This window comes from Tautonia sp. JC769 (assembly GCF_040717455.1).
Taxonomy (GTDB): Bacteria; Planctomycetota; Planctomycetia; order Isosphaerales; family Isosphaeraceae; genus Tautonia.
Window position 1 is genome coordinate 57,672 of record NZ_JBFEFH010000016.1, and the last position, 57,671, is coordinate 115,342.

Below are 57,671 nucleotides of genomic sequence, written 5' to 3' on the forward strand. Positions count from 1 at the left end.
CGAGAGATCTCGATCGTTTGACCGCCACCGAATTCGGCGTCGAAGACGACTCGGACGATGACGCCCCCGAGCCTGGCCCGGCTTGATCCGTTTCCTTTACGGGCGTTCGATCGATTCTCGACCCCGTACTTCCTCATCATCCCCATCAATGTCCCCTTCACCCACGAATCGCGTGGCGACGACCTGGGCGTCTTTGCCGTGCTCGCGGAGCCAGCGGACGAGGACGGCGGAATAGCCGTGGGTGGCCCAGACGGTTTCGGCCCCGGTGGCGTCGATGGCGCCGACCAGGCCGGGCCAGTCGGCGTGGTCGGAGAGGACGAAGCCGCGGTCGACGGCGCGGCGGCGTCGGGTGCCGCGAATGGCCATCCAGCCGGAAGCGAACGCCGACGACGAGGGGCTGAACTTGCGCGACCAGGGGGTCCCGTGGGCCGAGGGCGGGGCGACGACGATGCCGCGGGCCCAGGCGGAACGGTTGGTGGCGGTCCCGGCGTACTGGGTCGGCGGCAATGGGACGCCCGCCTCGCGGTAGGCGGCGTTCAGTTTCTCGACCGCCCCGTGGCAGAAGATCGGGCCGATGGAGGGGTCGAGGCCGGAGAGCAGGCGCTGGGCCTTGCCCAGAGCATAGGCGTAGAGGAGGGAGACTTTCCCCTCATCGGCATTGGCACGCCACCAGGTGTTGATGGAATGAAAAATCTCGGCCTGTTCGGGCCAGCGGTAGATGGGCAGGGCGAAGGTCGACTCGGTGATGAAGGCATGGCAGCGCACGGGCTCGAAGGTCGAGCAGGTGGCATCGGGGCCGACCTTGTAGTCTCCGGAGACGACCCAGACGTGCCCCTTGTGCTCGACCCGGACCTGGCTCGACCCGAGGATGTGCCCCGCCGGGTGGAGGGAGACGCGGACGCCGTTGACCTCGGTCACGTCACCGTAGGCCGTCGCGTCGATGACCGGCTCCTCGCCGACCCGGACGCGGAGCACCCCGGCCCCTTCGCGGGCTGTGAGGTAGCGCCGCGATCCCCAGCGGGCATGATCGGCATGCGCATGGGTGATCACGGCCCGATCGACCGGGACCCAGGGGTCGATGTAGAAGTCGCCGGCCGGGCAATACAGGCCGGCCGGGCTCAGTTGCAGGACGGCATCGGCGGTCTTCATTCCGTTGAGTGTAGCCGGTTCGGTGCGACCGGGGAGGGTCGGGAGGGGGGCGATTCCCGAGGTGACCGGGGGCGAGGCGGCGGGCCCGGTCTCTTGAGCGCGGTTTCCGATCGGTCGAGGGGTCCGGATCGGGGGCGGAGCCCCCTCCGGCAAGGATGCCTGAGGGAGGGGGCTCCGTCGATCGACGCCTCTCGCGATCGGTAACCGTAATCGGGAACCATCGTCATGCCGATTCGGCGGGTCAATCGCCGGTACGCGTGAAGGTGGCGTTGGAGTCGGTGACGGAGGTGATCTCCTGGCCCTGGACGCTGATGACCGCTCGGAGGCCCTGCTTGACCTCGGACGAGGCGAGGCGGCCCGCGGACGTGTCGAAGGTGTAGGTGCCGGTGCCGGACTGCTCCTCAACCTTCATCTCGAAGGGAGAATCGGGGGCGACCTTGAAGTCGTCGATGTTCATGGAGAGGGCGATCCGGGCGGCCGAATCCGATTCGGCCTCCTCCAGGGTGTAGGTGTTGGTCAGGGCGAGGACGCCCTGGGGGGTGGGCAGCTCCACATTTCGGGTCCAGGACGCGCCGGCCTCGACCTCCTCCTCGGGCAAGATCAAGGTCGACTGGCCGATCAATCCCTTCATCCCCTCGGCCGAGGCGAGGTTCTGCAGGGCCTGGGCGCCGGGGCCGGCATTGCGGAGGCGCTCGATCATCTCGTCGGGCACCTCCACGTCGCTGACCTCGCCCCGGGTATTCATGACCAGCACGACCCGAGAGCCGACCAGGGCGTCGATGACCGGCTTGAGCATCGCCGCCGGGCCTTCGCCGGCCGCGTCGTCCTGCGAATCGTAGGCGAAGCTGGCGAACTGGGAATCGAGCGACACCCGGACCCGCTCGATCGTCTGCGCCACCCGGGCGGAGCCGTCGTCGTTGACCGAATCGACCTCCCAGGCCATGTCCACCGTCTGATTGATCGTCGTCTTCACTTCCTGATTCTGGACCATGGCCGTGGTGACGGTCGTCTGGTTCAGCTCGTACTGGTGCGTGTCCCCCTGGGCGAACTTCCAGCGGAGGGTCTCCGCGGCCCCCGACGGGGCGGACAGCAGCAGGCAAGCCGTCGGCACCCACACGAGGAGGAATCGCGATCGCAGCGGCATCGGGTCGTCTCCCTTGTCCCGCCCCACGGGGGTCGATCCCCAAACGCGAGGCGGCCTGTACTCCCCGGCCGCCGGACTGCTCGCAGACCGGACGCTCCGACCGGGCCAAGGCACCAGTTTGACCAGCTTCCCCCTCCCTCGACAAGCTCCAGACGCGATTCCACGGAAATTGGATATTGAAGTCCCATTTCTGATCGATTATGCTCGACCGGGAGTACTGCATGGAAACCGCGTGGGATAGGGCAGCGATGGGGGGCAATCGGATGGGCATGGACAGTGTGATGTCGTGGAGATTGCCTGCAATGGTGGGGGGCGTGATGGTCGTCCTGGCGATGGGGGCGGCCGAGGCGCAGGACATGGGGTTCGAGCGGCCGCCGATCGACTATCTGACGGCCGAGGTGGACGACCCGATCGCCCGATTGCAAGCGAGACTGGCGGAGGGGGAGACGCAACTCGATCACGACCCGAGGCGAGGGTACTTGCCGGCGGTGCTGGAGGCCCTGGGGGTCTCGCCGACCTCGCAGACCCTGGTGTTCAGCAAGACGAGCTTCCAGCAGAGCCGGATCTCGCCGAGGACTCCGCGGGCGATTTACTTCTCCGATGACGTGTACATCGGCTGGATTCCGGGGAGCGACATCCTGGAGATCACGGCGGTCGACCCCGAGCAGGGGGCGGTCTTTTATCAGCTCGACCAGGTGCGGACCCGCCGGCCGGAGTTCGAGCGGCGGACGCACGACTGCCTCAGTTGCCACGCGACGCCGAGGACTCAGGGGGTGCCGGGGCATCTGGTGCGGTCGGTCTATCCCAGCCCCGATGGCCAGCCGGTTTACAATGCCGGGACGTTCCTGACCGACCACACCAGCCCCATTGCCGAGCGCTGGGGCGGGTGGTTCGTGACCGGCATGCTCGGCGATCAGGAGCACATGGGCAATGCCTTCGTCCGCGATCGGGACCGCCCGGAGGAGCTGGATCGCCGAGACGCATCGAATGTGACGGATCTCTCCGATCGATTCAACACCTCGCCGTATCTGCTCGAAACGAGTGATGTGGTTGCGTTGATGGTTCTGGAGCATCAGACACAGGCCCAGAATTTCATCACCGCGCTGAGCTATCAGGCGCGCATGGCCGCGCATTATGACCAGACGATGAACGAGGCGCTCGGCCGATCGAGCGACCACCGATCGCCCAGCTCGGTCCGCCGCGTCGAGTCGGCGGCCGAGGACCTGGTGCGCTCTCTCCTGTTCGTGGATGAGGCCCCGCTGTCGGAACCGATCGCCGGCACCTCCGGCTTCGCCGAGCACTTCGCCGGCCTTGGCCCGAAGGACGATCAGGGCCGATCGCTGCGTGACTTCGACCTGCAGACCCGCCTGTTTCGCTATCCGCTGAGCTACCTGATTTATTCCGAGGCGTTCGACGCCCTGCCGCCGATCGCCAAACGGTCCGTCTACGACCGGCTCGACGCGATCCTCTCGGGCCGGGGGCGCGATGCTGATTTCGAGCACCTGACCCCCGATCTGCGCCGAGACATCCTGGCGATCCTCCGCGCGACCAAGCCGGACTTTCCCGGCGGCGATCCGCCGGGTTGACGATCGGCCGCCCCCCTGGCCCGTTCGGGGGCGAGAGCGAGCGATTGATCGATCAAGCGATCAGGGGAAACACCGTCCGAAGGCGATCAGGAGCCTCGGATCGCCGCGAAGACGGACCCGGAAGGTGAGCAGGAGCCAGACGATGCTGGCCTCCTTGCGGAGGAAGCGGAGCCAGCTCGCGGAATCGGCCGTGACCCGCAGGTCGGGCCGACCGACGCAACCGTCGAGGACCTCGATCGATTGATCGCGGATGATCACCGTGCACTCGGCCGCTTCGGTCCCGGTGAAGCGGAAATGGTAGGTGGCCGCAAGGCCCCTCGACTGGCCGCGCTGGAAGACGTTGCGCATGAAACGGATGAACAACCCGACCGAATTCGGCCGCAGGACCGCCCCGACCCGGGAGGTGCGTTTGTGGGGGAATCGGCGGGAGACATACGCCTCGGCATCCGAGTTGGGCTGCACGTAGATCGTCTCTTCCTTGGCCTGGAGCGGCTTGACGATGTCGTTGAGGAAGCCGCTCCGGTCGTCCAGGAAGGGGCCGATCACGTCCTCGCCGGCCGGGCACACCGCGACGCAATAGGCCGCCTTGTAGTTCGGCCCGTAGGCGAGCGATTGCCACATCGAGGCGCTTTCACCATCGCTGACTTTCGCGCGATAGGCCTTGCCGCTGCCGCTCTCGGCCACGGTCTCGACCCACTCGGTGAAGCCCCCCATGAACTCGCGGTAGTTGTGCGCATAGCAGGCGGAGAAGTCGAACGCGCCGTCCGGGGTGATCGCCCCGACCGGGCAGGCCGCGACGCAAAGCTTGCAGCTGACGCACGGGTTGTAGTCGATCGCCCGGCCCTGCTCGGCAACGTCGGCATCGATGAGCACGGCCCCGAGCAGGATGAAGCTGCCGAAACGCGGGTGGATGACGTTCCGGTGCAAGCCCATCTGACCGAGCCCGGCCGCGACGGCCAGGGGCTTGAGCGACAGCGACCACGTCTTCTCGGGGAAGCGGTCCATCTCCATCGGGAAGGCCATGGGCGGGTTGAGCGCCCGGACGCCCAGCCCGGCCAGCTCGCGGACGATCCGGCGCGAGGCGTCGTTCACCCCGTCTCCGGTGGCGTGGAACTCGTGATTGGCCATGTTGCGGGCGGGGCTCCGGACGGGCTCCGGGGTCATCCGGCAGACGAGCGCGATCACCGTCCTCGTCGCCGGATAGACCCGCAGCACGTCCGATCGCTCGGCGTCAAGCTCGGGCCGATCGATCGAGACGAACCCCACATCGTCCGCCCCGGCCGCCAGGCAGAGCCGCCGCAGTTCCGCCGCATCCAGCCGCTCCGGGCCGCTCGATCTCCGGGGCATGCGACCGATCGCCACCACCGTCGGATGCTGTTCCAGTCGGGTCATCAGCTCACCACCTCCCCTTTTACTTGCAAAACGCAAGCTTACTGCTTGCAATTTACAAGTTCCTCCCGGATACTGTCAAGGGCGCAAGGGAAAGGGGCAGGACGATTGCCAAGTCGTGGAGGCGGCCTCGTTTGACTGGTGCACCGAACCCTCGAAGACGGACCGCCGAGCGTTGAAGGCGGATCGGTTCCTCTTCGAGGGCTGAACGCACCTGACAGGAGAGGCGTTGCGATCGTCCCGCTGAGGAGCCTTCGGAACGACGAGGAGAGGACGATGACACGCCCGTCGAAGCGGCGATCGCCGTGTCCGGTGTCGTGCACGCTGGACCTGATCGGCGACAAGTGGACGATGCTGGTGATCCGGGACTTGATGTGCGGCAAGTCGCAGTTCGTGGAGTTTTGCAGGTCGCCCGAAGGGATCGCGACCAATATCCTCGCCGATCGCCTGCAACGGTTGGTCGAGCACGGGCTCGTCGAGAAGGCGGCCTCCGACGAGGAATCGCGTCGGGACCGCTACCGGCTCACCGCGAAGGGGAAGTCGCTGCGCGCGGTGCTCGACGCAATCGCCCACTGGGGCCTGGCCAACATCGAGGGGACCGAGGCTCGCCTGAAGCCCAAGGAGGGATGAGGCCATCGACAAGAAAAATCACGTAAGATCATTTTTTCATACGTCTTGATTTTCCGGGCGTGGCGCTTCGGGGGGCGGGATCAAGGGGTGATCGGTGGAGGTCTGCGGGCGAGGACGGCACGCGAAGGGGCATCGCGGCCGCCGCCGACGAGGAGGAGGGTAGCGGATTCGGCCCCCTTGGGGCGGAGCTGGGAGCGGAGGGTTTCGGGGCGGATCTCCAGGCCGCGGACCTTGATTTCGAGGGTGCCGACGTTGCGTTCGAGCAGGGCGCGGCGGAGGACCTTCACGTCGATCGGGAACTCGTCGAGGACCTCGAAGGCGGCGAGGAAGGGGGAGTCGACGCGATCGGGGCCGGTGAGGAAGTCGGTCGCGTCATTGATCCGGCCGAGGTCGTGGGCCTCGGCGAACGACTCGACGAGGCCGGAGCGCAGGAGGGCGGGATCGGGGTCGAAGGCCCAGGCGTCGAGCGAGCGGGCCGGGGCGAAGCCGCCGGGGGGGCCGTCGCGGTCGGTCCAGGTGCTCCCTTCGGGGAGCCGGGTGGCGCGGCGTCGGCAGGTGACGAGGTCGCCGAACCAGGCGGTCGCCTCGCGGGCCTCGCCGCCGAGGCTGATGAGCTCGACCTCGTAGCGATCGCCATAGAAGTGGGCGTCGAAGTCGCTGGCCGGGCCGAGCTTGATCGCGCCGCCCCGGGCGCGTTCGGTCAGGTCGAGCAGGGCGTGGGGGCCGGGGTGGTAGTCGCTGAGCATCTGGGCGGCGCGTCGGGAGCCCTCGACGCGGCGGTCGGGGTCGACGTGGATCCGGGCACCGTCGGGGATCGGGAACCGCAGGGCGTCGGCGACGACGGTGGAGAGGCGGTCGCCGACCTCGTATACCCCCGCGTTCCAGAGCGCGCGGCGGGCCATCCCCTCGTCGCGATCGACGCCGACCACGCGATCGGCCGCGTTGGCCTGGGCGATGGCGTCGCCGCCGATCCCGCAGCAGAGATCGACGACGAGCGGAGTCCCTCGGAATCGCTCGGCCTTGTGGCGGGCGACGGGTTCGGCGGTGGATTGTTCGACCCCGACCGGGTCGAGCCACATGCGGTCGGCCCGATCGAACTTGGCTCGGCCCTTGCGGCGGGCCTCGGCCAGGCGGAGGGCGGCCGAGACGACCTCGGCCGGGGCCGCCTTGCGCCAGCGGGCGAGGGCCGAGGGGCCGGGGCGCGGGGTGGCCTCGACCTCGGCGAGCAGGGTGCGGCCGTCGTCGGTGGTGATGAGGAAGGCTTCGGCGTCGAGGGAGGTCATGCAACGATCCAAAGGGGGGAGGTTTTTGAGTCTTCAATCCGCGAACCGGCTCTGACAGATGGGGCTCGATTGGATTAGAATAACGAATCTTGCGCCGATCTGACCTAGAGAGCGGTTTCCGATTGTGGGTTGCGGCTCACCTGCCGCCTGGCCCCCTCACCCGGCCTTCGGCCACCCTCTCCCCCGCGAGCGGGGGAGAGGGATGAGAGCCAGACCCACGAGCCCCGCGCTCGCCGCTCGATCTCGATGGAGGAGGCCCGCCATCGTGTCCGCGATTGCCCCGACGACTCCCCCCCACCGCCGACCCGACTCGATGCCCCCACTGCCGGCTCCCCCTGCGCGGGCGAAGGAACCGCTGGCGATCGGGTCGGTGACGGTCCCGACCCGGTTCTTCCTCTCGCCGCTGGCCGGGTACACGGCGTTGGCGTATCGCCTGACGGTGCGCGAGCTGGGGGGGCTGGGCCTGGCGACGACCGATCTGGTGAATGCGCGGTCCTTGATCGAGAAGCGGGCCAAGGCGTTCGACCTGGCCTCGACCTGCGGGGAGGACCAGCCGGCGTCGATCCAGATCTACGGCGCGACGGCGTGGGAGATGATCGAGGCGACGAGGATCGTGAGCGACCTCGGGCCGTCGATCATCGACATCAACATGGGTTGTCCCGTGCGCAAGGTGGTGAAGTGCGGCGGCGGCTCGGCCTTGATGTGCGACAGCGAGGGGGCGAAGCGGCTCGTCGGCGCGGTGGTCGAGCACTCGCCGGTGCCGGTGACGGTGAAGATGCGGCTGGGGTGGGACCAGCAGAACCCGACCGCGCCGGAACTGGCGCGGTTGTTCGAGTCGATCGGCGTGGCGGCGGTGATCGTCCACGGCCGGACGAGGGCGCAGGGGTTCAGCGGCACGGTCGATCGCGAGGGGATTGCCCGGGTGGTCGAGGCGGTCGATCGCATGCCGATCGTCGGGAATGGTGATATCCGCACGCTGGTGGATGCCGAGGCGATGTTCCGCGAGACCGGGTGCGCGGCCATCTCGATCGGCCGGGGGTCGCTCTCGAATCCGTTCCTGTTCCGCCAGTTGCTGCACTGGGCCGAGCACGGCACCGCGGGGCCGGAGCCGGGATTCGAGGACCGCCTTGAGGTGATGGTCCGCCACTTCCACCGCCTCGTCGAGACGCGGGGCGGGCACCTGGCCTGCCTCCAATTCCGCAAGGTCTTGAAGTGGTACAGCTACGCGATCCGGCCGCCGAAGGAGCTGTACCTGCAACTGGTCAACCTGCCGAGCGTCGCCGTGTTCGACGCGGTCGTTGCCCAGATCCGGGCGGCTGGGCCGAGCACCCCCCTGCCCTCCCAGTTCGAGCCGCGCGTGCCGACGCCGAAGGGGCCGATCGACAAGTGGTGAGGGACCGGCTCCGCTCCTAACGCGCTCTCGGCGAAATTCCCGCGAAAAAACCGGATTGATCGTGGCCCGATCCGGCATTACCTCGTGGACACTTCGAGCCCAGGGAGGATCGCGAGCCGTGCCCAGAGCGATGAACGAGGCGAGTCTCCGGCACCTCGGCACCCTGTTCGGGGGTGGTTCGGGGCTGGGGATGTCGGACGGGCAATTGCTGGAACGGTTCGTCACCCGGGAGGGGACGCGGGCGGAGCGGGCCTTCGAAATCCTGGTCGAGCGGCACGGGCCGATGGTGCAGCGGGTGGCGCGGTCGATCGCGAGGGATCGCGACCTGGCCGACGACGCGTTCCAGGCCGTGTTCGTCACCCTGGCGAGGCGGGCAAGGTCGCTCTGGGTCCGGGATTCGATCGGCCCGTGGCTGCACGCGGTGACGGTGCGGGTGGCGACCCGGATGCGGGACGATCAGGCCCGGCGCCGTCGGATCGACGCGAAGGCCGCCGCCTTGATGCCCTCCTCCTTCGAGCCGGGCGTGCCCGATGACCTCGGGGCCGCCTTGCACGAGGAGATCGCCCGCTTGCCCGAGGCGCAGCGCCTGCCGATCGTGCTCTGCCTGGTCGAGGGCCTGACCCATGACCAGGCGGCTGACCGGCTCGGCTGGCCGGTGGGAACGATCCGGAGCCGATTGGCGAGGGGTCGGGAACGGCTCCGATCGCGGCTCGACCGGCGCGGGCTGGCCCCGTCGTCGGGGGTGCTGATCGGTCCTGGGTTGCTCATGCGATCCGGCTCGGAAGCGATTCGAGGGTCGTTGCTCCATGCGACGGTCCAGAACGCGGTGTCCGCAACGCAAGGCGGTATGATTGGCCTGGTCGGGACGGTCCCGGCCGGGGCGATCGCCGCGGCGGTGACACTGGTGAAGGAGTCGAGCATGATTCATCGCGTTCTGGTGGTCGGCTTGATGTCGGCGGGGGTCTTCGCGGCGGGGGCGTCGCTCCCGGCGCAGTCGAAGCCGGAACCGTCGCCTGCCACGGCGACGGGAAGGATCTCGGATGAGGGGAGGATGGTCACGAAAACCTATGCGGTGCCCGACCTCATTGCACTCAATAAGACAGTGCTTTCTTACTCCCAGGGCGGAGAAGGCCCACGTCGCCTGCAAGTTGCAGGTTCCGCCGACTTTCAACCGTTGATCGATCTCCTGACCGCAACGATTGCGCCCGGCACATGGACCAGGATGACCCTACCGGTTCAGAGCGTCACCCCCGAGGACACCCTCCCCGATGGCTTGATCATGCCGCTGTCCTCGAAGAACAGCATCGTCATCCGCCAGACGGAGGAGGTGCATGATGAGGTCCGCACGCGGCTCGAACAGATTCGCCGCCTCGTCACAGCCCTCAGGAGTCCACCTGAGGTGGTGGAGGAACGGATTGTCGGTCCCGAACTGACCGACGCCGAGATCGTGGAGGAACGGATCGTTGGCCCCGAGCCGGCTGCCGAGAACCAAACCTCCGTCCGCGACAGGTACGAGGAATTCCGTTTGGGTGAATTCCGCTCTCTATCTCCTCCATCGGACGAATCCCCGAAGGGACAGGGCGTGCATAGGAGATCGCACACGATCGAGGAAATCCAACCGTACTCGCAAGACACGGACGACGCATCATCCCGCAAGACCACGGTCGAGCCATCCAAGGCTTCGGAGACGATCTTGCTTGACCCGGATCGTCATCGTCAGGCAGCCACGGACACCAGGCCGACTCCGGATCAACGCATCGATTCCCTCGAACGGAAGCTCGACGCGATCCTCGACGAACTCCGGGCAATCCGGGGCGGAGAGGAACCCGAGGGAGTGCAAAGCGGGGACAACTCTGATTGAATGTCATGATCGTCGTGAGTCACGAATGCCCCGGAGTCGGACGGAGCAGACGGCATGAACCGGCAAGCGGTCCTCGATCGGTTGACATCCGAGATGGAGAACATCCGTCGCCGGTTCGGTGTCAAGGACCTCGCGCTCTTCGGCTCGATGGCGAGGAATGAGGCGACCGAGCAGAGCGACCTCGACCTGCTCGTCACCTTTGACGGTCGTCCCGACTTCGATCGGTTCATGGACCTGAAGTTCCACCTGGAAGACCTGTTCGGGAGGCCGATCGACCTGGTGACGCCGAACGCCCTGCGAAACGAGCTGCGCGGCCGGATCGAACATGAGGCGATCCATGTCCCGTGATTGGAGAACTTTCCTGCTCACGATCGGTTCCTGGAGCAGGACGCGGGTGGCCCCGGTTGCTCGCCAACCGGGGTCGCGGAGCGACGAGAGGTTCCCGGAGTAGGACGCCTCATCCTCTTGCGGCTGCGCCGCCCCAGTTGGCGAGCAACCGGGGCCACCCACCGATCGAAGGTGCGTCACGACGCACCCTACAAATCACTTCATCAAGGTGTCGCCCATCCTTGAAGTGATCGCGGATCGGATTCACCTTCGACGAGGCGGTAAGCAGTGTCGATCGAAAGATTGGCGAAGCGACGGACCTGGCCGGAGGGCCAGCGGACCTCGACGGTGACGGGGGAGGAGGAAGGGCCGAGGCCGAAGTGGAGGCGGGGGTCGCTGGACGAGAGGTAGCTGCCGCCGCCGAAGCGCTGGGCGGTCTGGGTGCGGCCGGAGGAGGTGACGGAGACGACCGCGCCGAGCGCGTCGCGGTTCGAGGCGGTGCCTTCGAGGTGGAGGGTGAGGAAGTGATGGGGTGAGGATGCCTGGCCTTCGGGGCCGAGGTAGCGGAGGAAGGCGAGCGGGTGGTCCTGGGAAAGGATCAAGGCGTCGAGGAGTCCGTTGTTGTCGAGATCGCCGACCACCAATCCGCGGCCGACGCGATCGACCGACCAGCAGGGGCCGGAGCGTTCGGAGACGTCGGTGAAGCGGGCGTGGCCGAGGCCGAGGAGCAGTTGGGCAGGCATGGCGTACGGGGTGCCGGGGCGGAAGTCGTTGACGTGGCCGTTGGCCTGGACGAGGTCGAGGAGGCCGTCGTTGTTGGCGTCGAGGAAGGCGAGGCCGAAGCCGAGGACAAACCGGGTGGCGGGGGCGAGGCGGGCATCGGCCGAGGCGTAGGCGAACTGGGCGCCGCCGAGGTTGCGGAAGAGGGAGGTGGACTCGCCGTAGAAGTTGGTGACGGCCAGCTCGGGGAGGCCGTCGCCGTCGAGGTCGCCGCAGGCGATCCCCATGCCGGCCTGGTAGCCGCCGTCGGCGTTCGAGGCCACGCCGGCGACCTCGCCCATCTCTTCGAATCGGAAGCCGCCGAGGTTGCGGTGGAAGGCGTCGGCCGTCATGTCGTTGGCGACGAACAGGTCGACCAGACCGTCGCCGTCAAGGTCGGCGGCGACCACGCCGAGGCCGCGGCCATCGGGATCGGACAGGCCGGACGCCTCGGTCACGTCGACAAACTTCCCATTGTCGTTGCGATAGACGCGGTCGTGCTCGGCGGCGTAGCGGCGCGGGATGCAGTACATGTGCTCGCCGGGGCGGTTGGGGTCGAGGCAGGGTTCCTCGCGTGCGGGGTCCCAGTGCAGGTAGTGGCAGACGAAGAGGTCGAGGTCGCCGTCGTTGTCGAGGTCGGCGAAGGCGGCCGAGGTCGGCCAGCCGCGATCGCCGCCGAGGCCGCTCGGCCCCGTGATGTCCTCGAAGGTGCCGTCCCCCCGGTTGCGGTAGAGGGCATACGACCGCCATCGGGTGATGAACAGGTCGGGATAGCCGTCGTTGTCGATGTCGCCGACGGTCACGCCGTGGCTGTAACCCTGCGAGGTGCCGGGCAAGGCGGCGGCCTCGGTCACGTCGGTGAAGGTGCCGTCGCGGTTGTTGCGAAAGAGGCGGTCGCCGGGCAGGTCGCGGGACGGGTCGGGGGGGAATGGGCCGCCCTGGAGGACGAAGACATCGAGCCAGCCGTCGCCGTCGAAATCGATCAGCGCCAGGCCGCCCGACATGGTTTCGGGGAGCTGGCGGAGCCGGGTCTGGCCGGGGTCGAAGGTGAAGCGGAGGCCGGCGGCCTCGGCGTCGTCGCGGAAGCGAGGGATGGCGAGGGAATCGGCAGCCGGTGGGGGAGCTTCGGCCGAGGAGCCGTCGAGGATGAGATCGGCCAGGGAGGGGCCGGACGCGGGGGCCGGGGCTTCGGGAAGGGAACGGGCGCGATCAAGCCCGGCGCGGGCGTCGGCGTTCGAAGGGTCGAGCCGGGCGAGCAGGGTCCACCAGCCGATCGCCTCGAAGCGTCGGCCGAGCGATTCGGCCAGGCGGGCCAGGTCGGGCAAGGGTTCGAGCTCGCCGTACTCGATCTTGCCCATCAGGTCGGCGTAGTCGTCGTGCAGGCGGTCGAGCGTGCGCTTGCGGTCGCGGAGGGCGGCGAGTTCGTCGGCGGATGCGTCGTCGTCGCGGGCGGCCAGGTCGGCCAGGCGTCCCCAGGCGGAGGCGTCGCCGGGGCGGAGCGTGATGAGCCGTTCCAGCGCGAGCCGTTCGGCCGAGGGGTCGCCCCGGGCCGCGGCATGGCGGGCCTGAAGCGCGGCGATGCGATCGGGCGTCAGGTGGTCGGCCGGGATGAGCCGCATCGCCTGCTCGGCGCGGACGGGACGACCGGCGGCCAGGGCCCAGTTCAGGCGGATGCGGGCGACGTCGGGATCGGCGGGGCGTTTGGCCTCGCAGCGCGTGAGCCAGGCGTCGGCCTCGTCGAGCCGGCCGGATTCGACGGCCAGGTCGGCCAGGCCGAGCCAGACGCGGTCGTCGTCGGGGGCCTCGCGGTGATGGCGTTCGAGGGCCTCGGTCAGGGCACCGATGGGGGGCGGATGCGTCTCGGCCAGCCAGCGCGACCGGAGCAGCCTGGCCGCCTCGACCGGATCGAGCGACGGAGACGCCCGCCACTGCCGCTCGAACCACTCGGGGAGCCGTTCGGAACGGCCGGAGAAGTAGTAGAGACGCTGGGTGAGGCGGATGGCCTCGTCGCCGATGGCGTCGCGGCGATCGACGAGGGCGGCCAGCGGGGCCTCGGCCTCGGCGAGTCGCCCATGCTCGACGGCCAGCCAGGCCCGTTCGAGCGCGGCCCTGGGGCCGAGCTTCGCGTCGAGGGGGACGCGATCCCATGCGGCGAGTGCCGCATCGATGCGGCCGAGCTTCGCCTCGCAATTTCCCAGGGCGAAGGCGACCTCGGGCTGGTTGGGCCGACGTTCCGCAAGGCGGAGCAATCGGGCCCGGGCGGCCTCGAATTGACCGGCGGCCAGCTCGCGATTGGCCAGGCCCAGCTCGCTCGCGTCGCGACGCGCCGAGGCCCACCAGGCACCACCGATGCCGACGACCACGACCATCGCCAGCCCCCCGATCAGCCCGGGTAGCCTCCGCGAACGGGGCCGGGTGGGGGAGAGACTCCGCGCATCTGCCACCAGTAAGTCTCCCCTTCGGATCGCATCGCACCGAATGGAACAACGTCGGGCGGATCGGTGCCAGGACTGGTTGATCGACGACCCGGGTATCGCGACGTGCTTCGAGCGATCGTTCGATCATGATCCCCGGCCTTCCAATCGGCAAGGCTTCATCTCAAGAATTCCCGGGGGTGTCGCACGGATTCATTCAAGGATTCGTGCAGAGGGCCGAGGGGGGAGAAGTCGGCCGGCGGCGCATGGGGGCGCTTCGGCGAGCGGGGGCGGGGGATTCGCGGTTGCATCGGGCGAGTCGCCGACGATAATGGGCCGGAGTCAGGCGGGGAGCGGGTGTCGAGTCGTGTTTCGAGGAATCTGCCCCGAATCGCGTCGGGGCGCGGCGTTCCTCGGAGTCCTTCGTGGCACGCGCGAGCGGATGCCGTCCGTTTCCCATCGGCACCGCGGAGACTGAACGACGATGAGCGACGTCGAGCCCGGATCGGATTTCCGTCCACCCTCAGCCCCGGGGCCGAGGCAACCGCGCGTCTCCCCGACCCTCTCGGCGCTGATCGCCGGGCTCATCGCCGCCGGGCTGAGTGGGGCCGCCGGCGAGTCGTTCGTCGGCCTGTTCGCCCCGGCCGAGCGGGCCGGGGCCGAGGCGGACCCGAGCCTCGACCCGGACGACGGCGAGCAGCGTTCCCCCGAGCAGCTCCGCGGGCTGGTGCTCGACGCCACCGTGACCTTCGCCGCGCAAGGCGGCTTGCTCGGCCTGATGCTCGGCCTGGCCGGTGGGGTCAGCGGCCGATCGCTCCCGATGGCAGGGCTCGGGGCGGGGATCGGGGTGATGGCCGGGGCGGTCGTCTGCGGCCTCGGCGCGTTCGGCCTGTTCACCTTGTACCTGAACCACGTCGACCCGATTGCCCCGGAACTGCTCGCCCCGCTGAGTACCCGGTCGATCCTCTGGGGAGTGATGGGGGGAGTCGGCGGGATGGCCTTCGGCATCGGCCTGGGCGACGAAAACGGGATCGGCCAGGCCATCCTGGGAGGGGCAGTAGGTGGCCTGCTGGCCACCCTCGTCTATGAGTTGGGCGGCCTGGTGCTCTTCCCGGACGCCCGACCCACCATCCCCGTCGCCGGGGGGCAGTCCGCGCGGCTCGTTGCCCATGGCGTGACCGGGGTGCTGGTGGCCCTGGGAGCGGCCAGGGCCCTGAACGCGGAGTGACGGATCGGGTCTGGTGGTGTGGGCGGGCGCGACCTCTGCCCGCGAGTCTCCATCGGGATTCATCCCAATCGAGATTCGCGATTCAAGGCGGCCGACCGGAGATTGAGCAACGCCTTCCAGCTCCAGGGCCCCGGCTGGGGGTGATCCCGCCTCCAGCCATTCGCGGGACGATCGGAAGGGCGACCGACGTGGTCGATCCATTCCTGGAGGTGGACCAGGGTGTCGTTCGCGCGGAGGACGGCGTGCTCCCTGGCCTCGACCAATGTCTGCGCGTCGTCTCCGGCCAGGAGCCGTCGGGCGGCCCTCAGGACTTCCTCGCGGTCGATCCGGTCGGCCCGGAACCGGTGAGGCCAGCCCGAGTCGCCGAGCAGGGCGTCGACCTTGGCCCCGCCCCGGATCTGGTCGATCGCGATGTACGGCACGCCATTGCGGACGGCCAGCATCGCCCCGTGGAATCGGGAGGTCAGGATCAGGTCACATGCGCGGTACTGGTGCTCGATGGCCTCGGGGGTGATGCCGGACCGGAGCAGGTGATTCTCGATGGCGAGCACGCGCCCCCCGCGATCGGCGAGGATCGCCTGCGCAACCCAGTTCACCACGTCCTCGGTTTCGTTCCAGAGGCAGCGATCGTCGCCATATTCCCCCTGCGGGCCGCGGAGCACGACGCCGAGCGTGACCCCGTCTCGGGGGTGCTCCCGAGGGCTGGGCGAGCCCTGGCGGGGGGCAATGAGGGCGACGTCCTCGAACCGCTCGGGCTTCCCCTCGCGGGCGAAGACGGAATCGAACGGGTCGATGAAGTTGAAATGCCCCTGCGGGAACATGCTCACGCTGACGCCGGCGAGCGGACGGCCTGCGAATCGGTCGAAGAGCGCGGCCGTCTCCGGGTGGGTCTTGAGGATCGGGCCGCAGACGAAGATCACGGCGTCGAAGGAATCCGGGTCGACCTGACGCCAGTCGGCCCCGGTCGCGCCGCGGACCTGGACATGGGCGCCGCTCGCGTGATCGACGCGGTGGCCGAGGCCGACGAGATGCGTCGTGACGCTCTGCATGGCGAGCAGGTCGCCGATCGTCCCATGCCCCTCGAACGACCCGTACCACGTCACGAGCAGGCGTTTCCGGGGTGCTGACGTGTGACGGGGATGAGCCGTCGCCGTTGATCGCCCCCGCAATGAGGGGATGATGCGACGCCGGGGCCGATCGGGGGCGAGGGCCCGGTCGCAGAGTCGCCTCAGGACCGAGTCCTCCCCCGGCGCGGGCGGCGAGATCTTGTGGGTGAGCTTCAGGACGGGCGTCGTGGGCGAGTCGAGCAGTTCCCGGTCCTGCCGAGTCGGTTGCCGGTGCAACGTCTCCTCGTAGGGGAGGTAGCGGTGCGGGCCGTCGGCGGAGTGTTTCGGCACGCGATCCCAGAGCGATCGGAAGTGCGGATCGGCCTCGTAGCACCGGCCGAAGAGGTGATGGACCCAGAAGTAATGGTCCCGCTCGTGCCGATCGCGCCAGTACTCGACGGTCCGGTCGTGCCATTGGCGGATGATCTCGCTCCCCATCGAGGCGGCGAGGAACCAGCTCGAGATCATCCGATCCGGGCCTGGCCGATCGAAGGCGAAGAACCCGTGCCGGGCCGCCTGGGGGAGCCACTCGTCGAGCGGGCGGAGGCAATAGAGCGTGCTGTCTGCCCAGACGCCCCCGTACCTGCGCAGCAGGGCGAGCCGCACGACATCGCTCAACGCCTCGGGCTCCAGGTGTTTCCCCTCGACCGCCCGGAATTCGTCCCGATCGAGCAGGGACGGCAGGTCGTCTCGACAGAGGGCCCGGATCGACCAGCCCGGGTTGTGCCGTCTCCAGGTTTGCAGGCAGGCTCGGACCACCTCGGGGGCCTGGTCCCAGCCCTGGAACCAGAGGCACCAGACGATTTTCGGGACCGGGACGCGACGGCTCGAATCGTGGTCGGGCATGGCAAGACCGGGGTAAGGCGTCGAATAGGGAACCAGCCTGCACGTTGCTCAGATCACTTGGACCTGAGCCTCGCCTTGCGTCACGACAACCCAGACCAGGATGGAAGCAACAGAAGAGGGCCGGAGTTATAGCGAATCCCCTCGGTTGCTTGAAGGCCTCTTCTCGGGGGCGGTCGCTCGGGTGATCACGGGGCGCGCTACTGTCTTTGGTTGAGTTGCGACGTACAATGAGATCGAGATCATCCGATGCGCCGGCTTGTGTTGGCCGGCCTCGAGGTCGATCACCCTCCATCTCCGAATCGAGGTCGGCGGTGGAAACGCGCCTGACGTTCGAGATCCAGCCGCAGCCCGACGACGTGACGTGCGGGCCGACGTGCCTTGATGCCGTGTACAGCTACTTCGGCGACGAGATCCCCCTGGAGCAGGTCATCCGGGAGATCCCGCAGCTCGAAGGCGGGGGCACGCTGGCGGTCTTGCTCGGGAATCACGCCCTGAAGCGAGGCTACGAGGCCACGCTCTACACCTACGACCTGAGGACCTTCGACCCGACCTGGTTCACCCCCGCCGCCCCGCACCTGGCCGAGAAGCTGAAGGCCCAGGCCGCCCTGAAGGAGAACCCGAAGCTGCGGATCGCCACCGGGGCGTATCTGGAATTCCTCCGCCTGGGCGGCCGAATCCGGATGCGAGACCTGAACGGGGCCTTGATCCGGCACTACCTCGAACGGCAGATCCCGATCCTCACCGGCCTCTCGGCCACCTATCTGTACCGGATGCCCCGCGAATTCGGCCCGAAGTCGGATCACGACGACATCCGAGGCGAGCCGGCCGGTCACTTCGTCGTGCTCTGCGGCTATGATCCCCAGACGCGAGACGTGATGCTGGCCGACCCGCTCTGGCCGAACCCGCTGGCGGCCGACCATTATTACGTGCAAGGGATGGACCGCGTGCTCTCGGCGATTATGCTCGGGATCGTGACGTACGACGCCAACCTGCTCATCGTCCGGCCCCGGCCGGCAGGGCGTTGACCGCGAGAGTGCGACCCATGGGGATGTATTGCGGCCTGACGGCGGTCGACCAGGACGACATGCTCCGGCTGCTCGTCGAGCCCGAGTCGGTCGGGGCGATCCTCGACGACGACTCGAGGCCCTCGGTCGACCTGGAGAAGTCGTGGCACGGCCTGCATTACCTCCTGAACGGCTCGGGCATCGGCGGCGATCCGCCGCTGGATTTCCTGCTCGTCGGTGGCGAGCCGATCGGCGAAGACGACGGGGGTGTCTGCCTCTTTCGGCCCGACGATGTCCGGCGGCTGGCCGAGGCCCTCGACCCGATCGACGACGCACAGCTCTGGGGCCGGTTCGACCCGGGAGCGATGGCGGAGGAGGGGATCTACCCCAACATCTGGGACGAGCCCGCGGCCGACCTCCGGGAGGAATACACCGGCTACTTCCGCGACCTGAAGGCGTTCCTCCGCCGGGCGAGCGACGACGGGAGGGCCGTCGTCATCACGATCGCCTGACCCGGGCCGTACGACCCTGCCCTGCACCGCCACGCCACGCCACGTCCCCCAGGATCTTCCCTCGTGCCCACACTCATTGTGACCGACAATACCACGGACTGGCCCTCGGAGCTGCCCGAGGTCGAGGTCGTCGATGCCTGGTCGTACCTGACCGGCCCTCGATTCGCCGGGCTGCGGAACGTCAGGCTGTTCAATCTCTGCAAATCGTACCGCTATCAGAGCGCCGGGTATTATGTCTCGCTGCTGGCCGAGGCCCGGGGGCACCGCCCCTTGCCCTCGATCACGACGATCCAGGACATGAAGTCCCCCGCCATGGTCCGCCTGCTCGGGGAGGACCTGGACGAACGGATCCAGAAGGATCTGCATCCGTTGCAGTCCGAGGCATTCACCCTGAGCGTCTACTTCGGACGGAACCTGGCCAAGCGCTACGACACCCTGAGTCGCTACCTGTTCGATGCGTTCCGGGCACCGATGTTGCGGGCCCAGTTCAAGAAGGCCGATGACCGATGGCAGCTCCGGGGCGTGGCGGCGATCGGTGCCCGGGAGGTCCCCGAGCCGCACTGGCCGTTCGTCGCCGAGGCGGCCCGCGAGTTCTTCGCGGGCCGCCGCGGGTCGATCCGCCGCCGGGCGGCCTCGCGGTACGACCTGGCGATCCTCCGCGATCCGAAGGAAGCCGAGCCCCCCTCCGACGAGAAGGCGCTGCAGCGCTTCACCCGCGCCGCCGAGGCCGTCGGCCTGGCCGTCGAGGTGATCGGGCCCGACGATTACGGCCGGATCGCCGAGTTCGACGCCCTGTTCATCCGGGAGACGACCGCCCCCAATCACCACACCTACCGCTTCGCCCGCCGCGCCGCCGGCGAGGGTTTGGTGGTGATCGACGACCCCGAGTCGATCGTCCGCTGCTCGAACAAGGTCTACCTCGCCGAACTGCTCAGCCACCACAACATCCCGGCCCCGAAGACGCTCGTTGCGCACGAGGAAAACGTGGACGAGGTGCTCGATAGGATCGGCCTGCCTTGCGTGTTGAAGCAGCCGGACAGCTCGTTCTCCCGGGGGGTCATCAAGGTCGAGACGTCCGAGGCATTGCGCGACGAGCTGGCGAGGTTCTGGAAGGAATCGGATCTGGTCGTCGCCCAGGAATACCTGCCGACGACCTTCGACTGGCGCATCGGCATCCTCGACGGGCAGCCCCTGTTCGCGTGCAAGTACTTCATGGCGCGCAAACATTGGCAAATCATCAAGCGAGACGCCTCGGGCAAGAGTTCCTACGGGAAGTATGAAACCCTGCCGGTGGAGCTCGCCCCGCGGAAGGCGGTCCGGCTGGCCACCCGGGCCGCCGAGCTGATCGGCGACGGGCTGTATGGGGTCGACGTGAAGCAGTCGGGCGACCAGTTCACGGTGATCGAGGTCAACGACAACCCGAACATCGAGGCGGGGGTCGAGGACGCGATCCTCCGCGACGACCTGTATCGCCGCCTGGCCGACGTCTTCCTCCGTCGCATCGAGCGCCGCAAGGCGGGTTACGGCGGGGGGAACTCCCGATCATGAGCTTTCACCTGTTCGAGCGATTCGGCATCGAGCTGGAATATATGATCGTCGATCGGGAGACGCTCGCCGTCCGGCCGATCGCCGACCGCCTGCTGGCGGCCGTCAGCCCTTCGGGGGAACCGGAGTCGGAGGTCGATCTCGGCCCGATCTCCTGGTCGAACGAACTGGCCGCGCACGTCATCGAGCTGAAGACGACCGAGCCGGTGGCGTCGCTCTCGGGTCTCGGCGGGCAATTCCACGAGCATGTCCGCCGCATCGACGCGATCCTCGAACCGATGGGTGCCCGCCTGATGCCGACGGCGATGCACCCCCTGATGGACCCGGGCCGCGAGGCCACCCTCTGGCCGCACGACTTCGGCCCGATCTATCGGACGTTCGACCGCATCTTCGACTGCCGGGGGCACGGCTGGTCGAACCTGCAAAGCGTGCACATCAACTTGCCGTTCTGCGGCGACGAGGAGTTCGGCCGCCTGCACGCGGCCATCCGCCTGATCCTGCCGATCCTGCCGGCCCTGGCCGCCAGCTCGCCGATCGTCGAGGGGCGCATCACCGGCCTGCTCGACAATCGCCTGGAATTCTACCGGCACAACTGCCGACGCGTCCCCGAGGTGACCGGCCGGGTGATCCCCGAGCCCGCATTCTCGCGGGCCGAGTACGATCGATTGATCCTCGAACCGATGTACGCCGCCATCGCCCCGCTCGACCCCGAGGGGATCCTGCGGCACGAATGGCTGAACGCCCGGGGCGCGATTGCCCGGTTCGACCGCTCGGCGATCGAGATCCGCCTGCTCGACGTGCAGGAATGCCCCTGGGCCGACCTGGCGATCGCGTCGCTCATCGTCGCCGCGGTGCGGGGCCTGGTGGAGGAGCGCTGGTCATCGACCGAGCTCCAGCGATCCCTCCCCGTCGAGACCCTGGAGCCGATTCTCCTCGCCTGTATCGACGGCTCCGGCCTCGCCGCCGCCGACCGCTCCCTCATCAGCGATCCCGCCTACCTCCGCTGCTTCGGCCTCGCCCCCCCCGGCCCCCTGCCCGCCCTCGACCTCTGGCGGTCGCTGTTCGAGTCGCTCCGGGACGAACTCGGCCCTCAAGCCGAGTGGGCCCCGCTGGCCCTGGTCCTCGACCGCGGCCCGCTCGCCCGGCGCATCCGGGGCGCACTCGACGCCGGTGCCCCCCCATCGCCCGCCGAGATCCGATCGGTCTATGCCGACCTTTGCGACTGCCTGAGCGACGACCGGCCGTTCGATTGATCGAGGCGGCGCACGCTCACGGTTTCCCCGGGTCCCAGATCGTGCCGGCGAGGTAGCGGTCGGGGCCGGTTTGGTCGTGGAAGTAGTAGACGGAGAGGATCGTGCCATCGGGACGGACGACCGAGCGGACGTAGCCGATGTCGGTGCCGCCACCGTCGTCTCGGAGAGTGATGGGGTCGGACCAGGACCGGCCGTCGTCTCGGCTGAGGCGAGCGCGAATGCTGTACGGCTCGGCGCGGTGGGCCGTGATGAGGGCGAGTCGTCCGTCGGGCAATCGGACGAGGCTCGGCGGGTTCCCGGCGCCGAGGTCGGGTTCCGGCTCGCCGAGGTACGCCCACGAGCGGCCGTCGTCGTGCGAGGCGTAGGCGTCGATCCAGCTCCGTTCCGAGTTGCGCAGCCGAATCGTGGTCACCAGGTCGGTCGGGCCAACGCGGACGGTGGCGGGCATGATCGCATAGCCGTCTTCGGGCTCGGGGCCGATGAAGGAGAGGAACTGCCAGGTCAGGCCGCCGTCGGTCGTCCGGGCGCAGAAGGGGCGGCCCTCTCGGCCGTTCGATCGCTTCGAGGCGGTCGCGAAGATGTGGCAATCGCGCGGGCCGTTGACGACATAATCGGTCCGGGCCATCACCCCCGGCTGATCGAACAGGGGCAACGGATGCGTCCCCCGCCAGGTCCGGCCGCGGTCGTATGAATAATACAACCGCGAGACGCCGCCGTTGGCGTTGGCCATGCGGAGGGTCATGGCGAAGTCGGGGTGGGTGAAGTCGATCGGCTCAGTGAGGTCGACCATGCGTTCCTCGACCGCGCCGGGGGGCATGACGCCGTGCCTCATGCCGGGAGTGCCGACCAGGACTCCGGGCGGCCGAGGGGCCTCGACCGTCCAGGTCGCGCCGCCGTCGAGGCTGCGGGCGAACAGGTGTTCCTCCGGCCGGTCGCGGTCGATGTGATGGCGGGTGCCGAGATCCTTGTAATACCCCCGGCTGAAGCCGACGAGGACCTCATCGCCCCACGACCAGATCCCGTGATTGGCGGGCCAGCCGGCGAACCGGCCCGGCTCGCCGTAGACGACGACGTGTTCCAGGACCCTCGGCGCGGCGGTCGCGTCCTGCTCGTCGGCCGCCCGGGTCGGCGGCCCGGGACAGGCCGATGCCAGGAGGCCCGTCAGCAGCACCAGCGCCCCGCGGCGGTCGACATCTCCTGATCGCATGCGAACGCTCCCGACTCGTCTCCCGATCGGGCCGAGGCCCGGCTCGCCGCCCTCGATCGGGGAGGGTTCTGCCAAGGCCAATTACCTTGACCGGGCGTGCTCGACGGGTCAAGGCTCGGCTGATCCTTCGCCTCGCCGCGGGGCTCATGTCTGAAACACCCCGCGTTGATTTTTTGGAGAAGGGTCGGATCAGTGTTGAATTTTTTCGAGAGGGGCGATCAAGATAAGGGTCGAAACCGGGATGATCGAGGCGGCGCGCCTCGCCGGTGGGTTCGAGACAGAAGGTTCGAGGACCGCGGAACCCGGGAGCAATCGGCAAGAGGCTGGGGCGAAGGTGCCCCGATCGATCGCCTGAGCCATCTCGGAGCGGTTCAAGGAGGGCGGCACCGTGCGCATCGACCTCGGATCGGCGGGATCGTACTGCGATCGCGTGAGCCGGCGGAGCTTCCTGCAACTGGGCGTGGCCGGGATGGCCAGCGTCGGGTTGCCGGGCCTGCTGGCGGCTCGGGAGGCCTCGGCCCGGCAAGGGCTGCCGAAGAAGGACACGTCGGTCATCTTGATCTGGCTCGACGGCGGGCCGGGCCACATGGACATGTACGACATGAAGCCGGAGGCACCCGAGCAGTACCGGGGGATCTGGAAGCCGATCCCGACGGTCGTCCCCGGGTTCGAGGTCACCGAGCTGTTCCCGAAGCAGGCCCAGCACACCGACAAGTTCTCGATCGTCCGATCCCTCCATCACGACACCGGCGACCACTTCGCCGGGGCGCACCGGATCTTGACGACCAAGGACATGGGCGTCTCGGGGGCGAACACGACGTCGAAGTTCCCGTCGCTCGGCTCGATCGTGGCGCGGGAGGTCGGCCCCCGGAAGCCGGGGATGCCCGCCTACGCGGCGGTGCCGATCGCCAGCAGCGTCGGCCTGAACCCGGGGTACTTCGGCGGCAACCTGCTCGGCATGCAGTACGACCCGTACCAGCCGGGCGGCGACCCGAACGCGCCGAATTACACCGTCGGCGACCTGACACTGAAGGCCGGGATGAGCATCGATCGCCTCGAAGACCGCCGCGCCCTGCGGCAGCGGCTCGACGACGCCTTGCGGCAACGCGATGCCCTGCCGGTCGACACCTCGGTCGACCAGTTCACCGAGCAGGCGTTCGACTTCGTGACCGGCCCGGCCGCCCGCGAGGCGTTCGACATCAGCAAGGAAGACCCGAGGCTCCGCGACCGCTACGGCCGCCACTCGTGGGGCCAGAGCACCCTGCTCGCCCGTCGCCTGGTCGAGGCCGGGGTCACTTTCGTCACCGTCCACCTCGGCGGCTGGGATCATCACTGGGATCTTGAAGCCGGGATGAATCGCTATCTGCCGATGGTCGACTCGCTCGTCGCGTCCCTCTTCGACGACCTGCACCAGCGGGGCTTGCTCGACTCGACCCTGGTGATGCTCTGCGGAGAGTTCAGCCGGACGCCGAAGATGAACGACGGCGGCAACGGCGGGCCTCCCGGCAGCATGGGGACCCCCGGCCGCGACCACTGGGGCAACGCCATGTTCTGCCTGCTCGGAGGGGGCGGGGTGAAGGGCGGGCAGCTCGTCGGCTCGACCGACCGCCTGGGCCAGTTCCCGCACGATCGGCCGATCACGCCGTCGAACCTGCACGCGACGATCTACCACGTCCTCGGGATCGACCCGCACCTGCAGGTGCTCGATCAGTTGAACCGCCCGGTCTCGGTGCTCGACGATCCCGAGCCGATCCACGAGCTGATCTGATCTGCTTGGAAGGAAGGGCCGGCCAGAGGCGACAATCCCCGCGGGCACCCCGCCGTCTTGTGCGCGGTGCCCGGGGGCGTCACAATCGGCGCGGCGCGGTGCAGTGGTCGGCGTCGATGGTCGGGGCCGACCTGCCTTCGCGCCCCTCCGCCGAGAAGGACCGGCCCGATGGTCATGCCGCTGGGCGACCTGCACCCGACCCGGATCACGCCCTGGGTCAATTATGCGTTGATTGCGCTGAACATCATCGTGTTCATCCTCCAGGCGAGCCGGCCCGAGCAGTTCACCGTCGCGTTCGCGGCCACGCCGTACGAGATCACCCGGAACGTCGACCTGACCGACCCGGTGACCCTGGCCGTCGAGGTCGAGGTGCCCGACGCCTTCGGCAACGTCCGGGTCGTCGAGCGTGAGGAGGTCTTGCCGCAGGGGGCGGTCCCCTTCCCGGTCTGGCTGACCCTGTTCACGTCGATCTTCATGCACGGCGGGCTGGCCCACCTGGGCGGCAACATGCTCTATCTCTGGATCTTCGGCGACAACGTCGAGGAATCGCTCGGCCACGTCCGGTATCTGCTGGTCTACCTGGCGTGCGGCCTGGTGGCGAGCCTCGCCCACGTGGCGATCGGGCCGGACTCGATGATCCCGAGCCTCGGGGCGTCGGGGGCGATCTCGGGGGTGATGGGGATGTACCTCGTCTGGTTCCCGCACAATCGCGTGCGCGTCCTGCTGGGGCGGGTCATCACCACGATGCCGGCCTCGCTGGTGATCGGGCTCTGGATCGTCCTGCAACTGGCGCTGGGGATCGGCGACCTCTCGACCGCCGGCCAGGGCGGCGGAGTGGCCTACGCGGCGCACGTGGGAGGGGCGGCGGCGGGCATCTTCTTCGGCCTGGCCTTCCGAGGCCGGGCCGAGCGGGGAGGCGAATGGCCCCTGCAACTCGGCTGGGCCTCGCGGGCGAACCGTCGGTGATCTGTGTCACCGGCCGACCGAAGGAGGGCCTCGGCAAGCCACACTCGGGTCGATGCCGCGGTTCCTCGCGTCTGCCGTCCTGGCGAGAATCGATAACGAGATTCCCCCCGCCGGCCGAACACCCGGCCGGCGGGGGGACATGACGACTCGTCGAGGCCGCCTCGAACGGCGGTCCGGCGTCTCCGGTCGATCAGCCGACGGAAACGGGCTGCGGCTCCTCGTGCGGTTGCGGTTCGGCGCCGACCTGGTCGATCCGTTCCACCTCGGCGACCGTCCGATAGCCGAACAGCCGGGCCAGGGCGTCTCGGCCCTGCAGGGCCAGGCTGAAGAGGGTGGGCACCAGGATGAGCGTGAACACGGTCGAGGCGACCAGGCCCCCCAGCACGACGCTGCCCAGGCCACGATACAGCTCGCTCCCCGCACCGGGGAAGAGGACCAGGGGCATCAGGCCAAGGACCGTGGTCGTCGTGGTCATGAAAATCGGCCGGATACGACCCCGGACGCTCTCGGCGATGGCCTCGGTGTAGGGCATTCCCTCTTCCCGGATCAGGTTCAGCGCCTGGTGGACGATCAGGATCGGATTGTTGACCACCGTGCCGATCAGGATGACGAAGCCGAGCATCGTCAGCACGTCGAGCGGCTGGAGGATGAACAGGTTGAGCAGGCTCAGGCCCGCCAGGCCCCCGACCGCCCCGAGCGGGACCGTGAGGATGATCACCAGGGGATAGAGCCACGACTCGAACAGGGCCGCCATCAACAGGTAGGTGATGATCAGGGCCAGGAAGATGTTGAACTGCAACGATTGCCAGGTCTGTTGCAGCTTGTCGGCCGTGCCGGACAGGTTGATCCGGGTCAGGCCGTCGAGCTCTCCGGACTCCTCCAGGGGCCTCACGATCTCCGCCTGAATCAAGAGCATGGCCTCCTCCAGGGCCATCTCGGCCGGAGGAGTGACCTCGATGGTGATGGCCCGCTGGCGCTCGCGACGGTTGACCTGCTCGGGACCCGAGTTGAGCTGGATGTCGGCCACGGCCGTCAGGGGGACGAGCTGTCCGGTCGGCGTGGCGATGGCCAGCGACTGCAGGTCCTGGGTCCGGGCCGCGAACTGCTCCTTGCCGATCAAGGTCAGGTCGATCTTGTCCCCTTCCTCGTAGTAGTCGGTGGCATAGGCGCCATCGACCAGGGCATCGACCGTGTAGCCGAGGTCGGCGGCGCTGACCCCCAGGTCGGCGGCCTGTTCCCACTTGGGGATGATGTGGACTTCGGGGCTCGACAGGTCGAGGCTGGGGACCGGCCGGGTCTGGGCATCCGGGATCAGCGCGGGGGTGTCGGGGCCGCCGTTGACGATGCCCATCACCCTGCCGCCCAGCGCGACGAGCTTATTCAGATCGGGGCCGACGATCTCGATGTCGATGGTCCGCCCGGCGGTCAGCCCCTGCTCGAAGAGGCTCGACTGCTTGGCCACCAGGACGATGCCGGGGATGTCCTTGGACACCCCTCGCAGCAAGGGGACGAGTTCTCCGGCCCGGAGCGGGTCGGCCGAGCGGACGCCCATGAAAATCTGCCGCCCGCGGGCGACGAAGAAGAAGTCGCTGATGACGGGGTAGTCGAGCGCCTCGGCCTCGGGGCTGCCCGGCTCGACGTCCCAGTAGGGGCGGAGCGACTCCTGGATCTCCTCGCCCATCTCGACGAGCTGGTCGAGGTTGTAGCCGGGAGGGGGCAACAGGATGCCGGCCACGAGGTTGCGGTTCCCCGACGGCAGGTACTCGACCCTCGGCATCAGGACCCAGCTCAGGACGACCGCACCGACGACGAGCACCGCGACGGTGGTCATCCGCCGGATCACCCCGCGCTGGAGCCAGAGGTTCAGGCCGACGACCGCGGCCACGAACCCCCGGCCGAAGGCATCGAGCGGAGCGAGGACGAGCCGCCGCAGGGGCCAGGTCACCGCCTGCTTGATCCGGTCGCCGAGCCGGGGCCGGGCCGCCGGCCGGGGAGGATGTCCGTTGCTGCCTGCGCTGCCGTTCTGGCTCGTCCCCGCGACCTTCCCCTGGGCCGGTCGGGGCCGATCGCGCATGATCGCCGCCGCGGCCGTCGGGATCACCGTGATCGAGACGATCAACGACAGGCCGACCGCCGCGCTGATGGCCAGGGCGATGTCGCGGAACAACTGCCCGGCCTCTTCCTGCACGAAGATGACCGGCAGGAAGACGGCCAGGGTGGTCAGGGTCGACGACAGGACCGCCCCCCAGACCTCCCGGGTGCCCCGGACCGCGGCCCGGAACACGCGCTCCCCGCGCTGATAATGCTGGTAGATATTCTCGAGGACCACCACCGCATTGTCGACGAGCATCCCGACCGCGAACGCCAGGCCGGCCAGGCTGATCACGTTGAGCGACCGGCCCAGGAGGTTGAGGATCAGGAAGGTGCCGATGATCGAGGTCGGGATCGCCAGGCCGATGACGAGCGTCGAGCGCCCGCTCCGCAGGTACACGAGCAAGACGGCCACCGTCAACAAACCGCCGACGACGATGTTCGTCTGAACCAACCCGATCGACGAGTAGATGTATTCCGTCTCGTCGTAGACCTGCATGAGTTCCAGGCCCCGCGACTTGAGCGGCCCGGCGTTCAGCTCGCTCGTCGCCTCGCGGAGGCCGGCCATCACGTCGAGGACGTTGGCCCCCGTCTCGCGCTGGGCGTTGATGGCGATGACCGAGGTCCCGTAGCGCCGGACCATGCCCTCGGGCTTGCGATAGCCGATCTGGACGTCGGCCACGTCCCGGACGTAGACGGGCCGGTCGTCGCGACGGGCGATGATGACGGCCTCGACCTGCTCGGGGCTGCGGAACTGGCCGAGGGTCCGGACGACGTAGCGTCGCTTGCCCTCCCAGAAGTCGCCGCCGGAGGTGTCGACATTCTGCTGCCTCAGCGCGTCGCGCACGTCAACGATGGTCAGTTCCCGGGCGGCGAGGCGCTCGGGGTCGACCACCACCTGCATCTCGATGGTCCGGCCGCCGTTGACGTTGGAGTTCGAGACGCCCGGCACCCGCTCGAATCGGGCCTCAATCACGTCCTCGGCGAACCGGCGCAGGGTCGGAATGTCGACGTCTTCGGGCAAGAGCTCCTGGATCTCGGGGTGGTCCGCGGCCGCGAACCGCAATCGCCTCAGCTTCAGGCCGATGTGAGAGGTCTTCAGGGCCGGGGCGAGCGCCTCGGCCAGTTCGGGATGCTCCTGCGCGAAGGCCCGGATTTCGTCGTTGTCGGGGGGCACCTGCCCCAGGATGAACCAGGCGATCGGCCGGTCGGAGAGGCTCGCCGTGCTGACCACCGGCTCGTCGGCGTCGATCGGGTACGTCGGCACCTGCTGCAAGCGGGTGTTGACCTTCAGCAAGGCCTCGGCCATGTTCGTGCCGACCGGGAATTCCAGGGTGATCGTCCCGAGCGAGGTGGACGATTCCGAGGACATCTTGGACACGCCCTCGACGCTCTTGAGCTGATCCTCCTGCTCCTGGACGATCTGCCGCTCGATTTCCTGGGGGCTCGCCCCGGGCCATCGGGTCTCGACGCTGATCGTCGGCACCTGGACCTCGGGCGTGAGCTGCGTCGGCATCGTCACCAGGGCGATCCCGCCGAACAGGGCGACGAGCAGGACGCCGACCGTCACCTTCACCTTGTTCTTGACGCAGGCGGCGACCAGATCGGCCCCGCCCTGCTCGATCAGCTCGTTGGGTTTCATGGGTAGACGTTGCTCCTCCGGTTCGGTCGATCGAGCGGGCTTCGGGGTCGGCGTGATTGAGTTGCGATGCGGAGAGGAACGGGGGCGGGAGCGGCGATCGCCGGGCGGCAGGACATCTCGGGGCACTGGCGATCGGCCCGCGAATCGGGCCTGACACCAGGGCCAGGACCACGCTCCGGTGACGCGGTCGGGCGGGGGGCCGTCGATCGGCCTCAGCCGCCGCGGGTCACGGCGGCGACGTCGTCGGAGGCCGCCTCGGCCGGGGAATCCGGCGACGGCGCCTCGGCGTCGACCTCGATGGTCCGCAGCACGCGGACCTCCTGGCCGGGCCGGAGGCGTTCGTTGCCCTGCACCACCACCCGCTGATCGGCCCGCAAGGGGCCGGTCACCTCGACGAGCGAGCCGGCGGCCACCCCCAGGGTCACGGGGACCGGCTGGACCGTGCCCAGCGTCGCGTCGCTGCCGTCCGATCCCGGCTCGAACACGAAGACCCGCGGGGAGGGGCCGCCGAGCACCAGGGCATCTTTCGGCACGAGCAAGGCCGGGTGCTCGGGACCGACGGGCAGGGTCACGCGGGCGATCATCCCCGCCTTCAGGATCGGACTGCCGTGGGACTCTTCATTCGTGAGACGGACCTTGACCGGGAAGCTTCTCGACCTCAGGTCGGCCCGGGGCACCACCAGGGCGACGGCCCCGGTGAAGGCCACGTCGGGGAGCGACGACACCTCGACGCGGGCCGACGTGCCCACGGAGATGTAGCGGATGTCGTCCTCGACCACGCTCGCTTCCACGTCCACCTGGTCCAGCTCGACCAGATCCACCACCGGGTCCCCCCGGCCGAGCCACTGGCCGACCTCCGTATATTCGGTGACGACGTAGCCGGCGAACGGGGCAACGATGGTGTGCTCGGCCAACCGGTCTTCCAGCCGATTGATGACTTCCTCCTGCGCCGTGACCTTCGCGCGAGCCCGGGCGACCTGCTCGGCCCGGGGCCCGGCGATCAAGAGGTCGAGGGCGGCCTGGGCGGAGTTGTAGGCCTGCTCGGCCGCCTCGGCGTTGGAGACGACCTCGTCGAGTTCCTGGGCGCTGGCCTGCCGGTTGCGGATCAGGCCCTCGATGCGGCGTCGGGCGGCCTGGGCGAAGTCGCGGAGGGCGGCGGCCCGGGCCAGCTCGGCGCGACCTCGTTCCAGCTCCTCCGGGCGGGTGCCGTTCTCCAGCTCTGCCAGCTCCTGCTGCATGGCCTCCAGCTCGGCCCGGGCCCCCTCGAGCTCGATGTCCAGGGTGCGCGTCCTCAGCTTCGCCAGCGGCTGACCGGGCTCGACCCGATCCCCCTCGTCGACCAGGAACTCGGCCACCCGCTCCTCAACCGTGCTGCCGATGGTACTCTCGCGCACCGGCACGACCGAGCCGACGAAGCTGCGGCCGTCGGCCACCGATCGGGAGACGACCGTCGAGACCGCCACGGGGGTCGGCCCGGATTGCTGGGCCGAGGCCGTCGCTCCGACCGCGATCACCGCGAGCCAGGCCCCGGTCGCGGCGGCCCGCGGGACTCGAATCATGAAACGGAAACGGCCTCGGGCAGTCATGGGCGAGGGTCCTCGGCAAGGGCGGGCGTGTGGGGGGGGGTGACGGGGGAGGGAGCGTCGGGCACGGGGGGCAGCCCCTCGACCGGGCGATTCTCGGCGGCGGTCGAGGGTTGCGGCCGGGTCAGGTTGCCCCGGACCCGTTCGAGCCCGGCGAACAGGCGGTGCAGGTCCTCGTCGGAAAAGCCCTCGGCCGCCCGGGACCGGACGCGGCGCGCGGCCGAGGCGATGCGTTCCCAGACCGGCTCAACCCGGTCGGTCAGCCGCAGGAGCTTCCGGCGGCGGTCTTCCGGGCAGGGAGATCGTTCGAGCCAGCCGTCCCGCTCCATCCGATCGACGATCCCGACCAGCGTCGGCGGCTCGATCCGCATCCGATCGGCCAGCTCGCCCTGCGGCAGCGGCCCTTCGAGCACGAGCCAGCCGAGGACCTGCCACTGCCGGTACGTGATGCCGTGCGGGGCCAGTTCCTCGTTCAGGGCCCGCTCCATCGCCAACGACGTGGAACAAACCGAATACAGCAGGCTTTGTTCGAAGTCGTAACGGAGCACGAGCCACCACCGGGGGAACAGAAGGACACGGAACCGGAAATACCCTCGAACGCGGGAGACGGGGCGCCGGCCGATCAACTCGGAGGAATCGAAGGCGAACCGGCCGGGCTTCGGCCTCCCGTGGTGTCTCCTCCTCCAGGAGAAGTCAGCGTCATCGAAATCGTTCGTGGGCTAACGATCTCGTCAACTTATGTTATACAAGCCCGGACAGGGCGTCGACCAGGGGGTGCCGGAATCGGGCGTGATCGATCGGTTCCTTGCGAGAGGGGGGGGCCGGTCGTTACGATTCAACGCTCACGATCGCCCTCGGGACGTGAGCGTTTTGAGCCTTGTTCTTCCCCTCGCAACGAGGTGGCCGGGTCGATGCATGCCTTCTTCGAGGCCACGAATCACTATTTCGAGCACGCGGCGGCGATTCTCGGGCTCTCCGAGAATATGAAGGTCCTGCTGGCCACCCCCGAGCGCGAGCTGCGCGTGGAGGTGGCCATCGAGATGGACTCGGGCCAGATCGGCAACTTCATCGGCTACCGGGTCCAGCACGACAACGCCCGGGGCCCCTTCAAGGGCGGCCTGCGCTATCACCCGACCGTCGACGAGGACGAGGCCCGATCGCTCGCCAGCCTGATGACCTGGAAGACGGCCGTGGTCGACCTGCCCTACGGCGGCGGCAAGGGCGGGGTCAATTGCGACGTGTCGAAGCTCTCCCGGGCCGAGCTGGAGCGGATCACCCGGCGCTTCGTCCAGCAGATCCACGACTTCATCGGCCCCGACAAGGACATCCCCGCTCCCGACGTCGGCACCGACGCCCAGGTGATGGCCTGGATCATGAACGAGTACAGCAAGTACCACGGCCACCAGCCGGCGGTGGTCACGGGCAAGCCGGTCGAACTGCACGGCTCGCTCGGCCGAGAAAGCGCCACCGGACACGGCGTGGCGATCATCACCCGAGAGTTCCTCCAGCACGCCTGGAACCGGCCGGTCGAGGGGGCGACGGTGGCCGTCCAGGGGTTCGGCAACGTCGGCAGCTTCACCTCCCGCGAGCTTTACGACATGGGGGCGAAGATCGTCGCCGTCTCCGACGCCTACGGCGGCGTCTGCAACCCCGAGGGGCTCGACATCCCGGGCCTCCAGCAGCACATGGCGGCCCATCGCAAGGTGGTCGGGTTCTCCGGCGGAGAGGCCTGCACGAACGAGCAACTGCTGACCCGAGAGGTCGATGTGCTCATCCCGGCCGCGCTCGGCGGCGTCTTCGACGCCGAGCTGGCCGAGGAGGTCCGCGCCCGGGCGATCGTCGAGGCCGCCAACAGCCCCACCTGGCCCGAGGCCGACGAGGTCTTCCACCGCCGCGAGATCCCGGTCGTGCCCGACATCCTCGCCAACGCCGGCGGCGTGATCGTCAGCTACTTCGAGTGGGTGCAGAACCTCCAGCACTTCCGCTGGTCGATCGACCAGATCCGCTCCGAGCAGGACCGCCGACACGTCGAGAGCTTCGCCGCCGTCTTCGACCTCGCCCGTCGCCAGGGCGTGAGCCTCCGCACGGCCGCCTTCGTGCTCGGCATCCAGCGCGTCGGCCGGGCAACGGTCCTGGCGGGCATTTGAAGCCCGGCGGGGCCGCGATGCGGACCGATCTCTCAGTTCGCCCGATCGATCGGTCCACACCGCGACGCCGGCGCCGGACAGCGTCCGGCACGCCCTGGCATCAACGCTTCAGCTCGTAGAGATCCAGGTGCTCCATGGCATCGACGATCCAGGGGTGGCTCCAGGGCTGCTGCAGGCCGTATCCGGTGTTGAAGACGGCGAAGCCGAGCGCCGCCAGGGTCAGCCAGCGGACCCAGGGGCGATCTTGCCCCCCTTCCAGGCCGATCGGGAGCAAGATCAGCCAGAACGGGAAGAGCCAGAAGAGCCAGCGAGCCCCCTGGGTCGAGCCGCCGTAGTTGTGCGTCTGCCAGACATAAAACGCCACGATCGCCGACGTCAGCACCAGGGTCAGCCACGAGAACGCCCGCAGGCGATCATCGAACCCGAACATGCTGCGGACCATCGCCCAGAACGAGAACAGGACGACGGGCGTCAGCGAGAAAATCCCGTGGTGGCCGATCGTCAGGTGCAGGAGGTACACCCACCAGGGCTCGGGGTTCTGGTCGAACCAGTCCATCGCCAGCGGGGTCAGCCAGTAGCTGCCGGGGTAGCGGTAGGGGGAATCGGGGCCTTCCTCGGAGAACTTCGCGTACACGGGGGTCCATTCGCCGGTCGCCAGGTAGATCGTCCCCAGGAAGGCGAGGATCGGCACCAGGGCCGCCGGCACGAAGGCCGCGAACGTCTTGCCCGGCGCCTTGACGACCATCAAGAGGAACAGCAAGACGCCGAACAGTGCCGCCGGCAACTCGTTGCACGCGGCGAAGGCCCCGAAGAACCCGGCCACCGCGAAGTAGCCCCAGTGGGTCCGCCCGTCGTCCCAGATCCGCAGGAACGCATAGAGCGCGAAGAAGGCGCTCCAGGCCGCGATCGTGTGGTTGTTCAGCGTCGTCGTGAAGATGACGAGATTGGTCCCCAGCCCCGCCGCCGCCAGCGCGAGGAACCAGGCCCAGTCGTTGCTCGCATAGCGGTCGAGCAACCGGGCGTAGAGGATCAGGAACACCAGCATCGGCACGACGTTGAGCGCGACGACCACCGGATTGAAGTAGAGCACCTGGACGGGCCACTCGACCGGCTCCTCGGGCGTGATGTCGATGACCCGGTAGCCGCCTTCCTCATCGACTTCGAGGATGCGGTTCGGGTCGCTCGGCGGCTCGTCGGAGAGGCTCTGCACCTCCTTGCGGAGCGATCGCTCCTGCTCGACCTTCGCGTCGAGCGGCACGCCGGTGATCGCCCGGGCCGGGTAGAGCATGCCGGCGATGATCGTCGGCAGGAGCGGCGGCTTGCTCGAATAGAATCGCTTGACCGGCTCCTCTCCCTCCGGGGGGAACGGCTCGGGGATCAGGACCTTATCCTGCGTGCCGAGCTGCCACGGGCACTCGTCGATCGCATAGGTCCCGCGTTCCAGGAGCGACCAGACGGTGCACCATCGCGAAATGTCGTTGGCGCTGATCATCGCCTTCTGCTTGAGCGTGGCACCGAGCATCAGGGCCACCGAGGCGACGATGAGGATCTGCCCCACGGCGCGGCGGGTCGGGCTCCTCGGGGGCCTCAGCTTCGGGTCGTCGGGCTCCATGTAGACGGTGTCGGGCAGGTCGGGGGGGTACGCCATCGGATCGCGGTCCTCTCAATCGGCGGGAGAGCAAAGGGAACGAGCGTCTCAATCTCATCCGCCGAGCGTCAGGCGGACGAGGGCGAGGAACGGTCGTTCGCGAGGGTGGTCTCGGCCGTGGATTCGGTCCTGGTGTCCGTCTCGGAGTCGATCGCCTCGGCCACGCTGAACGTGTCTTCGGCCCGGAGGTTATACGAGGTCACCAGTTCGGCCAGGATGCCGAGCGAGACCAGTTGCGTGCCGACCACGAGCAAGGCCGTCGAGTACGTCAAGAGCGGACGGCTGCCGATCGGGTGGTCCTGATTCAAGACCCAGTGGTCGACGATCCAGTAGGCCGCCAGGTATCCCATGCCCAGCCCCCCGATCGCCAGCAAGATCAGGCCGAGCACCCCCAGCACGTGCTGCGGACGCTGCCCGAAGCCGGTCAGGAAGCGGACGGTCATCAGGTCCAGGAACCCCTTGAAGAACCGCGAGAAGCCGTACTTCGACCGGCCGAACTTGCGCGACCGGTGGTTCACCTCAATCTCGCCGACCCGGAACCCCCGGGCGCCGGCCAGCACGGGGACGAACCGATGCAGCTCCCCGTAGATGAAGACCTCGCGCAAGACCTCGGCCCGGTAGCACTTGAAGCCGCAATTGTGGTCGTGCAGGTGCGTGCCGGTCAGTCGGCTGACCATCCGGTTGAAGACCCGGCTGGGCAGGACCTTGTGCCAGGGGTCGTGCCTCGTGCGCTTCCATCCGCTGATGACGTCGAGCCCTTCCCCTCGGTTCAGCAGTTCGAGGAACCGGGGGACCTCGGCCGGGTCGTCCTGCAGGTCGGCGTCGAGGGTGAAGACGATTTCCCCCTTCGCCCGGCCGAACCCGGCGGTCAGGGCCGCCGCCTTGCCGAAGTTGCGTCGGAAGCGGACCGCACGCACCCGGGCATCGCGCGCCGCCAGGCCTTGGATCACCCGCCACGAGCCGTCTCGACTCCCGTCGTCGATGAACAGGACCTCGATCGGGCCGAGGTTCTCCGACGCAGCCATCCCGGCCAGCTCGTCGAGCAGGGTCGCCAGGCTCTCGCGTTCGTTATACACCGGGATGACGAAACTGATCATGCGAAGACTCGATCTCGATCGGACTCACGATCCGGACAGACGAGACGCGGGCGACGAGCCCGCCACGGAATCGGGAACCGGGGGGACCACTTCAGCCCCCCGCCGCTTCGGACGGAAGACCATCAAGGCTCCCGAGCAGGCCAGCTCGGCCGCGACCCAGACCAGGCGGAGGACCAACGCCGCGACGATCGCCGGCTCGGCCCCGAGCAGCGGCCCGAGGCCGGCCGTCAGCACCGCCTCCCGGATCACCAATCCCCCCGGGAAGATCGCCACCAGGAACCCCGCGACGGTCGCCAGCGCCACCGCCGCGACCGCCGGCGGCCAGCCCGTCATCGGCAGGCCGCCCGGCTCGATCCCCTGGATCGTCGCCACCAGGCTCAGCCCCATCAAGGTCCAGCCGAGCAGCGCCCAGCCGATCCCTTCGGCCAGCAACCCGGCGGAGAAGCGCGGCAGGGCATCTCGATCGACCCCCGGGAACGGCATGCTGGCGGTCATCGCCAGTTTTGGGAAGATGCGCGCCTCGGCCAAAACGAGCAGGGGAATGCCGATTCCCATCGAGAGCACGGCCATCGGCACCGGCAGCGACCGCCCCCCTCCCACCGGCACCTCGATCGGCGGCCCGGGCCAGATGAGGAAGATCCAGCCGGCCAGGATGCCACCGCTCGCCATCATCACCAGGGTTTCGTACAGGGTCGCGAAGGCCGCCGTCGCCGCCCTGGCCCCATAGGGCACGAGCAGGCCGACGCGCAGCACCACCACCAACGCCTTGCCCGGCACATATTTGCCCAGGTGCCCGATCAGGTAGGCCCGCTGCGCCGGGACCAGCCGGACCGGGGTCTCGCTCCGGGCCATGATCCGGGCGAAGAAGTTCCCGAAGCAGGAAAGCCCCAGCAGATAGAGCCCCGCCGACGCCAGCAGCCAGGGGAGGCTCGGCTCCAGGGATGCTCCATAGGCCCGCAGATCATCCCAGGCCCGGATCAATGATCGCGCGACCATCCAGACGATCAGTGCACCGAGCGCGAGCTTCACCGCTCGGATCGCCGGCTTCTTCCAACGCTGCCAGGGCCCTCGGGTCGATTCGTCCATCCGTTCCCAGCGAGATAAAGATGCCTGCCTGACCGGCACACCGGCCCCGGTTTCGGGGATCCGCATCGAGACTGCGCCATTGTGCCCGATCCGATCTCCCGGCGGAATGGCGCCTCGCTCTCCCCTTTTCTCCGAGCCACCCCCTCCGGATCGGCCGCCCGAATCCCCGCTCATGACCAGAATGGTCAGCCACCGGCCACGCCCCGCCCCGCCCGAGACTTCCCGTTTCGCCCCAGGTGTGCCCGTCGCTTCTCATCTTGAGGGCCGATTCTGGGAATTTTGAGCACTCAAGGGATCGTTTGGGAAGATCCGGGAAAGAACTCTGTACAAAAACACCCTAAATCAGCTCCGGGCCGCAAACTTGAGAAAAAATTTAAGCCCATCTCATAAATCGACTTACGTCACAATATCCGGGAGCTTGTGTCGGCACTGGCATGGCCGCTGCGTTACACTTTCTAGCGTGCGACGAGGCGAGAGTCGAACGATGGAATCGACCCCCACGTCGCCCTTCAAGGCCGAAGCCTCGGAACAACACCCGACGGCTCACGCATCGCACGACACGGAGGATTCCCAATGCTGGTCCTGAGCCGCAAGCTGAACGAAAAGATCGTCATCGACGGCGGAATCGTGGTCACCGTGGTCAAGATCGACCGCAATCAGGTCCGCCTCGGCATCGAAGCCCCCGGCGACGTCTCGGTCTACCGCGAAGAGCTGCTCAGCGGTCACCGCCAGTACCGCGAGATCGACGTCCCCATCGGTGCCGGCGCCGCGACCGACGCCTGATCCCGGCCGCTCTTTGCCCCGCCCGCGCCCGATCGACTCGCGCGGGCCGGGGGCGGCCGGCGGATGGCACGCCCCTCCGCAGCAAGCCCCCCCGCTAATGACCGGTGAGTCTCGTCGATCCCTCGACCCGAGATATGCTGCGTGACGATTGCCCCACGGGATCGGTTCTCCTTTCACCAGATTTTGCTCGACACCCGGACCGGACGGACGTAGTTTCAAACGGAGTTTGAACACACACCGCGAAACGACACATCCGGACCCGATCCGCGCCTTTTGAGCCCACTTCCGAAGGAGGCCCCCCCGCCATGTCGGCATCCGAACCGTATCGCCCCGACCCGCTCGACCGTCGCTCCTTCTTGCAGGCCGGCGCGGCTTCCGCCGCGGCGCTCGCCGTCGCCGGATCGGGCTCGGCCCCCGCTGCTGCTGCCGCTGCGTCCCCTCGCGTCGCCGACGAACTGCCGAAGCGTACGCTCGGCAAGACCGGCGAGGAGTTGACGATCCTCAACGCGGGCACCTGGCGCTCTCCCGGCCTCGATCGCCTGCTCCGCCTGGCCTATTCCAGCGGCATCCGGGTGGTCGATACCGCCAAGTCCTACGGTTCGGAGCCCGGGATCGGCCGCTGGCTCCAGCAAATGCCCGAGGTCCGCAAGAACATCTTCCTCGTGACCAAGGACGGCGTGAACGACCCGAAGGATCTGCTCCGGACGGTCGACGAACGCCTGGCCGACCTCAAGACCGACTACATCGACCTCTACTTCGTCCACGGCCTGGGCTCGAACAAGGTCGACTGGCCCAAGAGCAAGGAATTCAAGGAGGCCGCCGAGGCGCTCCGCAAGTCGGGCAAGGTCAAGTACGTCGGCTTCTCCACCCACGACGCGACCCGGGCCCAGCAGATCATGAACGCCGCCGAGGGCGGCTTCGTCGACGCCATCATGCTCCAGTTCACCCCCTGGCTCGACAAGGACGATCCGCTGAACAAGGCCCTCGATGCCTGCTACGAGAAAGGCATCGGCCTGATCTCCATGAAGCAGGTCGCCGGCACCTTCGGCGCCTACAAGGAAGACGAAGACCCCCTGGCCGAGGCCCAGAAGCGCGTCCCGATGCTCCAGGAAAAGGGGTTCAGCCCGTATCAGGGCCTGCTCCAGGCGATCTGGTCCGACGAACGCATCACCACCACCTGCGTCTCGATGCGCAACACCGACCAGATCCGCGAGAACGTCGCCGCCGCGCTCGACTTCGGCAAGACCGGCCCCTTGAAGCTCTCCCAGATCCACCAGCTTCGCGACGCCTGCCGAGGCCACGGCATGACCCTCTGTGCCGACTGCGACGGCCGCTGCAGCCGGGCCGCCGGCACCGAGGCCCCGCTCGGCGACCTGACCCGCTACCTCACCTACCTCGAGCACCACGGGTACAAGTCCGAGGCCCGCCGCCTCTACGCCGAATTGTCCGACGCCCAACGCTCCTGGCGAGAGGCCGACCTCGACGCCGCCCGGCGTGCCTGCCCGAATGGCCTGAACTTCTCGAAGCTCCTGCCCCGGGTCGACGACCTGCTCGCCTGAGCGTTCGACCCCTCGATCACCGACGCGGGGCCGCCGACTGCCCGCCTTGCCCGCCCCGCGAGTCGTGTCCCGTAACGTACGGCCGGGCCGGTGCCTTCATCCCTCCGGGGACTCGGCCCGGCCCGGCCGTTTTCTCGTTGCGTGGGGTTGCCGGGGGGTCGGGTCCGCCCCCCGGGCCCGGGTCGAATTGTCCGTGCCCCCCTTGGCATGTCCCGGGTCGACGTGGTACACTGGCCGTTTGCCGGTTGCCTTCGACTTTAAGGAAGGTGCCGACCTTGTCCCCGCCGATCGGGCGAGCGGGGCTGACCGCGATCGGCGACGTCGTCGATCCGGACAAATCGCCCGAAACCGTTCCGGGAACCCACGATGCGGAGGTCTCGACCGTGGTGAAGTTACGGGTCCGTGCCGGCGAATCGATCCAGGATGCGGTCCGCCGCTTCCGGAAACTCTGCGAGCGCAGCGGCCTTCGGAAAGAAATGCGACGCAAGGCCTACTACGAAAAGCCCAGTGAGCGCCGGCGCCGCGAGCAGCTCAAGCGACTTCGCAAGGCCCGTCAGGCTTCCCGCGTCTGATCGATCTGAACACGATCCGGCCAGGTCCGATCTCGCATCGACGCCCTGAATCACGTGTTGGAATCCGGGCTCCCCAAGGCCACCAGACTTGAGGGAGCCCTCGTTCGTTTCGTCCCGATCCGAATCGTGCGTGCCGGCCCTCTCCCTCTCCTCGGTCGTCCGGGCTGAGGAAGGCCCCCCCTGCCGGAATCCGGGCAATCGCAGATCCCTCAGAGCACCTTCGCCACCAGCATCGTCTGGTCGTCGAAGGGGGGATGTCCCGCGGTGAAGCGATCGAGTGCGCGGAGGACCGAGGCGATCAGGGCGTCGGCGTCCTCTCGGCACGTGATCAGGGCCGAGTCGAGCCGATCGAGCCCGAACGGCTGCCCGTCCTGGTTCGTCGCGTCGGTGATCCCGTCGGTGTAGAGCACCAGTTGATCGCCGGGCACCAACCGTGTTTCCCCCTGCTCATACTTCACCCCGGGAAAGACGCCCAGGGGGAGCCCGCCGACGGCATCCAGCCCCCCGATCGACCCGTCCGCGCACCGCTTGATCCGGGGCGGATTGTGACCGGCATTGACGTAGGTCAACGAGCGGTCTTCCGGGTCGAAGATGCCGTAAAAGGCCGTCACGAACGCCGACCCGTCGGCCGTGTAGAGCCGGCAGAGCCGCTCGTTCACGTGTTCGAGCAGCAGCGAGGGCGGTTCGGGGTTGCCCGGGTGCCCGTGGGCGACGGCGTGGGTGATGGCCATCATCACCGCCGCCGGGGTCCCGTGGCCGCTCACGTCGGCCACCAGCAGGCCCCATTTGCCGCCGGGCAGCTCGAAGAAGTCGTAATAATCGCCGCCGGCCCACTGCGAGGTCTGGTAGTGCGCCGCGACGCTCATCCTCGGGATCGTCGGCAGGACCTTCGGCAAGAGCGACCGCTGGATCTCGGCCACCCGCTTCAGCTCGCGGTCGACCACCTTGTAGGCCCGCTCCAGCTCCTGCCTGAGCACCAGGTTCGCCGTGGCCCGGCCGAAGAGGTTGCTCATCCAGACCCGCTCGGGGAGATTTTCCGGGTCGAAGCCGTCGGGGCCGGCCCGCAGCGCGATCACCCAGTTCAGCCCCTGGCCCTGGTCGAAGTTCGGCAACGCCATCAGCGACCGCATCCCCTGCAGGTATGGCGCGGCGGGGTCGTCCGCATCGACCTGCAGGTCGTTGATGACCGTCGGCTCCTCGCCGTAAATCAGATCGGCCAGCAGGCCGCCGCGCAGCTCGGGGAGCCGGTCGCGCTGCTGCCACGGGTTGATCGACTCGGTCCAGCCGGAATAGCGAGTGACGCGATACTTCGGGAACTCCAGCCCCCGCCGGCTGAGGCTCAGCCGGGCATCGGTCGGCAGCACCTGGTTCAGCCACTCGCCGTAGGCGCGAACCATCGCCTCCGGGTCGCTCTGCAGGCTCATCTCGCGCATCATGGAGACGACGAGGTCGAGCCGCTGCTGCCAGGTGCCCGTGTTGGCGTCGAACAAGGCTTGGGTGCGGAACATGGTCGGCCCGGTCTCCTCGCGTCCGAGATCCCACCGGGTCGCCGGCCGGACTCCCGGTTGATTATTGTAGGGGCTGACTCGCTCGGGTCGAGGGGGCATGCCCCGCCCGCCTGCCCGCCCCCCCTCGACGCACAATCCCCGGCGATGGAGCATCAACAGGCGATGCGAGGACATTGGTGGATGACCGGCCCGGCCCTCCTGCTGATCGCAGGCGGCCTGGCCTGGTTCGGAGTCCGAGCCTGGGGGCCTGCCCTCCTCGACGGCCGATGGCAAGGGGCCCTCCCCCTCGGCTCGCCCGCCCGCCCCGATCCCGAACCCGGACCCGAACCCTCGTGGGACGCCATCTTCGACGCCTCCCAGGCGCAGCAATGGCACCGGGTCGAGTCCCTGCTCCGCGACCGGATCGGCCGCCGCGACGACGACGGCCGGGCCCGACTGATGCTCGCCCGGCTCCTCGCCTCCTCGAACCGACAGGGCGAGGCCGCCCGCACCCTCGCCGGCGTGCCCCAGGACGACCCGGCCTTCGCCGAGGCCCGCACCTCCCTCGGCGAGATCGCCCTGGCCGCATCCGACGCCCCCCGCGCCGAACTCGCCTTCCGCCAGGCCGCCGCGGCCGACCCCGCCGCCGTCGCCCCCCGCGACCGCCTGATCTACCTGCTCAGCCTCCAGCTCCGCCCCGCCGAGGCCCGCGCGATCCTCTGGGAGATTCATCGGGCCCAGGACGCCCCCAGGGTCCTGGCCGACCTGGTGCTCGACGCCTTCCGCCCCGAGATGGACGTGCGCGGCATCCCCCCCGAGATCCACCGATTCCTCGACCACTCCCCCGACGACCCGTTCCTCCGCCGCGCCGTCGGGCTGGCCCTGCACTGGCGAGGCGACGCGTCGGCCGCCCTGCCCCACCTCGAAGCCGCCGCCTCGGCGCTGCTCGACGACCCGATCGGCCGCTTCGCCCTGGCCGAGTGTCGCGTGCAGCTCGGCCTGCCGGTCAACCTGCCCGAGATCCTCGGCCCGACCCCCGATCCCCCGGCCGACGCCGCCCGGTGGCACCTCTTCCTCGGCCAGCTCCAGGAGGCCGACGGCCGCCGAGACGACGCCCTCGACAGCGTCCGACGCGCCGTCGCACTGAACCACGAATCCGCCGAGGCCCACCACCGGCTCGCCCAGCTCCTCGCCCCCCTCGGCGACCCCGAGGCCGACGCCCACACCCGCATGGCCGAGCAGATCCGGGCCCGATGGCTCCGCCTCCGGGACGCCTGCAACGCCCTCATCCGCGACCGAATGCCGCCCGATCCCGCTCGCTTCTCCCGGCTCGGCGACCTCTGCCGGGACGCCTCGCTCCTGGCCGAGGCCCGCGCCTGGTACGAGCATGCCCTGGCGATCGACCCTGCGTTCCAGGCCGCCCGCGATGCCCTGGCCGCCCTCGACGAGCGGGACGCCCCGTTCCCGGTCCCCCGCTCCTTCCCCCGCCGATCGGCCCCCGACCCGTCCGCCGCCCCCGGGCCGAATCCCCGCCCCGCCGCCGACGACCGCCCGCCGGTCGTCTTCGAAGACATCGCCGCCTCGGCCGGCATCGCTTATCAATACAACTTCGGCCCGCAAGAGTCAGTTTACTTAGCAGACACGATCGGCGGCGGCGTCGGCCTGATCGACGCCGATGGCGACGGCCTGCTCGACATCTACTTCGTCAACGGCTGCCCGATGCCCTACGACCGGGCCGCCCCGCCGACCCCGAACCGCCTCTACCGGAACCTCGGCGACGGCCGGTTCGAGGACGTGACCGAGCACGCCGGCGTCGGCGGCCTCGGCTACGGCATGGGCTGCGCCGTGGGGGACTTCGACGGCGACGGCTTCGACGACCTGTTCGTCACCGGGCTCGACCGCACGATCCTCTACCGGAACCTCGGCGACGGCCGGTTCGAGGACGTGACCGAGGCCGCCGGCGTTTCCTCGGACCGCTGGACGACCGCCGCCGGGTTCGCCGACCTCGACGGCGACGGCGACCTCGACCTGGTCGTCGTCTCCTACGTCGAGGACGACTCCGACGACCCCCGCCGCTGCCTCGACCCGACCGGGCATCCCATCCACTGCTCCCTGATCCAGTACCCGGCGCAGCAGGACCACCTCTTCCGCAACGACGGCGACGGCACCTTCACCGACGTGAGCGAGGCCGCCGGCATCACAGCCCCCGACGGCCGCGGCCTCGGCCTGGCGATCGCCGACCTCGACGGCGACGGCCTGCTCGACCTCTTCGTCGCCAACGACATGTCCCCCGACTTCCTCTACCGGAACCTCGGCGGCCTGCGCTTCGAGGAAGTCGGCGCCGCCTCGGGCCTGGCCCTCGACGGCTCCGGCCGGGCGACGGCCAGCATGGGCGTGGTGGCCGAGGACCTGAGCGGCGACGGCCGGATCGACCTCTTCCACACCAACTTCCTGAACGAGCCGAACACGCTGGCCCGGAACCTCGGCGGCGGACAGTTCGCCGACGGCACCCTCTCGGCCGGCCTGGCCGCGCCGAGCGTCGCCTCCACCGGATTCGGCGCCGTCGCCCTCGACGCCGACAACGACGGCCGGCTCGACCTGTTCGTCAGCAACGGCCACGTCGACGACCAGCCGCATTACAACGCCCCGATGCCCCAACGCCCGCACCTCTACCTCGGTCGCGACGGCAACCGGTTTATCCTGGCGGACTCCGACGCCTTCCCCTACCTCTCCCGGGCCGTCGTCGGCCGGGGCGTCGCCGCCGGCGACCTGGACAACGACGGCCGGGTCGACCTGGTCGTCGTCCACCGAGACGCCCCCGCCTCGGTCCTGATGAACCGGACCGAGGGCGGCCACCGCGTCGGGTTCCGGCTCGTCGGCCCCGGAGGGAACCGCCTGCCCGTCGGTACCCGCATCGCGATCGAGGCCGGCGGCCGCCGCCAGGTCCGCTGGCTGACGAGCGGGACCAGCTACCTCGCCTCGAACGACCCCCGCCTCTGGTTCGGCCTGGGAGCGGACCCTCAGGTCGACCGCGTTGACATCCGCTGGCCTTCGGGCGTCGAGCACACCCTGCGAGGCCTGACCGCCGACGCCATTTATGTCATCCAGGAAGATGTCGAGCCCGGTTCGAACCCCACCCGCTCGCGACCGCTCGCCTCGAGCCCCCCGTCGGCGATCACAGCGGACCGACAATGGCGTGAGAACCCGAACGATGCGAAATAAGATCGAAAAAATCGGGCTCATCTTGATTTCTCTTGACGCTGGCCCGTGCAGCTATTAATTCTCTTGTGACCTCGATTCTCCGGTTCGGGCTGCCATGCCCGGCACAAGAATCCGTCGAAGCTTTCACCACTCACATATTTTTCTTCGGCCACCTGGTTCAGGATCGTCGCTCTCTCAATCAGGTAGCCCTTTCGCATCCGTTCGTGCATTTCGTCGTGCATTGTTCGAGGGTGGTACTGCGTGCCGCAGGTGTCACAGGTCCCCCATCGTCCGTGAAGGATCGTCCCTACGGATTCCGCAGCGTAGACCTTGCATCCTCTTCAGGCCATTCGGCCGCACGGATCACAACTGCGAACCCCGGAGTGTTTTGCATCCATGTTTGTTCGATTTCGCTCCCTCATCGTCCTGCCGATGGCGTTTGCTTCCGTGGTGTGCCTCACTGCCTTGCCGGGATGCGGTGAGGACCAGATGGAACTCGGCCAGGAGTTCGAAAAGCCCGAGGGTTATCCCGAGGGACCGGTCGAAGAACCCCCCGTTACCGACACGGGCGACGACCTGAACCCTCGAGACGCGCTCTGATTCAGCGCCGCCCGGCCGCGACTCATCAGATGACTTGACTCACGCAATCACTTCTCGCGTCCGAAGATGCTTAAGGAACCCCGGGGGCTCGCCCCTCCGCAGGGCTTCGGACGTGTCAGACCGCCCCCCCCCCGCTGAGATCGATCGCCCCCTTGTTGAGAAACAAGGGTGGGACGGACATGCTCCGTCCGGATCGTCCGACCCGTATCGTACCTAACCTCCTTCGGAGCTTTCGCTTATGCCCTCAATTCGTCGCTCCGCGCGTCGTCGCGGGTTCACCCTGATCGAGTTGCTGGTGGTCATCGCCATCATCGGCGTCCTGATCGCCCTGCTGCTGCCGGCCGTGCAGAGCGCCCGCGAGGCCGCGCGTCGGGCCCAGTGCACGAACAACCTGAAGCAACTGGCCCTGGCCATGCAGAACTACCATGACGTCTACGGCAGCTTCCCGATGGGAGACTTCTACCAGCGCCGGGAGACCGGCGGATTCATCCGCCAGAACTTCGGCCAGTGGGTGGCCATGTCGCAGTTCTACGAGCAAGGGGCCGTGTTCAACGCCCTGAACCAGGACTTGTTCATTTATATCGCCGCCAACCACACGCTCAACGGCCACTCGGTCAACACCCTCTGGTGCCCGAGCGACGCCGAGGTCATCGGCCTCCGGAAGAACGGCGGCGTCGGCAGCACCGACACCAACGGGAACGGCTGGGACGGCATCCCGGTCCCGATGACCTACGCCAGCTACGCCGGCAACGCGGGGGTGCTGTACTACCACGCCGCTCGCTGCGACGTGCCGCAGGCCCTGATCGGCCAGAATCAGGGCATCTTCGCCCACGCCGGCCGCGCCGGCGCCCCCGACGCCCCGGCCTGTGCCAACGGCCGCGTCACCAAGATTCAGGACATCCGCGACGGCACGAGCAACACCGTCCTGGCCTCGGACAAGTCCTATGGCCGGATCGCCGCCGGCACCGCGCCGTTCGGCCCGAATTGGTGGACCTCCGGCATGATCGGGGATACCACCTACTCGGCCATCTTCCCGCCGAACTTCTTCAAGTCGGTCGCCGCCGGCGACGCCGTGCCCTGCATGTTCGTCGAACAGTGCGGCACCGGCCGGAACCTGAAGCACACCGCGAACAGCTTCCACCCCGGCGGCGTAAACACCGCCATGGTTGACGGCTCCGTCCGCTTCATCAAGGACACCGTCCAGTCCTGGAATCCGTTCATGGTCCAGTGGAATGGTCGGACCCAGCCATACACCGGCGTCGGCGGACCGCTGCCCCAGTTCGGTGTCTGGCAGGCCCTGCATACCCGCAACGGTGGCGAAATCATCAGCGCCGACCAGTTCTGATGGTCGTGACGGCCTGATTCCCCTTCGATCGCCGGCTGCTCGTGGCAAGGAGCAGCCGGCGATCGGCTTGCGCCCGCTGATCCCCTTCCGCCCCGGACCCTCGATCGAGATTCTTGACCATGCGACCGCGATGGGCCGGGCTGGCCGCTCTCGTGCTGGCCGGCGGCATTGGAGTGATCTCCTGGTTCGTCCGCGACGCGCAGCATCGGCGCTTCGAGCAATCGCTCCGCGAGGCCCGTGCCGCGTTGCTCGACGGCCGATTCGCTACCGCTCGCCGGCAACTTGCCGACCTGGCCGAGTCCCGGCCATCACACGGCGAGACCCTCTACTTGCTCGGCCTCTGTGAGCAGCAACTCGGCAACCCCTCCCGTGCCGAGGACGCCTGGCAACGCATCCCCGATGAGTCATCCGACCTCGGCCCCGCCCTTGTCCAATGGGCCGAGATCGAGCAGCAGCGCGGCCGGCTCGCCCGGGCCGAAGAGCGCCTGCGTCGCGGCATCACCATCGGCGGGGCCCACCGGCCCATCGCTCGCTGGGAACTGGTGCGTTTGCTCCGTCCCCAGGGGCGGTTCGACGAGGCCCGCCGGATCTTCCGCGACGGATTCGCCGAACATCCCGAGCCGATCGAGGCGCTCAAGGTCCTCTACTGGCTCGACGTCGACCCCTTCCCCATCGAGACCGTCCGCCGCGACCTGACCGAGGCCCACCGCCTCGCCCCCGACGACGACCGCGTCTGGCTCGGCCTGGCCTACCTCGCCACCCGGTCCGGCCGGTTCACCGAGGCCGAGGACTGGCTCGACCGCTGCCTCGCTCGCCGCCCGAGCGACCCGGCGGTCTGGCAACACCGGCTCGAATGGGCCCTGGCCGCCGATCGCCCCGCCTCCGTCACCGAGGCGCTCCCCCACCTGCCCTCCGGCCCCGATTCCGAGGCTCAGGCGCTCCGGCTCCGCGCCTGGTTCGCCCGTCTCGATGGCGACCGCGCACTCGAACGATCGAGCCTCGAACAACTCGACCGGGTCGCCCCCGGACAGCCCGAGGTCCTCGACCGCCTCGCCGCCATCGCCGCCGAGGAAGGCCGGCCCGACGATTCGAGCCGCTACCGATCCGAGCGCGCCCGGCTCGAGCAGGATCGCGAAGCCTATGTCGCGTTACTCCTCGGCGACGATCCGTTGAGCCAGGCCGCTGCCCTGGCAGAGACGGCCACGGCCCTCGGCCGCCGGTTCGACGCCGATGCCTGGCGATCCTTGGCCGAGGGCCGCCCGGACTCGGTCGGGGCGATGTCCTCCGCGACGACCGGCGATTCTCGAACCCTGGCCGACCTCTTGCCCGAGCTCACCTCGCGCACCTCGGACGATTCGCGACCGACCTCCCGATCCAATGAGGTGCTCATCCCCCGATTCGAGGACGCCTCCGCATCGGCCGGGCTCGACTTCCGGCACGACAACGGCCAGGTCCCCGGCCGCCTCGTCCTGCCCGAGACGGGCGCCGGGGGCGTCGCCCTGCTCGACTTCGACGGCGATGGCCACCTCGACCTCTACGCCGTGCAGGCTGGGCCGTTTCCTCCACCCGCCGAGGCCCCGAACGCCGACCGCCTGTACCGGAACCGGGGAAATGGCACGTTTGAAGACGTTTCCGAATCTTCCGGGATTGCCTCGCTGCCGGGCGGTTACGGGCACGGCGTGACCGTGGGCGACATCAACAACGACGGGCATCCCGACCTCTTCATCACCCGATGGCGGTCGTATGCCCTCTACCGCAACCGGGGGGACGGCACCTTCGAGGACATCACGGGGCCGAGCGGCCTCGGCGGCGACCGCGACTGGCCGACCTCGGCCGCCTTCGCCGACCTCGACGGCGACGGCGACCTCGACCTCTACGTCTGCCACTACCTCCGCTGGGACGAGCACGGCGACACCACCTGCCTCGACCCGAACGACCCCACCAAATACGCCTGCAACCCGATCGACTTCCCCGCCCTGCCCGACCGCGTCTATCGCAACGACGACGGCCGATTCGTCGAGGTGACGCGAGATGCCGGCTTCGCCGTCGCCCCCGGCCGGGGGCTCGGGGTCGTCGCGGCCGACGTCGATGACGACGGGCGGGTCGACCTGTTCGTCGCCAACGACATGACGGCCGATTTCCTGTTCATGAATCGGGGAGACTTCCGGTTCGAGGAGGTGGGCGCCGTCGCCGGTGTCGCCGCCAACGCCCACGGCAATTACCAGGCCGGCATGGGCACGGCCGTCGGCGACCTCGACGGCGACGCCCGGCTCGACCTGCTCGTCACCAACTATTACGAAGAATCGACCTCCTTCTTCCGGAACCTCGGCGGCGGCTTCTTCGCCGACCAGACGAGCGAGATCAACCTGAAGGCCCCCAGCCGACACCTGCTCGGATTCGGCCTGGCCCTGCTCGACGCCAATCTCGACGGCCGGCTCGACCTCCTGAGCGCCAACGGCCACGTCCACGACGGCCGCCCCTCGTACCCCTGGACCATGCCCCCGCAGCTCCTGCTCGGGGGATCCGACGGCCGGCTGATCGACCCCGGCGCCGCCCCCGGCCCCCCGTTCGACCGGCTCGTGCTCGGCCGCGGCCTGGCCGTGGGCGACCTGGACAACGACGGGCTGCCCGACGCCGTCCTCCAGGCCCAGAACGCCCCCCTCGTCTTCCTCCACAACCAGACCGAAGGTGCCGGGCGTTTCCTGACCCTCAAGCTCGAAGGCACGGAATCCAACCGCGACGCCGTCGGCGCGGTCGTCACGGTCGAGGCCGGCGGCCGTCGTCAGGTCGCCACCCGGTTCGGCGGCGGCAGCTACCAGTCGGCCGGCGATGCCCGCCTCCACTTCGGCCTCGGCGACGCCGACACCGTCGACGCCCTCGAGGTCCGCTGGCCCTCCGGCCTCGTCGAGCGGTTCACGTCCCTCAGCCCCGACGCCGGCCACCTCCTCCGAGAGGGCACCCCGGCTCCGCTCCCGCTCGCCGGGTTCCCCGCGGACGACACGGGGAACCCATGAGCACGTTCTCACGACCGACTCCTCACCCGATTCCCCGAACACCCCTTCCGGCCCGGCCTCGCGGGCCCCGACGCGGAGACGATCGCCGATGAGTTCGATGGCAGGGACCGGCCGGATTGCCTCGATGGACCAGTTCCGCGGCTACACGGTCGCCGGCATGTTCGTGGTGAACTTCCTCGGCGCCTTCGCCGCGATCCACTCGGTCCTGAAGCACAATAATACGTACTTCAGCTATGCCGATTCGATCATGCCCAGCTTCATGTTCGCCTGCGGCTTCTCGTACCGGCTCAGCCTGCTGCGCCGCCTCGATCAGGTCGGGCCGTCGCTCGCCTATCGCCGAATTGCCTGGCGGAGCCTCGGGCTGGTCCTCATCTCGCTCGTCGTCTACGGCGTCGGCTTCCGCTTCGAATCGTGGGACGCGATGACCGGCCCGGGCATCGCGAAGGCCCTGGCCGAGCTGGTCAAGGCCGACGCCTGGGAGGTCCTGGCGATCATCGGCGTCTGCCAGCTCCTCATCATGCCCGTCGTCGCCCGGTCGGCCTGGGTTCGCCTCGCCACCATGTTCGGCTTCTCGGCCGCCCACTTCCTCCTGTCGTACGCGTTCAACTACGACTTCGTCTCCGGGCAGCCGAACGGGATGGACGACCTCTGGGGGACCACCGGCCGGCGCGCCTGGGACGGCGGGACTTTCGGCCTCCTGCACTGGTCGGTCCCCATGCTCGCCGGCACCCTCGCGTACGACATCATCACCGCCGCCGGGCGCCCCCGCGGGTCGGCCGCCGCCCGATTGATCGCCTGGGGGGCGCTCGTCATGATCGTCTCCTATGCACTCTCTTGCTTCAGCACCCTTTACACCGCCGACGACCGCCGCACCGGCGAATCCGGCGAGCCGATCGACATCGCCGTCTCCCCCGTCATCCCCCCGCTCGGCCGCCTCTCCGACCGCCCCCCGGCCGAACTCCTCGCCACCGCCCCCCTGGTCGAGCCGGAAGTCCTGGCCAAGAACTACTGGATGATGGACAAGCGCATCGTCACCATCCCGTTCATCTGGTTCAGCACCGGCTTCGCCCTCGCCCTGTACGGCCTGTTCGTCATCGCCTGCGACCGCTTCGGCGCCTCCTTCGAATTGTTCCGCCTGCTCGGCATGAACCCCCTGGCCGCCTACATCATTCACGGCGTCGTGGAACGCACGGTGTATGCCTTCGTCCCCAGGGATTCCCCCCTCTGGTGGACGATGATCGGCCTGGCCATCTTCTTCACCATCACCCTCGTCTTCGTCCGATTCCTCGACCGTCAGAAGATCTACCTGCGCCTCTGATCTCTCAAGAAGGCGTCACGATTGACTCGACTCCCTGTTGAACATCCGATAAACTCAACAGGAACGTCGCAGGGAAATGCCCCCGGGCCTCGATCGTCCCGAGCAGCGAGAGGTTGCCCCGATGAGCCTTGCCCCCGAGTCGGTCGGTCGCTGGAGCGGTCGAAGGATCACCACCGCCGCAACCCTGGCCATCGTGCTGGGGCTGGCCCCCCAGGCCCGCCCCGCGGCCGACGACGCCGACGGCCTGGCCCTGTTCGAGGCGAAGATCCGCCCCGTCCTGATCGAGCAGTGCTACAGTTGTCACTCGGCCGAGCACGACGCCGCCAAGGGGGGCCTGCGGCTCGACACTCACGCCGCCATGCTCCAGGGGGGCGACGGCGGCCCGGCCGTCGAGCCGGGCGACCCGGAGCTGAGCCTGCTCATCGAGGCCATCCGCTACGACTCCTATGTCCAGATGCCCCCATCCAAGAAACTCGCGCCCGAGGTGATCGCCGCCTTCGAGCAGTGGGTGGCGATGGGGGCCCCCGACCCCCGCGACGCCGACGGCCCCGCCGCCCCCGAGCCCTCGGCCGAGGGGATCGACTGGGAGGCCGCCCGATCCTCCTGGACCTACCAGCCTCCGCAACGGTCCGAACCGCCCGAGGTGTCCGACCCCTCCTGGGTCCGATCGCCCATCGACGCCTTCATCCTCGCCCGCCTCGATGACGCCGGCCTGGCCCCGAACCCCGAGGCCGACCGCCGGACCCTCGCCCGTCGCCTCTCGATCGACCTGATCGGCCTGCCGCCCGACCCGCTCGAGGTCGAGGCATTCGTGGCCGATCCGTCCCCCAACGCCGTCGAAGACTATGTTGATCGCCTGCTAGCCTCGCCTCACTTCGGCGAGCGTTGGGCACGGGTCTGGCTCGACCTGGCCCGCTACGCGGAAGATCAGGCCCATATCGTCGGCGACGACACGTCGCTCACCTATCCCAACGCCTACCTCTATCGCGACTGGCTGATTGCCGCCCTCAACGACGACCTGCCTTATGACACCTTCATCCGTCGCCAGCTCGCCGCCGACCTGATCGAGCCGGCCGACGCCGACGAGCTGGCCGCGCTCGGCTTCATCGGCCTCGGGCCGAAGTACTACCGCCGCAATTCCCCCGAGGTCATGGCCGAGGAGTGGGAAGACCGGGTCGACGTCGTCTCCCGCGGCCTGCTCGGCCTGACGGTCGCCTGCGCCCGCTGCCACGATCACAAGTATGATCCCATCTCGACCGAAGACTACTACGCCCTGGCCGGGGTCTTCGCCAGCACCGTCATGTTCAACCAGCCGCTCACCGACGAATGCGAGCTGGACAAGGACGGCGGCGCCAAGGCCCCCGAGGAGGCCGTGCACATCATCAAGGATGCCGAACCGAAAGATCTCAACGTCTTCATCCGCGGCAATGTCGAGCAGAAGGGGCCGGTCGCCCGCCGCCACTTCCTCACGGTCCTCTCCGACGGCGAGCCGACTCCCCTGGGCGACGAGACCTCCAGCGGTCGGCTCGACCTGGCCGAGGCGATCGCCGACCCGAGCAACCCCCTGACCTCCCGCGTCGTCGTCAACCGCATCTGGGGCCAACTGTTCGGCCGATCGATCGTCGGCACGCCCAGCAACTTCGGCATCCTCGGTGAGAAGCCCACCCACCCCGAACTGCTCGACGACCTGGCCGCGCGGTTCGTCACCGAGGGGAACTGGTCGCTCAAGACCTTGATCCGAGAACTGGCCACCTCCAGCACCTATCGCCAGTCGAGCGCCATCACCGACACCCACCGCGCCATCGACCCCGAGAACACCCTCTATGCCCGGGCCAGCCGCAAGCGCCTGGTGGTCGAGAGCTGGCGCGACTCGGTCCTTTCCGCCTCCGGCACGCTCGACCGCACCGTCGGCGGCCCGTCGATCGACCCGAGCGATCCCGAAATCGGCCGCCGCACCCTCTACAGCCGGATCAGCCGCCTGGAGCTGCACCCGATGCTCGCGCGGTTCGACTTCCCCGACCCGAACGCCCACAGCGACGGCCGGGCCCGCACCACCACCCCGCTCCAGAAGCTCTTCGTCCTGAACAGCCCGTTCGTCACCCACCACGCCGACCGCCTGGCCGACCGCCTGGCGACCGAGGCCGGCGACGACACCCAGGCCCGGATCGACCTGGCCTATCGCCTGCTCTACGCCCGCCCCCCCAGCGAGGCCGAGACGCAACTGGCCCTCTCCTTCCTGGGCTCCGACTCCTGCGACGACCACGATCGCTGGGCCGTCTACGCCCAGGCCTTGCTCGCCTCCAATGAATTCCTCCTGATCGACTGATTCCGTCCCGACCCCACCCCTGCCCCCCTGCCCCGACAAGGAGCCTCGCCATGAGCCCCGACCCCCGCGGCCCCCGCCGGCCCTTGACCCGTCGCCAGATGCTCGGACGCACCGGGGCCGGGTTCGGCCTGCTCGGCCTGGCCGGCGCCTTGGAATCGGCCGGCCTGCTCGCCCCCACGGCCGCGCACGGGGCCGCCGCGCACGGCGTCGGCCTCGGCGGCATGCACCACCCGGCGAAGGCGAAGCGGGTCATCTTCCTGTTCATGAATGGGGCCCCTTCGCACGTCGACACGTTCGACCCGAAGCCCGCCCTGGCCCGCTACTCCGGCGAGACCCCCTCGGCCGACGAGTTCAAGCTGGAGCGGAAACTCAAGGGGGGGACCTTCATGCCCTCCCCCTTCCGCTTCCGCCCCCACGGCGAGAGCGGCGTGGTGATGAGCGACTTGTTCCCGCACCTCTCCCACTTCGCCGACGACCTCTGCGTCCTCCGCGGCATGCACACCGACACGCCGAACCACGAGCCGGGCCTGCTCCTCATGCACTCCGGCCACCAGCAGCCGACCCGCCCGAGCCTCGGCTCGTGGCTCTCCTACGGCCTCGGGTCCGAGAACGCGAACCTGCCGCCGTTCGTCGTCCTCTGCCCTGGCCTGCCGGTCGTCGGCCCGCAACTCTGGTCGAGCGCCTTCCTGCCGGGCGAGCATCAAGGCATGTCGGTCAACACGTCCGACCTCGATGTGCACAAGATGATCGCCCACCTGAAGCACTCGAAGCTCGACCGGGCCGAGCAGCGCAAGCAGCTCGACCTCATCCAGCAGATGAACGACCTGCACCGCTCCAGCCGGCCCCACGAGTCGGCGCTCGACGCCCAGATCTCCTCCCTCGAACTCGCCTTCCAGATGCAGACCGAGGCCGGCGAGGCGTTCGACCTCTCCCGGGAGCCCGACCGCCTCCGCGAGACCTACGGCCGCACCACCTTCGGCCAGTCGTGCCTGCTCGCCCGCCGCCTGGTCGAGCGCGACGTCCGCGTGGTCCAGGTCTACTACGTCGACGGCCAGAACAAGCAGCCCTGGGACACCCACTCGGCCAACGACCGCGGCCACCGCCGCCTCTGCGCCGACGCCGACCGCGCCACCGCCGCCCTGCTCGGCGACCTGAAGGCCCGCGGCCTGCTCGAGGACACCCTGGTCATCTGGGGCGGCGAGTTCGGCCGCACCCCCTATTCCGAGCCGGCCAAGAAGGGGGACCCCGGCCGCGACCACCACCACACCGGCTTCTCCATGTTCCTGGCCGGCGGCGGGGTCAAGGGCGGCTACACCCACGGCGCGACCGACGAGTTCGGCATGAACGCCATCGAGGGCCGCATGCACGTCCACGACCTGCACGCCACCGCCCTGCACCTGCTCGGCATCGACCACGAGCGCCTCACCTACCGCTACTCCGGCCGAGACTTCCGCCTGACCGACGTCTACGGCTCGGTCATCCAGGACATCATCGCCTGAGCACCCCATTCCATTTCAGAGATCAACATTCATTGCCCGGCCTCCCTCGGGGGGCTGGGCGACCAACCTCGCGGCCTCTTCGCCCCCTCGTGAGGGGCCCCGCCCCCCCCGCGCTCGGCCCGCGGCTCGCCCGGATTCGGCTTCCGGTCCGGCACGCCGCTCGCTACGATCCTCCGTTCCGCCATTCCAAATGAGACGCGGCCGAGAGGATCGATCGGGATGCACGAAGACGTCTTGTTGCAGCTTGCCGCCATTGTCGTCCTGGGCATCGGGGCGCAGTGGGCGGCCTGGCGGCTCAATCTCCCCGCCATTCTCCTGCTCCTGCTCGCCGGCCTGGTGGCCGGTCCCGCCGCCGAATGGCTCGGGCTGGGCCGCCTGATCGACCCGGCCGCCCTGCTCGGCGACGCCCTCACCCCCGTCGTCTCGCTCTCGGTCGCGGTCATCCTGTTCGAGGGGGGGCTGACGCTCAAGCTGGCCGACTTGCGGGCCTCGGGCGCGGTGATCGGCAAGCTCGTGACCATCGGCGCGGGCATCACCTGGCTGGTGGCGGCCGTGGCCGGGCGGTACCTGATCGGCGTGCCCTGGCCCCTGGCCGTCCTGCTGGGGGCGATCCTCGTCGTCACCGGGCCGACGGTCATCGGCCCCTTGCTGCGCCACGTCCGGCCGTCGGGCGGCTCGGGGCCGATCCTGATGTGGGAGGGGATCGTCATCGACCCGATCGGCGCGGTCCTGGCCGTGCTCGTCTTCGAGGTGATCGGCACGGCCGAGGGGCCGGGCTCGGGGCTGACCGTCCTGATCTGGGGAGGGGTGCTGACGGCCCTCGTCGGCCTGGCGATCGGCGTGCTCGGCGCCGGGGCCCTCACCTGGGTGCTCGGGCGGTACTGGGTGCCCGACTACCTGCACAACCCCGTCGCCCTGATGGTCGTCGTGGCCACCTTCACCCTCTCGGACATGATCCGAGAGGAGTCGGGCCTGCTGACCGTCACGGTCCTGGGCGTGGTCCTGGCCAACCAGCGGTCGGTCTCGATCCGCCACATCGCCGAGTTCAAGGAGAGCCTGACGGTCCTGCTCGTCTCGGTCCTGTTCGTGGTGCTCGCCGCCCGGCTGTCTCCGGACCAGATCGCGGCGGTCGGGCTGCGGGGCGTGCTGTTCACGGTCGTGCTGATCCTCGTCGCCCGGCCGTTCTCGGTCCTGGCCTCGACCGTCGGCTCCGGGCTCGGCTGGGCCGATCGGCTGTTCCTGATGTGCATGGCCCCCCGCGGGATCGTCGCCGCGGCCGTGGCCTCGGTCTTCGCCCTGCGCCTGCGGGCCGAGGGGATCGAGGGGGCCGATCGCCTGGTCCCGACCGTCTTCACGGTCATCATCGGCACGGTGGTGGTCTACGGCCTGGCCTCGGTCCCCCTCGCGCGCCGGCTCGGCCTGACGGGGGGCCGCTCCGGCTACCTGATCGCCGGGGCGAACCCGCTGGGCCTGGCCATCGCCCGCGTCCTCCGGGCCGAGGAGATCCCGGTCCTGCTCGTCGACACCCGGACCGACCGCCTCGACTCGGCCGATCACGAGGGCATCCCCACGCTCAACGCCAGCATCCTCTCCCCCTTCGTCCGCGAGCGGATCGACTCCGGCCGGATCGGGCGGCTGCTCGCCCTGACCCCCAACGAGGAGGTCAACAGCCTGGCCGCCCTGCACTTCACCAGCCTCTTCGGACGCCAGAACGTCTTCCAGCTCACCCCCGAGCCGCACGACGCCGCCCGCTCTCCCAACAATCACGACGCCGAGCCCGAGCCCGACCTCGCCGTCCCCCTGGCCGCGCAGCTCGACGCCGCCGAGGTGAACGAGGCCGGCCGGTCGGTCGCCCTCGAACTGCACGGACGCGTCCTCTTCGGCCCCGGCATGACCTTCCGGCACCTCGAATCCCTCTTCCATGCCGGCGCCACCGTCGAGCGGCTCGACCTCGACGACGCCGAGCCGTCGGCCGCGTTCGCCGAGCAGTTCGGCCCCGGCGCCGTCCCGCTCCTGATCGTCGACGACGGCGGCGACCTGATCCCCGTGACCGCCACCCCCCGGCCCGACGCCCGGGCACCCCGGGCCGTCATCGGCCTCGTCCCCCGCAACGGCCCGTCCCGGGCCTGATCGGCCCCGGACCGGGGCGACGTGGCCAACCCCTCGGCTCTTGGCACGCATCTTGCACTTTAGGTCCGGCACGACCGCCCGACCTTGCGATCGTCGCATGAGCAACCTCCCGGGTGGGTCGAAATCCAACACCACCATCGTCTTGGAGACTTGATTCGATGAAGATGCTCGCTTCTCTCGTCGCGCTGCTCGGCCTGGGCCTGTTCACCGTCGGCTGCTCGCCGGAAGACCAGCTCCAGAACGCCCAGGAAGACTTCGCCGAAGAGCGTGAGGAAACCGGCGAGGCCGTCGGCGGCGCCGTGACGGATGGCATGATCACGGCCGATGAAAGCGAAACCATCGCCGAAGAAGAGGCCGAAGACGTCCAGGCCGCGGGCGAGGTGCTCCAGCAGGAGGGCGAACTGCTGGAAGAGAAGGCCGATAACTGATCGACCTCCCCACGTCCTCGCCAAGAGGCCGTTCTCCCGAAGGCCCGGCCCCGACCTGTTGTGTCCGGGGGCCGGGCCTTCGGCGCGCGCCGAGCCTGGCCGGGTCGGGCCCGGCTGATTCCGCATGCGGCTCGACCGGGGAGCCTCCCGGCACCGGCACGCCTGGCATCCGGACGACCAGACGGGTCAGATCGCTTCGACCGCGGCCCAACTTCCGCCGATCGGCCCTTGCGAACCGGGCGTCGGGGGCTGATATTCGATGGCAAGACCCCGATGTCTCTGCCCCGGACCAGTGCGCCCGATCCTCAACGAGCCGAGCCGAGCCGACGACCGCCTCCCGGAGCGCCATTCATCATGTTCACATTCGTCAAATGCCCCTGCGGCCGCACGCTCCGGGCCCAGCGCAGCCCCGAGCGGACGACCGTCCAGTGCTGGGATTGCAAGGCCGAGGTGAAGGTCCCCCGCTACCGATCGCCCGACGGCCCGCGGCCGATCGCCCGGCTCCGCGGCGCGATGAAGGAAGCCTGGGCCGAGACGGCCGCCGGGGTCATCCTGCTCGCCCTGGCCGTCGTGGCCATGATGGCCATCCCCGTCGTCGGCGGCTGGCTGGGGCTGGCCTTGCTCGTCTGGGCGGCGATCGTCTACCTCCGCCGCATCGAGGAGGTCGGCCGGCTGGAGCAGGAGGCCGTCGGGCCCGACGCCCCCCCGTCGAGCTGGCGAGGCGGCCTGGCGAAGGTCATGCTCG

The 57,671-nt window shown here is 68.9% G+C and carries 40 protein-coding genes (1 of these 40 only partly in view); 26 read left to right on the forward strand and 14 right to left on the reverse strand.

What is annotated here, in order from left to right; genetic code table 11:
- Positions 1 to 96: 96 nt before the first annotated feature.
- Together AB1L88_RS16235 and AB1L88_RS16240 are read right to left on the reverse strand one after the other, a co-directional pair.
- The gene (locus AB1L88_RS16235) at positions 97 to 1,149 is read right to left on the reverse strand and encodes a ligase-associated DNA damage response exonuclease (RefSeq protein ID WP_367097725.1); all 1,053 of its coding nucleotides are present in this window, start codon (positions 1,147 to 1,149) and stop codon (positions 97 to 99) included.
- Positions 1,150 to 1,390: 241 nt separating this feature from the next.
- Positions 1,391 to 2,293, reverse strand: a complete 903-nt coding sequence (locus tag AB1L88_RS16240; RefSeq protein WP_367097726.1) for a DUF6263 family protein — start codon at positions 2,291 to 2,293, stop codon at positions 1,391 to 1,393.
- 281 nt (positions 2,294 to 2,574) lie between these two features.
- Between AB1L88_RS16240 and AB1L88_RS16245 the strand changes: the two genes are divergently transcribed.
- The gene (locus tag AB1L88_RS16245) at positions 2,575 to 3,879 is read left to right on the forward strand and encodes a hypothetical protein (RefSeq protein ID WP_367097727.1); all 1,305 of its coding nucleotides are present in this window, start codon (positions 2,575 to 2,577) and stop codon (positions 3,877 to 3,879) included.
- 60 nt (positions 3,880 to 3,939) lie between these two features.
- Here the strand turns inward: AB1L88_RS16245 and AB1L88_RS16250 are convergent, their stop codons facing one another.
- Positions 3,940 to 5,271 (reverse strand): 4Fe-4S binding protein, encoded by a 1,332-nt coding sequence (locus AB1L88_RS16250; protein WP_367097728.1) that lies wholly within the window; start codon positions 5,269 to 5,271, stop codon positions 3,940 to 3,942.
- A gap of 273 nt (positions 5,272 to 5,544) precedes the next feature.
- Between AB1L88_RS16250 and AB1L88_RS16255 the strand changes: the two genes are divergently transcribed.
- Entirely contained in the window at positions 5,545 to 5,898 is a 354-nt protein-coding gene (locus AB1L88_RS16255; protein ID WP_367097729.1) for a helix-turn-helix domain-containing protein, read from the forward strand.
- Between the two features lie 80 nt (positions 5,899 to 5,978).
- Here the strand turns inward: AB1L88_RS16255 and AB1L88_RS16260 are convergent, their stop codons facing one another.
- Positions 5,979 to 7,181 (reverse strand): class I SAM-dependent methyltransferase, encoded by a 1,203-nt coding sequence (locus AB1L88_RS16260; protein ID WP_367097730.1) that lies wholly within the window; start codon positions 7,179 to 7,181, stop codon positions 5,979 to 5,981.
- Positions 7,182 to 7,446: 265 nt separating this feature from the next.
- Here AB1L88_RS16260 and AB1L88_RS16265 point away from each other — a divergent pair, with 265 nt between their 5' ends.
- From AB1L88_RS16265 to AB1L88_RS16275, 3 genes are all read left to right on the forward strand, one after another.
- Entirely contained in the window at positions 7,447 to 8,574 is a 1,128-nt protein-coding gene (locus AB1L88_RS16265) for a tRNA-dihydrouridine synthase (protein ID WP_367097731.1), read from the forward strand.
- A 118-nt stretch (positions 8,575 to 8,692) separates the two neighbouring features.
- Positions 8,693 to 10,435 carry an RNA polymerase sigma factor gene (locus AB1L88_RS16270; protein ID WP_367097732.1) on the forward strand — a complete coding sequence of 581 codons (1,743 nt, stop codon included), beginning with the start codon at positions 8,693 to 8,695 and terminating at the stop codon, positions 10,433 to 10,435.
- 54 nt (positions 10,436 to 10,489) lie between these two features.
- Positions 10,490 to 10,783 (forward strand): nucleotidyltransferase family protein, encoded by a 294-nt coding sequence (locus AB1L88_RS16275; RefSeq protein WP_367097733.1) that lies wholly within the window; start codon positions 10,490 to 10,492, stop codon positions 10,781 to 10,783.
- Positions 10,784 to 10,986: 203 nt separating this feature from the next.
- Here AB1L88_RS16275 and AB1L88_RS16280 read toward each other — a convergent pair whose 3' ends face one another.
- Complete coding sequence (locus AB1L88_RS16280) at positions 10,987 to 13,965, reverse strand: FG-GAP-like repeat-containing protein (RefSeq protein WP_367097734.1); 2,979 nt, start codon at positions 13,963 to 13,965, stop codon at positions 10,987 to 10,989.
- A 454-nt stretch (positions 13,966 to 14,419) separates the two neighbouring features.
- Here AB1L88_RS16280 and AB1L88_RS16285 point away from each other — a divergent pair, with 454 nt between their 5' ends.
- Complete coding sequence (locus AB1L88_RS16285) at positions 14,420 to 15,163, forward strand: hypothetical protein (RefSeq protein WP_367097735.1); 744 nt, start codon at positions 14,420 to 14,422, stop codon at positions 15,161 to 15,163.
- Positions 15,164 to 15,222: 59 nt separating this feature from the next.
- On the opposite strand, the gene AB1L88_RS16290 is transcribed toward AB1L88_RS16285, so the two are convergent.
- On the reverse strand, positions 15,223 to 17,115 hold the full coding sequence (locus AB1L88_RS16290; protein ID WP_367097736.1) for a capsular polysaccharide synthesis protein: 1,893 nt from the start codon (positions 17,113 to 17,115) through the stop codon (positions 15,223 to 15,225).
- A gap of 311 nt (positions 17,116 to 17,426) precedes the next feature.
- Between AB1L88_RS16290 and AB1L88_RS16295 the strand changes: the two genes are divergently transcribed.
- From AB1L88_RS16295 to AB1L88_RS16310, 4 genes are all read left to right on the forward strand, one after another.
- Positions 17,427 to 18,140: a hypothetical protein gene (locus AB1L88_RS16295; protein ID WP_367097737.1), complete on the forward strand. Its 714-nt coding sequence runs from the start codon at positions 17,427 to 17,429 to the stop codon at positions 18,138 to 18,140.
- Between the two features lie 17 nt (positions 18,141 to 18,157).
- Positions 18,158 to 18,631 (forward strand): YfbM family protein, encoded by a 474-nt coding sequence (locus tag AB1L88_RS16300; RefSeq protein ID WP_367097738.1) that lies wholly within the window; start codon positions 18,158 to 18,160, stop codon positions 18,629 to 18,631.
- 63 nt (positions 18,632 to 18,694) lie between these two features.
- Positions 18,695 to 20,179, forward strand: a complete 1,485-nt coding sequence (locus AB1L88_RS16305; protein WP_367097739.1) for a RimK family protein — start codon at positions 18,695 to 18,697, stop codon at positions 20,177 to 20,179.
- Positions 20,176 to 21,429, forward strand: a complete 1,254-nt coding sequence (locus tag AB1L88_RS16310; protein WP_367097740.1) for a glutamate-cysteine ligase family protein — start codon at positions 20,176 to 20,178, stop codon at positions 21,427 to 21,429. The genes AB1L88_RS16305 and AB1L88_RS16310 overlap by 4 nt, the downstream gene beginning before the upstream one ends.
- A 16-nt stretch (positions 21,430 to 21,445) precedes the next feature.
- Here AB1L88_RS16310 and AB1L88_RS16315 read toward each other — a convergent pair whose 3' ends face one another.
- Positions 21,446 to 22,636, reverse strand: coding sequence for a sialidase family protein (locus AB1L88_RS16315; protein ID WP_367097741.1), 1,191 nt, complete (start codon positions 22,634 to 22,636; stop codon positions 21,446 to 21,448).
- Between the two features lie 388 nt (positions 22,637 to 23,024).
- Between AB1L88_RS16315 and AB1L88_RS16320 the strand changes: the two genes are divergently transcribed.
- The gene (locus AB1L88_RS16320) at positions 23,025 to 24,404 is read left to right on the forward strand and encodes a DUF1501 domain-containing protein (protein ID WP_367097742.1); all 1,380 of its coding nucleotides are present in this window, start codon (positions 23,025 to 23,027) and stop codon (positions 24,402 to 24,404) included.
- 168 nt (positions 24,405 to 24,572) lie between these two features.
- The gene (locus AB1L88_RS16325) at positions 24,573 to 25,370 is read left to right on the forward strand and encodes a rhomboid family intramembrane serine protease (protein WP_367097743.1); all 798 of its coding nucleotides are present in this window, start codon (positions 24,573 to 24,575) and stop codon (positions 25,368 to 25,370) included.
- Positions 25,371 to 25,560: 190 nt separating this feature from the next.
- Here the strand turns inward: AB1L88_RS16325 and AB1L88_RS16330 are convergent, their stop codons facing one another.
- From AB1L88_RS16330 to AB1L88_RS16340, 3 genes are all read right to left on the reverse strand, one after another.
- Positions 25,561 to 29,103, reverse strand: a complete 3,543-nt coding sequence (locus AB1L88_RS16330) for an efflux RND transporter permease subunit (RefSeq protein WP_367097744.1) — start codon at positions 29,101 to 29,103, stop codon at positions 25,561 to 25,563.
- A 212-nt stretch (positions 29,104 to 29,315) separates the two neighbouring features.
- Positions 29,316 to 30,662: an efflux RND transporter periplasmic adaptor subunit gene (locus AB1L88_RS16335; RefSeq protein ID WP_367097745.1), complete on the reverse strand. Its 1,347-nt coding sequence runs from the start codon at positions 30,660 to 30,662 to the stop codon at positions 29,316 to 29,318.
- A 23-nt stretch (positions 30,663 to 30,685) separates the two neighbouring features.
- Entirely contained in the window at positions 30,686 to 31,234 is a 549-nt protein-coding gene (locus tag AB1L88_RS16340; RefSeq protein ID WP_367097746.1) for a MarR family transcriptional regulator, read from the reverse strand.
- Positions 31,235 to 31,597: 363 nt separating this feature from the next.
- Between AB1L88_RS16340 and AB1L88_RS16345 the strand changes: the two genes are divergently transcribed.
- Positions 31,598 to 32,833 carry a Glu/Leu/Phe/Val dehydrogenase dimerization domain-containing protein gene (locus AB1L88_RS16345; RefSeq protein ID WP_367097747.1) on the forward strand — a complete coding sequence of 412 codons (1,236 nt, stop codon included), beginning with the start codon at positions 31,598 to 31,600 and terminating at the stop codon, positions 32,831 to 32,833.
- A 100-nt stretch (positions 32,834 to 32,933) separates the two neighbouring features.
- Here the strand turns inward: AB1L88_RS16345 and AB1L88_RS16350 are convergent, their stop codons facing one another.
- From AB1L88_RS16350 to AB1L88_RS16360, 3 genes are all read right to left on the reverse strand, one after another.
- Entirely contained in the window at positions 32,934 to 34,481 is a 1,548-nt protein-coding gene (locus AB1L88_RS16350) for a hypothetical protein (protein ID WP_367097748.1), read from the reverse strand.
- 68 nt (positions 34,482 to 34,549) lie between these two features.
- Positions 34,550 to 35,578: a glycosyltransferase family 2 protein gene (locus AB1L88_RS16355; protein ID WP_367097749.1), complete on the reverse strand. Its 1,029-nt coding sequence runs from the start codon at positions 35,576 to 35,578 to the stop codon at positions 34,550 to 34,552.
- 24 nt (positions 35,579 to 35,602) lie between these two features.
- The gene (locus AB1L88_RS16360) at positions 35,603 to 36,664 is read right to left on the reverse strand and encodes a hypothetical protein (protein WP_367097750.1); all 1,062 of its coding nucleotides are present in this window, start codon (positions 36,662 to 36,664) and stop codon (positions 35,603 to 35,605) included.
- 573 nt (positions 36,665 to 37,237) lie between these two features.
- Here AB1L88_RS16360 and csrA point away from each other — a divergent pair.
- The 3 genes from csrA to rpsU all read left to right on the forward strand — a co-directional run bounded on the left by csrA (position 37,238) and on the right by rpsU (position 39,578).
- Positions 37,238 to 37,447 carry a carbon storage regulator CsrA gene (csrA, locus tag AB1L88_RS16365; protein WP_152049401.1) on the forward strand — a complete coding sequence of 70 codons (210 nt, stop codon included), beginning with the start codon at positions 37,238 to 37,240 and terminating at the stop codon, positions 37,445 to 37,447.
- A gap of 305 nt (positions 37,448 to 37,752) precedes the next feature.
- Positions 37,753 to 39,006, forward strand: a complete 1,254-nt coding sequence (locus AB1L88_RS16370) for an aldo/keto reductase (protein WP_367097751.1) — start codon at positions 37,753 to 37,755, stop codon at positions 39,004 to 39,006.
- Positions 39,007 to 39,389: 383 nt separating this feature from the next.
- Positions 39,390 to 39,578: a 30S ribosomal protein S21 gene (gene rpsU, locus AB1L88_RS16375; protein ID WP_126723855.1), complete on the forward strand. Its 189-nt coding sequence runs from the start codon at positions 39,390 to 39,392 to the stop codon at positions 39,576 to 39,578.
- 209 nt (positions 39,579 to 39,787) lie between these two features.
- Here the strand turns inward: rpsU and AB1L88_RS16380 are convergent, their stop codons facing one another.
- Entirely contained in the window at positions 39,788 to 41,086 is a 1,299-nt protein-coding gene (locus tag AB1L88_RS16380; RefSeq protein ID WP_367097752.1) for a PP2C family protein-serine/threonine phosphatase, read from the reverse strand.
- Positions 41,087 to 41,248: 162 nt separating this feature from the next.
- On the opposite strand from AB1L88_RS16380, the gene AB1L88_RS16385 reads away from it, so the two are divergent.
- The 10 genes from AB1L88_RS16385 to AB1L88_RS16430 all read left to right on the forward strand — a co-directional run.
- Entirely contained in the window at positions 41,249 to 44,287 is a 3,039-nt protein-coding gene (locus tag AB1L88_RS16385; RefSeq protein WP_367097753.1) for an FG-GAP-like repeat-containing protein, read from the forward strand.
- A 375-nt stretch (positions 44,288 to 44,662) separates the two neighbouring features.
- Positions 44,663 to 44,866, forward strand: a complete 204-nt coding sequence (locus tag AB1L88_RS16390; RefSeq protein ID WP_367097754.1) for a hypothetical protein — start codon at positions 44,663 to 44,665, stop codon at positions 44,864 to 44,866.
- 238 nt (positions 44,867 to 45,104) lie between these two features.
- Positions 45,105 to 46,211, forward strand: a complete 1,107-nt coding sequence (locus AB1L88_RS16395) for a DUF1559 domain-containing protein (RefSeq protein WP_367097755.1) — start codon at positions 45,105 to 45,107, stop codon at positions 46,209 to 46,211.
- Between the two features lie 119 nt (positions 46,212 to 46,330).
- Positions 46,331 to 49,225 (forward strand): FG-GAP-like repeat-containing protein, encoded by a 2,895-nt coding sequence (locus AB1L88_RS16400; RefSeq protein WP_367097756.1) that lies wholly within the window; start codon positions 46,331 to 46,333, stop codon positions 49,223 to 49,225.
- A gap of 88 nt (positions 49,226 to 49,313) precedes the next feature.
- On the forward strand, positions 49,314 to 50,543 hold the full coding sequence (locus AB1L88_RS16405; RefSeq protein WP_367097757.1) for a heparan-alpha-glucosaminide N-acetyltransferase domain-containing protein: 1,230 nt from the start codon (positions 49,314 to 49,316) through the stop codon (positions 50,541 to 50,543).
- A gap of 121 nt (positions 50,544 to 50,664) precedes the next feature.
- Entirely contained in the window at positions 50,665 to 52,869 is a 2,205-nt protein-coding gene (locus AB1L88_RS16410) for a PSD1 and planctomycete cytochrome C domain-containing protein (protein WP_367097758.1), read from the forward strand.
- 50 nt (positions 52,870 to 52,919) lie between these two features.
- Positions 52,920 to 54,368 (forward strand): DUF1501 domain-containing protein, encoded by a 1,449-nt coding sequence (locus AB1L88_RS16415; RefSeq protein ID WP_367097759.1) that lies wholly within the window; start codon positions 52,920 to 52,922, stop codon positions 54,366 to 54,368.
- A gap of 219 nt (positions 54,369 to 54,587) precedes the next feature.
- Entirely contained in the window at positions 54,588 to 56,498 is a 1,911-nt protein-coding gene (locus AB1L88_RS16420; protein ID WP_367097760.1) for a cation:proton antiporter, read from the forward strand.
- A 158-nt stretch (positions 56,499 to 56,656) separates the two neighbouring features.
- Positions 56,657 to 56,926, forward strand: a complete 270-nt coding sequence (locus AB1L88_RS16425) for a hypothetical protein (RefSeq protein ID WP_367097761.1) — start codon at positions 56,657 to 56,659, stop codon at positions 56,924 to 56,926.
- Between the two features lie 354 nt (positions 56,927 to 57,280).
- Positions 57,281 to 57,671, forward strand: the 5' portion of a protein-coding gene (locus tag AB1L88_RS16430; protein ID WP_367097762.1) for a hypothetical protein. Its footprint extends 839 nt past the window's final position; the window shows 391 of its 1,230 coding nt (coding positions 1-391); it begins with the start codon at positions 57,281 to 57,283; its stop codon lies beyond the right edge, outside the window.

Excerpts from the sequence above, each read along its gene's own strand:
- AB1L88_RS16235 (WP_367097725.1), bottom strand. The coding sequence starts at position 1,149 with ATGAAGACCGCCGATGCCGTCCTGCAACTGAGCCCGGCCGGCCTGTAT.
- AB1L88_RS16240 (WP_367097726.1), bottom strand. The coding sequence starts at position 2,293 with ATGCCGCTGCGATCGCGATTCCTCCTCGTGTGGGTGCCGACGGCTTGC.
- AB1L88_RS16245 (WP_367097727.1), top strand. The coding sequence starts at position 2,575 with ATGTCGTGGAGATTGCCTGCAATGGTGGGGGGCGTGATGGTCGTCCTG.
- AB1L88_RS16250 (WP_367097728.1), bottom strand. The coding sequence starts at position 5,271 with ATGACCCGACTGGAACAGCATCCGACGGTGGTGGCGATCGGTCGCATG.
- AB1L88_RS16255 (WP_367097729.1), top strand. The coding sequence starts at position 5,545 with ATGACACGCCCGTCGAAGCGGCGATCGCCGTGTCCGGTGTCGTGCACG.
- AB1L88_RS16260 (WP_367097730.1), bottom strand. The coding sequence starts at position 7,181 with ATGACCTCCCTCGACGCCGAAGCCTTCCTCATCACCACCGACGACGGC.
- AB1L88_RS16275 (WP_367097733.1), top strand. The coding sequence starts at position 10,490 with ATGAACCGGCAAGCGGTCCTCGATCGGTTGACATCCGAGATGGAGAAC.
- AB1L88_RS16285 (WP_367097735.1), top strand. The coding sequence starts at position 14,420 with ATGAGCGACGTCGAGCCCGGATCGGATTTCCGTCCACCCTCAGCCCCG.
- AB1L88_RS16290 (WP_367097736.1), bottom strand. The coding sequence starts at position 17,115 with ATGCCCGACCACGATTCGAGCCGTCGCGTCCCGGTCCCGAAAATCGTC.
- AB1L88_RS16300 (WP_367097738.1), top strand. The coding sequence starts at position 18,158 with ATGGGGATGTATTGCGGCCTGACGGCGGTCGACCAGGACGACATGCTC.
- AB1L88_RS16310 (WP_367097740.1), top strand. The coding sequence starts at position 20,176 with ATGAGCTTTCACCTGTTCGAGCGATTCGGCATCGAGCTGGAATATATG.
- AB1L88_RS16315 (WP_367097741.1), bottom strand. The coding sequence starts at position 22,636 with ATGCGATCAGGAGATGTCGACCGCCGCGGGGCGCTGGTGCTGCTGACG.
- AB1L88_RS16325 (WP_367097743.1), top strand. The coding sequence starts at position 24,573 with ATGGTCATGCCGCTGGGCGACCTGCACCCGACCCGGATCACGCCCTGG.
- AB1L88_RS16330 (WP_367097744.1), bottom strand. The coding sequence starts at position 29,103 with ATGAAACCCAACGAGCTGATCGAGCAGGGCGGGGCCGATCTGGTCGCC.
- AB1L88_RS16335 (WP_367097745.1), bottom strand. The coding sequence starts at position 30,662 with ATGATTCGAGTCCCGCGGGCCGCCGCGACCGGGGCCTGGCTCGCGGTG.
- AB1L88_RS16345 (WP_367097747.1), top strand. The coding sequence starts at position 31,598 with ATGCATGCCTTCTTCGAGGCCACGAATCACTATTTCGAGCACGCGGCG.
- AB1L88_RS16350 (WP_367097748.1), bottom strand. The coding sequence starts at position 34,481 with ATGGCGTACCCCCCCGACCTGCCCGACACCGTCTACATGGAGCCCGAC.
- AB1L88_RS16355 (WP_367097749.1), bottom strand. The coding sequence starts at position 35,578 with ATGATCAGTTTCGTCATCCCGGTGTATAACGAACGCGAGAGCCTGGCG.
- AB1L88_RS16360 (WP_367097750.1), bottom strand. The coding sequence starts at position 36,664 with ATGGACGAATCGACCCGAGGGCCCTGGCAGCGTTGGAAGAAGCCGGCG.
- csrA (WP_152049401.1), top strand. The coding sequence starts at position 37,238 with ATGCTGGTCCTGAGCCGCAAGCTGAACGAAAAGATCGTCATCGACGGC.
- AB1L88_RS16370 (WP_367097751.1), top strand. The coding sequence starts at position 37,753 with ATGTCGGCATCCGAACCGTATCGCCCCGACCCGCTCGACCGTCGCTCC.
- AB1L88_RS16380 (WP_367097752.1), bottom strand. The coding sequence starts at position 41,086 with ATGTTCCGCACCCAAGCCTTGTTCGACGCCAACACGGGCACCTGGCAG.
- AB1L88_RS16385 (WP_367097753.1), top strand. The coding sequence starts at position 41,249 with ATGCGAGGACATTGGTGGATGACCGGCCCGGCCCTCCTGCTGATCGCA.
- AB1L88_RS16390 (WP_367097754.1), top strand. The coding sequence starts at position 44,663 with ATGTTTGTTCGATTTCGCTCCCTCATCGTCCTGCCGATGGCGTTTGCT.
- AB1L88_RS16395 (WP_367097755.1), top strand. The coding sequence starts at position 45,105 with ATGCCCTCAATTCGTCGCTCCGCGCGTCGTCGCGGGTTCACCCTGATC.
- AB1L88_RS16400 (WP_367097756.1), top strand. The coding sequence starts at position 46,331 with ATGCGACCGCGATGGGCCGGGCTGGCCGCTCTCGTGCTGGCCGGCGGC.
- AB1L88_RS16405 (WP_367097757.1), top strand. The coding sequence starts at position 49,314 with ATGAGTTCGATGGCAGGGACCGGCCGGATTGCCTCGATGGACCAGTTC.
- AB1L88_RS16410 (WP_367097758.1), top strand. The coding sequence starts at position 50,665 with ATGAGCCTTGCCCCCGAGTCGGTCGGTCGCTGGAGCGGTCGAAGGATC.
- AB1L88_RS16415 (WP_367097759.1), top strand. The coding sequence starts at position 52,920 with ATGAGCCCCGACCCCCGCGGCCCCCGCCGGCCCTTGACCCGTCGCCAG.
- AB1L88_RS16420 (WP_367097760.1), top strand. The coding sequence starts at position 54,588 with ATGCACGAAGACGTCTTGTTGCAGCTTGCCGCCATTGTCGTCCTGGGC.
- AB1L88_RS16425 (WP_367097761.1), top strand. The coding sequence starts at position 56,657 with ATGAAGATGCTCGCTTCTCTCGTCGCGCTGCTCGGCCTGGGCCTGTTC.